Origin of the sequence: Eubacterium sp. 3_1_31, assembly GCF_964249515.1 — a bacterium.
Taxonomy (GTDB): Bacteria; Bacillota_I; Bacilli_A; order Erysipelotrichales; family Erysipelotrichaceae; genus Longicatena; species Longicatena caecimuris.
Genome location: NZ_CAXUBY010000027.1, coordinates 1 through 41,000, shown reverse-complemented (window position 1 = coordinate 41,000; position 41,000 = coordinate 1). Strand labels below are relative to the sequence as shown.

Below are 41,000 nucleotides of genomic sequence, written 5' to 3'. Positions count from 1 at the left end.
CTCTCGTTGAGTGCCTGTTTATAATACATCAATTTATCTTTCATGTCAACGCTTATTTTTTATTTTTTTCACTTTTTAAAAGGCTTTTTTTACTCACCTTTTATGTAAACGTTTACACAGTTATTCATTAAAAAAAGAAGTTTTCTCACTATTGATAACTCCCTATCCTAAACAATTCACATAGCATCTTTTCCCCCTCCTAATCCTATCTTTTAAAAACATTACATACTCATGCCCTGAATTCATCATACTTTAAGATTTTATTAAAACCTCTAACCAAAACTATGCTATAATGATTAACGCAATGTGAATATATAGATGTATGAAAATAACAACGAATATGATCACATGGACGATAAACTACATTGAATATAGAAAAGAGGTAAAACTACAATATGGATATTCTAGTAAAAAACACCAACCGCAAGTTTCTACCAGTCATCTTAGGTACCGACGCCAATGCCTATGGAATAGCAAAATCCTTCCATAAAGAATATGGAATTACATCTCTCTCTTTAGGGAAAGCTCCTTTATTAGAAACAAAAAAAAGTAACATTGTAAAAGTAATGACCTTTCATGAATTTGATCATGATGATAACTTTGTTAAATATATTGAAGAAGTAGGTAAGACCTATCATCAATATTATGAGCACTTACTGCTCATCGCTTGCGGAGACCGTTATACCGAACTGATTGTTAATCACCGCGATGTTCTGGATAACTATTTTGTGACAAATTACATTTCCAATGAAATGAAAGAAAAATTAGAAAATAAAGAAGATTTCTATCAGATTTGTGAAGAATACGGACTCGACTATCCAAAAACTTTTATTATAACGAAAGCAAATAAAGATAACTTCACTCTACCATTCGACTTTCCTGTAGCGGCGAAAGCCAGCAATTCTATCGAATATGTAGATCTGGAATTTGAAGGAAAGAAAAAAGGCTACCGTGCTGAAAATATGGATGAATTAAGACAAATCCTAGATGCGGTATACAATGCCGGCTATACCGGCAGCATGATCATTCAGGACTTCATTCCAGGTGATGACAGTACAATGTATGTCTTAAACAGCTACTCTGATCGCGATGGTAAAGTAAAAATGATGTGCCTTGGACATTGTGTCAGTGAAGATTATACACCACATGGTATTGGCAATTACAATGCAATCGTCCAACAAGCAAATAAACAGGTATATGCACGCTATCAGAAATTCCTTGAAGATATGCACTACACTGGATTTTCTAATTTTGATATGAAATATGATGTCCGTGATGGTAAATTCAAAGTATTCGAAATCAATATCCGACAAGGTCGCAGCAGCTATTTCACAACTGCGTCTGGATGTAATCTAGTAAAATATCTTGTTGATGATTTGATTGAACATAAGCAAATGGAAACACATTATCACGATAATCCATATCTATGGCTCCATATACCACCGAAATTGTTGTTGAAGTATGTTTCTAAGGATTCTTATGCACAGGTAAAGCAATTAATTCAAGAAAAGAAATATGACACAACACTTTTATATAAAGAAGATCGCTCCTTATTCCGCGCCGTCATGATCCGCCGATTTTATCATATGGCTTATAAAAAGTATAAGCTCTATTTCAATAAACGTGGGATTTAATCATAAACAGCATTCTTGCTGTTTTTTTATTATCATCCTAGTAACCTATTCATTAGAGCACAAGAATGACCTCCCCCTTTTTTCTTTTTCACATTCAGGTGGATCGTACCTTAGTAGTCAAAACTTTTAAATAAGCTCTCTAATTTCTTAAACGTTTTCTTATTTTGTCATATTGTTTCCCTTTTTGATGTATGATACTATTAAGGGCAGGATAGGAGGTGCTCCATGAATTATCAACTAGGTATTATCGGTGGTGTCGGCTCAGAAGCGAGTGCATACCTATATGAAAAAATATTACGTGCAACCAAGGCACCTACCGATCAGGACCATTTAAATATGGTGATATTGAATCATGCCGAGATTGCTGATCGCACGAGCTATATCTTAGATCATACAAATGATAATCCTCTTCCTTATTTTATGGAAGATCTGCATTTACTCAATCAGATTGGGGTAAAACTCATTTTGATTCCATGTAACACTTCGCATTTTTTCTATGATGAATTTCAAAAGGTAAGTCATGCACCTATTTACCATTTGATTGACCATACGACAGAACGATTAAAAAAAGAAGGCATAAAAAGAGTTGGAATATTAGCGACTGATGGTACAATAAAAAGCCAATTGTATCAGAAAAGCTGTGAGTCACAACAGTTAGAATGGGTCATCCCAAATCAGGAAAATCAACAACATGTTATGTCTTTAATTTATGATGATATTAAAGCCGGTAAACCTATTCATAAGGATAAATTAATCAGCATCATCAAAGAGATGGAAGAACAGCAGGTTGAGCGTATGATCTTAGCTTGTACAGAATTATCGATTTTAAAAGAGCGTGAGCAATTAGATGAACGCTTTGTAGATCCCTTAGAAATCGCCATCGACTATACACTTGAAATGTTTCACAAGCAAAAAAGATGATTTTTATACAAATAGTCAAAGGTTTTCGCTATGATCAATAAGATCGATTCGTGAAAACCTTTTTCTATGATATCTTAATATATTTAAGTTTATATAGTATCTGTATTCTTTTTTTAATTGTAAAGCAAGAAGCAACTTTATTTACAAAACAACTTTAATCACTGCATCATACCGCCATTTATTTGCTAACAAATGCAATATATTGCTAATCATGAGAATTCATTGAACTAGTTTTAAATAACAGGTGTTCAAATAAGAACACCTGTTATTTCCACTTATTCTTTTCTTCTATAGTCCATGTAATTTTCTATTTCGTGTCAAAATAGCACCGATAATAGCAATCACAGCTGCCACTGGTGCGATCCTGATAAACATCCACTCAAAGATATGAACCCCAACTCCCTGAACCGCCGTTTCTGGATTACCGTAATCCCAATTTAGATAGGCACTATTTAATGTGAGGAAAAACACAAAAGTCACTACCAATAATAAGCACAATGTGATAAAGGCCCAATGCAAAATCTTCCGCCTTGTTTCCTTCCTTTTTGCCAGTTGTAAATTAATAACTTCAAGTTTTTCTGCTATTACTTTTACATCATCAGCCTCTTGTTCAATAATCGATTCACCGAGTAATGCACTAACTGGTGTTTCAAAAATTTCCGAAATTGAAATTAGCATATCCGAATCTGGAACGGATAATCCATTTTCCCACTTTGATATCGTTTGACGCACAACATTCAATTTGATTGCAAGCTCTTCTTGTGAAAGCCCCTTCGCTTTTCTAATTGCCTTAATATTTTCATTTAACATTTCTAGGCTCCTTTCTCATGTCCTAATACCACTATAAGAAATCCACCCTATTGCTACAAGCAATGCATTTTAACATATTAAAGCCAAGTAAGCCTCAAGAATTCCTTTTATACGAAAATGCAAGTGCAATGATGATCATCTCAGCAACATCCTGCGAATTTAACAACTGCAATCTTAATGTTTTTAACAACACGTTTTTTCATGTGATATCGCTAAGCTTTTCTAAACATCTTTTTCCTCTAAATAAATTGAATTGTTATTTGTGTTAATCTGGATGATTACATCATCGTCTTCTTGTCTGGCCTCTATCTCCCAATGCAAGATAAGACAAATTTCTTTTACAATAGACAATCCCAACCCTGTGGAATCTTTATGGCGAGATTTGTCACCCTTATAGAAGTTATCAAAAAGTTTTGATATTTCAATTGGGTCATTTAAATTATAATTCCAATAGCTAGCTTTTGGATACGGTTGCTATAAAGATAATAAAATTGTACTATACTCTTAAAAACCAAGGTCGCTATATGAAATCCTTTGCTTTGACATAATCGGTAATATATGGACCTTCATTAAAAATATTTAAGATATCTCGTAAATGCCTTATTATTTCAAAAACGGTTGATCATATAGCAAACCGCTTCTTGTACATTCTATATTAAATTAGCAAACCAAAAGTTATCAAATCAGCCTAAACACCATTTTACAATATTTTCAATCAATTCTGTAGGTAATGCTTTATCATAAGGAAAATAAATAGCATTTTTCTTAGTGACAAGTCCTTTTAACTCTAATGCAAAATTTTCAATAGTTTCAACTCCTACATAAAAACTGATATGCTTTTTACAAGCAGAAAATGAGATGGATTTTCCTTCTTTTTCATAATATGGCATACTCCATAATATACGTTCATTTACACAAGGGACACTGTTTTGTATTGCATTCATCATCTCCTTTAAGTGGGAGTGTGTTTCTATAGGTTGCGTATCTATATATTCTAATACTGTTTTAGGAGCTTCTCCACAGTAATGACCTTGATTCGTTCTTTTAAATTCTCTGCCGCATCTTGGGCACATCCACATATATTGTTTCCTCCGTAAATTCTATTTATTCTTTCATTAAATCTATTATGACATCTTATAAACTTGCATACAAATTTAAAACAACCAAAATCACATAGATTGTAATGCTAGTTAATTCTATTTATTGCTTTTCCAAGCCTTATTCTCATATAAATTCCATATCCCCAAACAAAGCACCCTACTGCTAGTGTTATCATTTTTTGTATTGTAGTCTTAGCCACAGCAGATGTCAATGTCATTGTAATAATGATTCCTATAAATATAAGTAATTCTGTTAAAACACGTAGGTTTTCTAATTCATGTTTGGCCATAAACATAGCTAGTGTATTTTGTTCAGATTCTTTTCTTTCCTCAAGCTCATTTAACCTTTTTCCACAGAGTAATTCATTTACACTAATATGTAATGCTTCACATAATTCAAGCATAAGTGATGCATCTGGCATACTTTTACCAGTTTCCCTTAGTTAAAGATATGAACCCTCTTTATCAGTCTACTTTTCCAATAAATCGGTAGTATATCTCTATTTCCTGTATTCTTTCGTTCTCCTCATTCGTTGTTGCTTCGTGAATAAGGATTTTTTCTATCATTGCATTTAATAACGGTGCTGTCAGTTCCTTTGGTACGGAATACTCCTTGATTAACTCAATCCACTTTTCAGCACCTATCATATCCTGTTCCATTTTACTTAATTCTTCTCTTAGGTTGGTTATCTGCTGTTCAAGTTCTATCTGCTCTTTTTGATATTTCCCCGACAGCATGATGAAGTTTCGTTCCGTTATCTTCTCACAGGCTCTATCTTCATACATTTTTGCAAATAAACGGTCAATCTCATTTTGTCGGTTCTCGGCTTTCTTCAAGGCACTTGCCTTTTTCTTCTTTTCCCGTATTCGCTCTGCATTGCCGACTTTCTGTATTTTGTTCAATACCTTTTCTTCGTCCTGCTGTACTGCCTTAGCCCAATACTGCAATCGTTCCAATACAGCTTGATACAGCACATCATAGCGGATATAGTGCATAGAACAATAACCTTTGCCAAACTGTCCGTAGAAACTACAAGAATAATAACTATACGGTGTTTTATTTGCCTTATTTGTCGCAAACCTCATAGACCAGCCACAATCCGCACACTTGACAAGCCCTGCAAATATCGGCGTTGCCTTTTCCTTTGTCTGTCTACGCCTTGATTTTATCTGCTCCTGCACACGATAGAACACTTCCTTGTCAATAATCGGTTCGTGCGTGTTTTCTACTCGAAACCATTCGCTTTCGGGCTTTCGTACTTTCTTCTTGCTTTTGAAAGAAACGGTTGATTGTCGATTATGAACGCTGTTTCCGATATAGACTTCACTTTTCAATATCGCCTTTACATGAGCAATCGTCCACTCATAACGCTTGCTTTCGGGCTTTCCCTCAAAGATATGAGCAAAAGTACCGTACCTTGTAAAATTCAACCAAGACGCTGTCGGGACTTTTTCTTCTCGCAGTATTTTTGTGATTTTGGCACTACCGTAACCTTGATAGGCTAGAGAGAAGATTTTTTCAACAATCCATTTTGTTTCCTCATCAACCAACAGTTTCCCTTTGATGTCGGGGTGTTTCTTATATCCTAACGGAGCATAAGCCCCATAATACGCACCCTCTGCAAATTTCGTCTTAAAGGCTGATTTCACTTTACGGCTCGTATCTCTTGCCACCCATTCATTGATGATGTTCTTAAATGGTGCAATCTCACTTTCGCCTTTTTCGCTGTCCACACCGTCGTCAATCGCTATGTAACGGACATTATGGCTGGGAAAATACAATTCTGTATATTGTCCTGTCATAATATAATTTCTACCAAGTCGTGATAAGTCTTTTGTTACAACACAGTTGATTTTTCCTGCCTCTATATCCTCAATCATTCTTTGAAAACTCGGTCTGTCAAAATTTGTTCCCGACCAGCCGTCATCAATATATTCATCAATCACATTCAAATGATGTTCTTTTGCATATAGACGCAACATACTTCTTTGTGTGGTAATGCTGGAACTTTCGCCCTGTAATTCATCATCTCGGCTTAACCTAAGATAAAGTGCAGTATTGTAAATCTGTTGTTTCATTGTCAGTTATCCTCCTTTATAACTAACCCGTGTTTACAATACCTGCTTGCAAGTAAAGTATAACACGGGTACTTTTTGTCATTCAATCTATTTCTTACAACTGCACCGATTTTATGCGATTGTCTGCTTTGCTTTTTCCAACATGACATCAGTTAGAAGTTCTTCCATTGTCTTTCCCTTTTCGGAGAAATGCTCTTTTACAACAATCTTTGTCTTTCCTCTGTTGCCAATGCCACACTTGTTATTTTTCTTTTGAATTGTTTTTACAGCATTATCAATAACACATACCCCCTTTCTGTAAAATCTTTCTAAGCAATTCAACGGCTTTTGTCATAGCCCACAGGACTTCCACCTCTGCATAGTTCTTATGTAGCCGTACCCATTGCGTGCGACGCTTTTAACGCTCAAGCTGTGGCTGTACGGGAGTATCATTATCTGACAGCACAGGTCATGGCGATAAAAGAGGACAAATCTTTTACAAGAACACAGATAGGTTGTCGCTCACTTTTGCAGGAGAAAGGTCATGGCGTATCTGTTTCAACGGCTCGCTGTCTGTCAAAGGTATTGAATTGCTTTATTCAGTTGTCAAAGAGCGATTGAAAGAAGAAAATCATCTTTCCTATATATCGCGTTGGAAAAGAGTAAAAGCGTAACCAATATTCAAAACTTTTTTCTTTTCTTGTACCATATAGGGAAAGAAATTGTCATTCTGCTAAGTTGATGATGAAAAGATTTCTTTTCACACCCTAACTACCTATGCAATACCGTTACTGCCAACTATGAAATGAAAGATTTTGTTTGCTCCATATAGGGAACGACAACTACCAAATGTTAAGTTGAGAATGAAAATATTTTCTTCTTTTCACATCAACACTCAACTGCTAATACCTGTTTGAATACAAATTGAAGATACTTTGTCTTCTTTCACATAACACTGTCCACTCATCTTGAATTTCCGACATTTTTTCAAAACTTTTCTTCTTTCACTCCATATAGGGAATGGAAACCTTGATTTGATGACCTATTTTCAAAAAAAGTTAGATTTCCTTTTCTCGTACCATATCTGTACACAAGTTGATGTTTTGTTGCAGATATTTTGAAGAAATTAAAAAATACCGTCATTCTCTTGTGGGACAGCGGTATCTATGCGTTCTTCTATGGTTGATTTTTCTAATTGTAATAAGTGTTTATGCTTATCTTTGAGTTCTGCCTGCTCAATCATATCTTTCAGTATCGTTGTATGATTTTCTCTGTCTAATGCTTGTACCATTTTTATGGTTGGTGCAACCTGTCTTTGTAACCAATGTAATGCCTTTTGTAAAGTATAAGGTTCTGGTTTAGTCGTTAATCGTATCGGCTCTCTATTTTCCCCTATAAACCATGCCCAATCATCATTTGTTTTCCATTGACTTTTCGGTTTATCATCTTCTCTATCAACAAAGCGGACATAATGATTGATGATAGAAAAAGCGGTGCGTTCAGCGTCCCGATAGGTCAGTAAATCTACAACCGCATAATAGGCTCGTTCATTCTTCATGCGTATTTCAAAACGGTTCTTGATTTCTGTATCTTCAACTTCTATGCCATTTTTGACATACTGCTCGTAATTTTTCTGATAGGCACACATATATAACTCACTACTGGTTGAACCGAGATATAAGGTTTCTCCTGTATTCTTTGGTAAATCGCTACCACATTTTTCCGTACCGCTGTAATCTTTCTGCATACGAAAGTAGGAGATACATTCGCCAGCCTTGTATTTTTCCTTTAACTTTGGAATATCTAATATTCCTGCTTTATCATTGATTGCCAAGTCAAGTCGTTTCATCTTACCACCTGCCGTTAAACAATCCAGCATAAAGTCATACCATGAGCGTTCCTGTGCCAATAGATAACTTTCCATTTGCCGACACCCTCTGCCTTTTAGTTCTAATAAAACACCTAAATGCTCTTGCATGGAACACATGATGTTGATGTCGCCTAAAACATATTTGCTTTCATATCCGTATTTTCCAAAATCTTCATAAAGCATATAATCGGCTTTTAGTTGTAATACTTCACGAATAATCTTTAATGCGTCTGTCGTAGGAAAGCGGACACGGAAGTAATCAATCAACAGAAATAGTGGTTCTTGCGGATTGAAACGCTCAATCTGTTTTTCTATCGTTTGTTTTAGTTCAGCAGAGGGAACAACAGTCCCATTCTCTATCTGGTTAAAATATGTACGACTGATACCACAGGCAACAGCAAGTTTTCTTTGTGTTACTCCATATTCTTCACGCTTTTGTCTTAATTCTTCTATAAAGTTTTTATCATTCATTCTTCAATTCCTCCAATCAAAAAAGGCAACTACCATATTTGATAATTGCCTATACTTAAATTTCCGCAAAAGAAAAGACAATCAATTTCTCGTTTGAAATCAACTGTCTTTCCTATGTCTTATTCAATTTTTATGTATTAAATGAGTGCTTTTTAGTTAACACCCTATTAAAAGCGATTTTACCTTGTAAATACAGCGTTTTCCGCTTAGTAGTGTATATTGTTTCTTGTTTTTTGTGCCCCCCTTGTTAGATAACGGGGGCTTACTGTTCGCTCGCAAGCTCGCTCAACTGCCGGAGTGAACCAGCCACTAAAAACGGTGGAAAAATCTAAGAGATTTTCCCACCGCCGTGTCTGGATCACTCCGCCTATTATGCTTTTTCGCTTTACCTTTTAATCCCCAATCATATTATACCTCTAATGCACGAATTAGATTTACCATTTCAATAGCTCCCTGTGCACATTCAGAGCCTTTATTTCCTGCTTTGCTACCAGCTCGTTCTATCGCCTGTTCAATCGTATCTGTCGTAAGAACACCAAACATAACTGGTGTTTCGGTATTTAAACTGATTTGAGCAATTCCTTTTGATACCTCACTACACACATAATCATAATGGCTTGTACTACCTCGAATAACTGCTCCCAAACAAATAATCGCATCATATTTTTTACTTTTTGCCATTTTAGACGCTATCAAAGGTATTTCAAATGCTCCCGGAACCCAAGCTACCTCTATGTCCTTTTCACCAACATTTTCTCTTTTCAAATTATCTAATGCACCTGCTAATAGCTTAGAAGTTATAAACTCATTAAATCTTGCTACAACAATACCGATTTTTATATTTTCTGCTACTAAATTTCCTTCAAAAGTGTTCATTTATTTTTCCTCCATATTCAAAATGTGTCCCATTCGGTCTTTCTTTGTCTTTAGATAAAAACTATCATAAGGATTTGCTTCTATTTCAATCGGTACTCTGCTTGAAATTTTCATTCCATAATCTTCTAACTGATAAACTTTATCAGGATTATTTGTAAGTAAATGCAATGATTTTATTCCCAAATCTCTTAAAATCTGTGCACCGATATAATATTCTCTTAAATCGCCTTGAAATCCTAATGCAAGGTTGGCGTCAAGTGTATCCATACCGTTATCCTGTAAATGATAGGCTTTTAGTTTATTGACAAGCCCGATACCTCGTCCCTCTTGTCGCATATAAAGCAATACACCAGAACCATTTTCTGCAATCATTTTCATTGCTTTATCTAACTGCTGTCCACAATCACAGCGTAAAGAGCCAAAGGCATCTCCTGTTAAGCACTCTGAGTGGACACGACATAGCACATCGTTTCCATTATTCAAATCTCCCATAACCAATGCAACATGATGTTCTCCATTCAATTTATTGATATAACAATGTGCTTTGAAATTCCCATATTTTGTAGGCATTTCTACAACCGAAACACATTCTACAAGCAAATCATATACTTTTCTGTATTCCTGTAATTCTTTAATTGTGAGGGTAGGTATATGGTGTGTTTGAGAAAACTGAATTAAATCAGGTGTTCTCATCATTTTCCCGTTTTCATTCATAATTTCGCAACATAAGCCACATTCTTTTAAGCCAGCCAACCTCAATAGGTCAACCGTTGCTTCTGTATGTCCATTTCTTTCCAAAGCACCTCCGTTCTTTGCAATCAGAGGAAACATGTGCCCCGGTCTACGAAAGTCAAAGGGATTTACATTCTCAGTCACACACATACGAGCCGTTAATCCTCTTTCTTCGGCAGAAATACCTGTTGTAGTATCCTTATAATCAATAGAAACTGTAAAGGCAGTTTCATGGTTATCTGTATTATCTTCAACCATAGGGGAAAGCATGAGCCTGTTAGCCAGACTTTCACTCATAGGCATACAGATTAAGCCTTTTGCATAAGTCGCCATAAAATTAACATTTTCTGTTGTCGCAAATTGTGCCGAACAAATTAAATCCCCCTCATTTTCTCTCTCTTTATCGTCCATAACCAAAACAAGTTTTCCCTCTTGTAACGCCTGCAATGCCTCTTTTATTTTTTGATATTTCATAATTCCTTTATCCTTTCTGCTAAAATCCGTATCGGCATAACAACTCTTTCGACAACTCTGTTTCATTGCTGTTGTCTATGAGTTTCTGCACATATTTCCCTAATATATCATTTTCAAGGTTTACCATATCCCCGACTTGTTTATTCTTGAGAATTGTTTGCTCCAAAGTATGAGGGATAACGGATACCGAAAAATCTGCTTTCGATACTTTTGCGACAGTAAGACTAATACCGTCAATAGCAATCGAACCTTTTTCAACAATTAGATTTAAGATTTCTCTTTGCGTATTGATTTGATACCACACCGCATTTTTGTCTCTACGCACAGACGATATTCTGCCTGTCCCATCAATATGCCCCGTAACAATGTGACCGCCCAACCTGCCATTCATAGGCATAGCTCTTTCTAAATTCACAAGGCTTCCATGTCTTAACAGGCTAAGAGCCGTTCTGTTCCATGTTTCATTCATCACATCAACTGTAAAAGATTGTCGAGTGAAACAAGTAACTGTAAGGCAGATACCATTGACTGCTATGCTGTCGCCTAAATGTATATCCTCTAATATTTTTGAAGCTTTAATGGATAGTTTACAGTTACAAGTATCTTTCTGTATTCTTTCTACTTTACCGATTTCTTCTATTATTCCTGTAAACATGGATAAATCACTTCGCTTTCTATGAAATAATCATTTCCCACTTGAGAAAAAGCATATGGTTTAAGCATAATGGCGTCATTAGGAAAAGCAACACCTTGACCACTTACAGGGCTTTTTGCACTCCCACCAAATATTTTAGGTGCTATATAAATTTGCACCTCATCAACAATCTGTTGCTCAAGAGCACTCCAATTCATTGCACTTCCACCCTCTAAAAGTAGACTGTCTATCTGCATATTTCCTAAACATTGCATTAAATTCATTAAGTCAATATGATTACCTTTTTTCTTCGTATAAATAATTTCACAACCACATTTTCTGTAAAGAGCAATCTTACTTTCATCAATAGAAGAAGTAGCGATATATGTTTTAATGTCATTCGCTGTTTTGATAATTTTTGATGTAATGGGTGTTCTTAAATCTGTATCACATACGATACGAATAGGATTTTCCCCGTTTTCTAATCGGCATGTCAGTAAAGGGTCATCTTGAATAACGGTATTCACTCCTACCATGATCGCAGTAACCTTATGCCTGAATTGATGTACTTGTTTTCTCGCTTTTTCGCCACTTATCCATTTTGATTGATTTGTATAAGTTGCTATTTTCCCGTCCATTGTCATTGCATATTTCATAAAAACATAAGGAATATGCCTTGTAACATATTTTCTAAAAACTTTGATTAACTGTTGACACTCCATTTCTAAAATTCCTATCACAACTTGAATGTTGTTTTCCTCAAGTACCTTTACACCTTTTCCAGACACAATAGGATTACAGTCTAAAGTTCCGACGACTACTCTTGTAATGCCACTTTTAATAATTGCTTCTGTGCAAGGTGGTGTCTTACCATAGTGACAGCATGGTTCAAGTGTTACATAAAGTGTTGCTCCTACAGGTGACTCCCTACAATTTTTTAATGCATTTCTCTCTGCATGCAATCCACCAAAGATTTCATGGTATCCCTGTCCTATAATTCGATTATCTTTTACAATTACTGCCCCAACCATAGGATTAGGATTGACATAGCCAGCACCTTTTTTTGCCAGTTTTATTGCTAATTTCATGTATTCTGTATCGCTCATTTTTACACCTCCAAAAAAATACATGCCTTGAATAAAATCTATCCAAGACATGCAAAAGAGGATTTATGCGATTAAAGAAAATGCTCTGAAACAATATAAAATCATTCCAGAGCACGCAAAAAAAGCATAAACTTACTTTCATCTTCTTTCATCCAGACTATACTGTCGGCTTTGGAATTTCACCAAATCATGCCTTTCGGCTCGTGGGCTATACCACCGGTAGGGAATTACACCCTGCCCTGAAGATAGTTATTCAATTACGGACAATTATAATATCTGATATTATATCTGTCAATAAAAAGTTTTTTTCTCGTTTATCCAAATACAATAATTTGCAAGCAGGTAAACACAGGTTATTTCTTAATATCCTTTTGTTTGGGAAACTCCGGTTTCCCACTTTGAAACTGCTCTGTTTGTTATGCCTAATTTTTCAGCAATCTGTCGCTGTGTCATATTTGATTCTTTCCGACAATCAGCTATAAACCTACCAATTTGAATTTGATTCATTCTTGTCACCTCCTAATCCAAAATATCATACAGAAGATATTAATTCTATACACAATGAGTCGACTATACAATAATCAACCTTTGGTTGATTAAACAACTTATAACTTATCCTTTTTGTTAAATAAGAATTTAACTATTTCTGGTACTCTTTTATTTTATCAAAATAGATATCTAAAAGTTCTTTAGAATAAGTCTTTTCTTCTGTTGAATTTCTGACTTCTTTCCAAAGAATAGATGCTACTTTTAATTTATTAGAATAATTTACACTGTTTTCATCTGCACAAAAATCTTTTAAAAATTGATTCCACTGACAAACTGATTTATCATATTGGGCATAGTTCAATTCGCCATAATAAATTTTCAGCATATCTTGTATTGTAAACGCTATATTTTTTTCACTTTTCACTTTTCTCCATGCTGCGGCCATATTTGCGGTAAATTTAAAAGGTGAAATGCCTGTTAAAGTCGAAAAACACTCTCTAAATTTAGCATTAAAAGAGAATCCACATTCAAGTAATGGTGTATCCAAAGTTACAACATCTACTTGAGCATACTTAGTTTGTTTTGAAGATTTTTTTATCAGATTACCTTTAAAATACTGCTCAATACTATAAATAAGTTCTTGCTTTGTACCTCTATACTCCAATCCTATTGATTTACATATTTGTGAGAGTTCTTCACGATACCAATAGTATTTACTGAACTCCTCAAATGAATTAATATTTATAAAATTAGGTCTATTTTCTACCATTCTTCCACCTTCACAAATCCAAATTTGATTTTTATAAAATCTATTATGACAGTTTATAAACCTAAATACAAGATTTTAAAAACTGTTCCTATTTGAACGCCTAAAATCATATAAACTAAAAATTAGCTCTCAACTTTATTGAATACAACCGTTTTAGTGTTTTAAAATCATTTTTTATTGCAAGTAATAATATATAACGTTCCTTTTCTTATCTCAATTGATTTTATGTTTTCAACATTTTCTGGTAACAGTTTAATAGGTGGAACTATTTTTTCTCTATTTTTGAATGGCTTTCCAAAATAAGGCAGTTTTTCATATTTTTGTGCAACTTTCTCTGTTTCATCACAAATCATGATTTTAGCACCTTTTTTTGCAACCCTAACCATTTCATAAATTGCTTTTTGTTTATCATTAAATAAGTTAATACCACCAATATGATAAACAACATCAAATGAATTATCTTTAAATGGCAAACTCTCAGCATTTGCATAACATAATGTAATCGATAGCTTATATTTATTTTTATTTTTTACACTTTGAAGAAGTTGCCCCATAGATATATCTATTCCGTAATAATCTGCATTTCTTGTTAGATATTTTACATTAGCTGCTGTCCCAATAGATACTTCTAATACCGTTGTATTTTCTTTAATATCAAGATAGTTTAAGTAATCCATCCGTGCTTTTTCTTCACCACCAAAAAAACTGTACCATATCTTTTGACCTATCTCATAGAATGGCGCAAAACTATTATAAAAATCCGTGCTCTTTTTATTTGAACCTTCTATTTCCTCTTTTTGAATAAATTGAATAATTCCGTTTTCATCTTCAACAAATCGTTCCCCAGTTCTATTGTCTATTAAACAATTTTCATCGACTTCTAATTCATTAAGATTATTTGGATTTTTCCATATCTTCTTTTTCATTTTTACATCCTCTGTGTATTTATAACGATATACTTAACACTAAATTCATATCAGTTCTTTTAATTAAATCTATTATGACACTTATAAACAAGAATACAAGATTTCAAAACAGTGTTCCTATTTGAACACTAGACTATATCTATATTTCTTATAAGAATTATCTCTTATTCTTTTATAGATTTCAAACTGTCTGTTTATCTCATCTTCTAAATTTAACATCATACCTTTTGCTTCCAATATACGTTCTATTGCTTGCTCAGGGGTAAGTATATGATATGGTAAAAATAATCCTCTAAACTCTTTCGGCTTTACAATTTTATAGACTCTAATCGATGATAATTCATACGTATATGAAAAATATCTATATAAATACCCTATCCAATACATTTCATTTTTTGTATATTTTACTGATCTTTTTTATATTCTTCTTCAACTTGTTTAATATCTTTTGGTTGTAAATTCATTTGCAAGATACTTTCATTATCTATTGCTTTTACCACTTTACTATTCATAAATCTTCGCATGAATATTTCAGAACTCGTTGATGTTAGATCCATTTAACAGAATCTCATCAATATAATTACCTTTTCCCCTATATTATATTCTCGCTAATTTTACTTTATCATCACCAAGTTTAGAATCAGAAATTCTAATCTCTTTATAGTAGTTCATTATCATATATCACAATACTTAAACAAGTTCAATATAAACTTATTTATATCATAGTACTTAAATAAGTTATATGTATTAAAATAACTTAAAGTAATATTGACAACTAAAAATTCCATGTAATCTTTCAACTTTATAACATCAAACTATGAACTGGCATGAGATATAAAGAATCATTTTGAGTGATATGTAAATACACTCAATTAGCTTTATAAAAAGCAAAGAGTTTTCGATTCAAAGAATATTATCTCCTATCCAGTCATTATATCATTCAGTTAAACACATCTTCATCTATGACTATCAAATAAAGGAAAAGTAATGCTGAAATGGTGTTTATAATTGAATACCTGAAAGCAATCAAACTGGAATTTGTTATTTAACAAACTTATTTGCCAATTTATATACTTGATTGATTTCTTTGCTTTCCAACTTCCAACTATCCAGTTCGGTTTTAATCAGCTCTGGATATTTTTTGCTTATATCCCTTAAAGCGTTACCTACCGACTTTCTAACATATGCGCTGGAGTCCTCTCGCAAATCAGCTAATCGTTCAATCGCTTCCATAGGGTTTTCTTTGAAATAAGGTCTGCTTGTCCAAATTCTTAAACCTTCTGTAACAGCCCGTCGAGTATTAGGGTTGCTGTTTTTCAACCATTCATCAATTATTGGAATAGCATTTTCGTATCCTTTTTTCTTACAGAACTCATCAAATGATTTTGCTAATATTTCTTGAACTCTCCAATTATCATCATTAGAAACTGTATAAGGATTTTGGAGGTCAAGCAGAGCGAGATACACGACAAAGTAAGCAGTTCTATCCGCAAAAGCGGCTGGCTTCCCAATCTTTTCCGCAGTATCGTAAGTCGAGCAAAAGACTTCCTGCAAAACCTTATCCGTGAACACGGTATGCCGCCAAAGCCCACGCCTGATATTGATATGGCGGAGTTCCAAACTATGCAAAACCTGATGATACGGGTACAGGACGAAGCAAGAGGGATTAGAAATTTGCAGGACAATGTTCTGCCCAAGCTGAGAACACAGCTTTCAGAGACAACAGGGATTTTCAAGGGCAAGGAACGAAAAGCTCTTACCGAGCAGATACAGCAGACCGAAGCCGAAATCTCCGAAAGGCTTGACAAGCTGCCCGATATTCTGAAAGAGGACGGTTATCCCGATGTGCAGGCGTTTATGGCAACCTACCGAGAGGCGGAAGCCGTTGTAGAACAGTACAACCGCAGTTTTGCCGAGTGGGAGCGACAGGTCAAGGAAAAGCGCAGACCGCAGAAATCGCCCGAAAAAGAGAGCGTCAGAAACAGGCTCAGGCAGTTGCAGGAGCAGGGCAAACAGCAGCAACGCAGAAAGAAATCCTTTGACAGAAACAGCCGATAGAAAACAACGAATGCCACGCTTTGCGAGACATTCTTATGTTAAGAAAAACCGCCGCTATGGTGTTACCCATACACGGCGGCATACATAGTCTTGTCAGCGTTCCTGCTTTTGAATGACGGTTATCTGCAAACCCTTTGCATTGATGTGCGTTTCCTGTTTGCATTTTGGGCAGTAGAGGGGATAGTTTATTAATACGGTATCTTCCCGCAGTCTGTCACGGGTTTTGTTGCCGCAGACAGGGCATAGTATCCATTCTGTTTTCGTGTTCATCACCGTTCTCTCCAATGAAAACTAGTATTCTCCACGCAAACAGCATTATTTAACTTTCTGCGAAGTGAAGTCCTGATACCTTGTGTTGTTCTTGATTTCAGCTTCATTCCCAAAGAATGCCGTTCCGTTGGTTTCAATTCCTTTTAGATAGTAATCAAGCCATGCGATTACATATCCATTTGCCTCATATAAAACTGCCCCATGGTCAACATTATTACTTAGCCTTGCCATTACAACGTCTGTATTCAGTTGCTCAAACATATCTTCCATTTTATACAATGGCGTTACTGTTTCACTGTCAAATTTTCCAGTCCCTGCAATTATCATTGTCGGTATTGTTACATTTTCTAATCTGTAAGCATACATATCATCCGTATCAAGATTAAATCCCCATTTAAGTCCTAATGCTAATTCTTGATTTGTTGGACTTAATGAAATAATTGCTTTATACATATCAGAGTTATCGTATTCTAAGGCTGCATTAAATGCTCCTTCGCCACCTTGAGAATGCCCACAAACTGCAACTTTACTTGTATCTACTTTATCGGCAATTTCTTTTGTATTTAGTGCAAAGTCAAGTGTTTCAGATGCGTGTTTTCCGTCCCAACTTATTTCGTAATTGCATCCTACAACAACATAGCCCCAACTTGCAAAATGTTCAAAAACTGCTTTATACTTATCCCATGGAGTTCCTGAACCATTTACCATAACAACAAGCGGATATGTACCTTCCTCTTTCGGCATATACACCACAAAATTATTATCATGAGAATCCACTTTTGGAGCATCATAAACCTTAGATTCAAATTCGTAACTACCTAATTTGTTATATTCCTTTTCAATAGTTCCTTCTGAGGCTATTGCATTCCAATATTCTTTCGGTGCGTTTTGTTTTCCTGATGCGATGGTCAGAAAAATGACTAAACCAATGACAAGTACCACGATTACCAAAAAAATGATAAGTAAAACTTTTAGCAATTTCTTCATACCCCGCCTATCTCCTTTATTCGCTCATATATTTATTCAAGTATTCTTCGACCTTCGCCATATATTCGGCATACAGCCTGTTGTCGTTCTGCAAATCGTGACCCGAATGAGGAAGCACGATATATTCGTGGGGAACTCCATTCTCGGTCAACGCTTTGTCAAGACGAACAGAGCCTTCATAAGGCTGAAATTTATCGTGCTGACCATATGCCATAACCGTTGGAACAGTATCTTCATTTACCCACAGGAGTGCTGAAGCATCCTTGACAAGTTCGTCATATTCTGCTGTGCCGAACATTTCAGCCGTAACCTCTTTGCCTGTCATCACGCTGAACATTTCCGCGGCGGCCTCCGCGTTTTGGTCAAAACCATAGCATTTCCAATCTTCGGGATAAAACGATGTAGGACCTACCCCTTCAAACGCCATCATTACAGGTACAGGAGAAGAAGATGCGTCACGGTAAGCATAAATCAAAGCAAGGCATCCGCCCGCTGATCCGCCTGCCGTAGCCATACGGTCAATATTGTATCCGAGCTTTCTTGCTTCCTCTATCACAAACGGAATACTCTCTTTAATTTCGTTCGACTGTGAAAGAACACTTGCTTCAGGATGAGCGTCATCACGCAAGGTATAGTTAATTCCGGCTGCAACATAGCCTTTGGAGCAAAGCCACTGTAATATTTCCTTGTCATCCGTTTTATCGCCGCTTGTAAATCCGCCTGCGTGGAGATATACAACTAAACCGTAGCTTTCCTTGCTATCATCAACAGGGAGATACAAATCGAATTCATTTGCGGGTTTCTCTCCGTATGTAAGGTCTGTTCGGACTGTTCCAATCTCATCGCTCCATTGCACTGAATATTGTTGCATTTCGGGAGATTTATAGCTTATTTTAATTACTATGGATGTTACAAATGTGACGATAAAAACCACGATACACAGAAAAACAAACGCTCCTGTTTTCATACCTTTTTTTGTACCCTTTCTCATAGAAAATTACCTCCGAACATCGTTCCGCCGAGCAGTAGGTTCATAACGGCACGGACGGCAAGTCTTCCGAGTACAAAAGCAATGACCATGACAACCAGTATAATGATTGCTCGTTTCATCGTAAGTGACATTTTCTTTCCTCCTGATATTTTTGTTCGCTATTGACATGCGCTTTTGTTCGCATTATAATGATGATACATTTATTTCGTCGTTATTATTGTATCGTCAAATATTTAAGTAATCAAGAGGTGTATTGAAAATGAGACAAAATGCTAAAAAAGTATCACCGATGAGCAACGAGGGGCGGAATGCATATGTTATAAAACATTTGACGGACGCATTTCTTTCGCTGCTTGCAGAGAAGCCGTTAGAAGATATTTCTATCAGCGAATTGGTTGATACAGCGGGTGTTGGAAGGGCCTCTTTCTACCGCAATTACAAGCGAAAAGAAGATATTTTGAAAGCATATTTAGACACTCTTTTCCGTGAGTGGACAGACGAATGGAAAAAGAACGATGGTGTTCCGCTAAGCAAGCAAATCCACACAATGATTGTTCATTTTGAAAAGCACCATTCCTTTTACCAGCTTTTGAACGAAAGAGGACTTACCTATCTTCTGAAAGACGTGATTATCGGTATTTGTGGGCCGAAACCAGAATATGAAAAGACACAGGCTTACACTACGGCGTTTGTTGCCTATACGCTGTATGGTTGGATTGATGTATGGTTTCAGAGGGGAATGGTGGAATCTGCTGATGAAATTGCAGAATTATTTTCTGCACAGGGACTATTATAATATATGACCGAGATTATAAAACGGGAGACGGTATTTATAGACCGTCTCCCATTTGTATTATGCAAATATTAAATCAGCATTGACAATCTCCATAGCTCGGTTGCGAATGTTCGCCATTCGACCAATCCACAGCATTTGATTTTCTGCTTTGAGTGCTTCAGTCATGCCCTCTCTTTCGGCAAGTTGTTTCACCAACCGAGAAAACATTTCTTCCGCTTGCTTATCAATATCGGCAAGATAACTGTTCAGCTTACCGTTTGTCAGAAGCATTGTATAGGCCGCCTTTTTATGCTCTTTCAGATATCGTCTGTGCTGCTGTCCCCAAATGCCGATAGGTCTTTCTTCTTCGGTTGGTAAGGTAAGACAAGGAATATAGTAATCTCCCTGCAACTCATACCAAAGACCGTTTCTTTCATCATAAATATACTTGTCCATTAAAAAATCCTCCGTTATAATATATTCGCACATATATCACAGTTCTCCGATTGCCACACTCTGTTATATCTTGTTATCAGATTTTCTTGCCCTTGAATTTGCCCTTATAAGCAGTCAGGGAATGAGTAAACTTGTGTGAAATCATATAAAGGGATAAGGCGAACACATTGCGATAAATCCTTTGTTTTCAAGGCTTTTGGAGGATTTTATTGATAACCTATAACCTCTGTTAAGAAGTCATAATTTGTTGTAATTCAAATTCTAATTTACCAAGTATATTGTCTTATTATACGTATTGCTTTTTGCCTATCTTTAAAAATTAAATTTTGCATACTATCGTCATATATTTTCTCATATTTTACTAATGCCTCAAGAATAACATCTATAAGTTCTGGTTTATATTTTGCTATAATAACCACATCTTTAATACATTGTCTTGCTGTGATTGGTTTTTCATCTTCAATATGTTTAAGCCATTGATTAATAATATTATTAACTTTACTATCAGTATCCCATTTTGCATTATAAGCAATTAATCGTAATCCTCTTGTACGAATATATGAATTTGTATGATCATCCATCATATCAACAAACTTATCAAAGTATGGATATAAGTCATTACATTTTTCACTTATATTCAACAGTTCTTTCCATATTTTATATGCTTGTTTATTATCTGCGCAAACAAGCATTTCAACTTGTGTATCAAAATTCACTTCTATCATCTCCTTGACCTTACAAATTCTAATTTTCTTTCATTAAGTTTATTATGTCATCTTCTAAACTAGAATGCAAGATTTAAAAAAGGTGTTGATATTTGAACACCAGACTATCTAATTACACTTTCTACACAATCATTCTATCGCATGGATAAAATAATAACAGCGAATGATTGAAATTTTGCGCTAACTTTACGCCAAAAATTACGCCAGATTTTACGCCTAATTGTTGCTTATTTGCTGCTTATTTTCCACCAACTGAGCCACTTTTCGAAATTTTATAGTACTTCTTGTCACTTTTTATGAAAATCCACAAAATCACGGAACATGAAAAAAAGCCCTTAAATAAAGGCTTTTTCTCGTTTTTTTAATTTTCTTTTGCTCTCTTAAGAAACAATAACTATCTCTTAGAGAACTGTGGTGCACGACGTGCAGCCTTCAGACCGTACTAAACATCTCTATGGTGCGTTTTTCCTTGATATTACGGGCTTTTTCGGCTTTCTGCTTCTCAGTTATCCGGTGTGCGGACCATAAAAAACGACCTTTTTTCATTCAGCGATAGCCTGATGAAACGCACCATTTACTACCCCAAACAACTCCTCTGGTTTATTATACTTCACTTTTGCATAGATGTCCATAGTTGTTTTGCTGTTTTCGTGTCCGGCAAGGTATTGTACTGTCTTTGGATCAACGCCCGCATAGAGAAGATTGGTGATGTAAGTGTGCCGCAGCTGATGAGGTGTCACATCAAAGTCCAGCGTATATTTGATTTGGGGTTGATTCTTCTGGGTCATACCCAGCGTTGGAGTAACCGTATATTTGATACTCTCCCCATTTACATACTTATAATAGTTCCGGGGCTTAGTGGAGCGGACAACGACATACTGCCACACTCTTTGGAACTGCGAGGCAGCCAGTGGCTCTCCTTTGCTGTCAGCGATCACATAATCTGATATGGAATTTTCTTTCGTTTCTCTCAGACAGTCCACCAAACACTTCGGTATCGGAATATCCCTTTTTGCCGCCGGAGTCTTTAGCACCGTAGAAACCACGGGTCTGTTATGCTCTGTACGCCATGCCCGCCTCACCGATAGATAAGGTGTATCCTCGTCCAGAAACACACAATCCCATTGCAGTGCAAGAATTTCTTCCCGACGCAGACCGGAATACAAACCGAGCATAATAAACAAATATGGAGGAAGCCCCTTGACTGTATCCAGAAGCACGGCTACCTGCTGATCTGTCAATGCCTCCTTCTTTTTTGTCGGTTTTCCGCCTTTACCGGATATTCCCGCACAGGGATTGTGTTCAAGAATTTGGTTTCTCTCTGCCGCATAAAAAATGCACTTGAGCAGCATATTGACCTTATTGTATAAGCCTTCCGATTTCTTTGACAATGGAACAAGAGCCAGCCGAATATCGTCAGCAGTCACTTCTTCCATATACATCTCTCCCAGAGGTTTGATGATATAGTTTGTCATATCCCTCGTATAACCTCTGAGTGTAGACGCAGACACCTTTGCCGACTGCATCAGCAGCCACTTCTCTCCATACTCAGCTACTGTCGGGTGCTGCCGGTGAAAGATAATTTCTTCCACCTTCTTCCGGGCCTCTAACTGCTTCTCATACAATTCTTCACAAGTAGCGGCATACAAACTCAACTCTTTGCCATCTGCATCCGTAATCCTGGTTCTGTAATACTGGATTCCTTTCAATGTAATGGTCCCATACTTCGGGATCTGTGTTTTCTTTTTTGCCATCTTTGATCGTCCTTTCTTGATAATGTGTAGTCTCCGTATCTACACTCTCTTTTTATCAGAAAGCCTCGATTTAATCAAAGATACGGCTGATGTAAAACAAAGAGCGAGACATCCTTGCCTCGCTCCTGCTTTACTTCCTATTTTATTATTACTGTGCTGCGTCCCAGCTTGCAAACGCGCAACTCATTGATCTGACCAGCTCATCTGGTCTGTTGTACTTAACCTTTGCATAAATGTCCATGGTAATCTTGCTGCTTTCATGGCCTGCCAGGTATTGAACCGTTTTGGGATCTACCGATGCATGAATGAGATTGGTAATGTAAGTATGCCGCAGCTGATGGGGTGTTACTTCAAAGTCCAGACTGTAAACCACTTTTCCGTTATGAGCAGCCTTTTCCCCCAAGACAGGTGTGACAGTATGCTTTACTCTTTTTCCATCTTCATACCGATAATAGCTCCGCTCCTTGACCGTCCTCGTAACAATATACTGCCAAAGTCGCTTAAACTGCGTGTAGGACAGCGGTTCGCCGTCCCGGTTTGAAACCACATACTCCGAAGTCGATGTTTCCTTTGCTGCTTTCAAACACTCAGCCAAGCAAACAGGAAGAGGGATATTTCTCTCCGCAGCCTTGGTTTTCAATTCGTCTGAGATTACCGGTCTGTTGTGTTCTGTGTGCCATGCCCGCCTTACCGTCAGATATGGAGTATCCGTATCCAGATATACTGAATCCCATTGCAGAGCAAGAATTTCTTCCCGGCGCAGCCCTGCATATAAACCAATCATGACAAAGACATAAGGCGGCAAATCTCGGATAGCATCCAAAAGTCGTGCTGCCTGTTCATCTGTCAAAGCCTGACGATCCTCTTGTGGAACACCGCCACCTTTTGTCGTGAGATAAATCGTCGGGTTATGGTCAATGATCCTGCTTTCCATCGCTGCGCGAAAGATAGATTTGTAAAGGATTACCACAGATTTATAAACCGATGCAGATTTCTTGGAAACCGGAACAAGGGCAAGCTGAATATCATCCAGGCTAACCTCACCCATCCGTTTATCTCCCAATTCCGCTATAATATGCCGCCTGACCTTTGAGGTGTAATCCGTCAAAGTAGTAGCTCGTACATGAACCGACTGCATCAGCAGCCACTTTTCACAATACTCTGCAACTGTGGGCGTTTTCCGATGAAAAGTGGCATTCTCAAACTGTTCCAACGCAAGCGTTTCTTTGTTGTATAGTTCTTCAGGTGTTTTTGCGTAGATAGCTACGAGCTTACCATTCGTGTCTTTGATTCTGGTCCTATAATATAGGACACCTCTTTTCATAACTGTGCCATATTGAGGAAGCATTATTTTCCTATTTGCCAATTCCTCCACCTCCTAAGAATATACTCCAGCGCTGTATCTATGTTTTATCAGACCATTATGATTTCGACAAGGATACGGACCGGCTCACACTCCAGCTCTGCGAGGTTTACGATAAGTTGCGTTCTTTTCTGCTGGCTTTGCTCTGTGGGTGCATTTTGCGATATACTCCTGAAGGCCCGCTGAGGTAAAGTACACACAGCCATTCTGCACATATTGCACATAAGAAATAAGACCATTGTTACGGGCCGCGTCCAGCGTTGCAATGCTGATACCCAAAATTTCTGCTGCTTCTTTTCGCGTAATAAGTTTTTCCATAAAGCATATTTCCTCCAATCCGTCAAGTTTGTCATCGTGTTTGTTCAAAATCACATGAATACGCTGGCAGCCGAAACCACCAGCGCATGGTATCTGATTTTGAACAGAAAGCGGCAAACGCTTCCTATTTATATTTCTCAGCTTTCGTCACATTTGCCACGCCCCCTGACGATGGGAACACAACAGGTCTCCGCTGGCGCGGATGTCATAACTCCGCAGCATCGTTCGTATCGTGTGCCGCAGGGTTCCCCCCAAGTCTTTGGCGGGCCGTGAGGAAGTATCTTTAAGCCCCCATGTAGTCATCGCGCCAAATCTGCCACCATTCTTTTATGAAATCGTAGATCGCTCCGAAGCAGTGCTTTCATCACCTCCCTGACTGCTCCATCCTCGCGGCGTTTCATATTCGCTCGTACATGGGTTATGTACCTGTTGTGCTGTCTATTCGATTGTCAATGTGCAGATGAAGGAGGAAAATTTGTCCTTCTTATTAACACTGACAAAAAAGGCAAAAAACAGGCGCATCAAACGAAACTTTATCAAAAATATTTTCCGAGCTGCTTTAAGCCGCGCCGGATACTGTCTCGGACACGGCTTGGGTCTACACCTTCTACCCCGGCAATTTCATTTACCGTCATTCCCAGGTAATATCGGGCATAAATCCTCTTTGCCTGTTTTTTCGGTAAATTCATCACAGCAGAATAGACCTGCTCCTGAAGCTGTTTTTCCTCCAGAAGCATCTCCGGTGTTTTCGGCTTCAACAGCACCGCATTTTCAATGCCATTCTCGCAATCCAGAGAATACTGTGCTTTATAACGATACATCTTTCGCTCATACGCAGCCTCCGCACGTTCAGCTGCTCGAATAGTCTCCATTACTTCCTCTGTCACATCTACAAAAAAGTCTGTTGTATAAACATCAGGATAAAGTTCCCGAAGGTTAATTTTCTTCATTATGTACCTCCATTTCGATTCACGGGTGATTGACGAGTGAATCGAATGGAGGTGGGGAACGACACCGGTATACAGCCGGATTATCTCCGAAAAAAAGGCAACAAAAAACGCCAGATTCCCGCAATGGGAAACTGGCGCACCAAGAACAGTCATTATTATGCTGAATCACATGGAACGATAATGCCGATGCAATGCTATACTTGCCCGGAGGAGGGGCAATGCTTTTTTTAATTGATGTAGATCATGGGAGCTTTGAAAAAGCAAAAGAGACACGGCAAATTAACCTCCAAGCGGCTACCGTGTCCCTGCAAGTCGTCATTAGTTTGTGTAAACGCAAAGAAACGGCGGCTCTGAAATTGTCCTTCAAAACCGCCGATTGAGTTCAAACCTTAAAATAGCGCACGAAATTATCTGCCCCAGTCAACGGTTTTTTTCTTTCCCCGGACGGGGCAGATAACTTATTATGCAGAGCGGAGCCGATGTGCGCTAATCGGTTCCTTGTACTTTCTCCTTCAGCTTTCGGAAAGATGTATCACTGATGGCGTGTTCAATCCGGCAGGCGTCTTGTTCCGCTGTTTCCTGATCGACGCCAGCAGCGATAAACTGCTCCATAAAAAACAAATGGCGTTCATAGATTTTCTCGGCAATCTCCCGACCTATGACGGTCAGATGAAGGAACCCATCATCATCCACGGTCAGAAAACCTCCATTTTTCAAAACGCCTACCGCATGGCTGATACTCGGTTTGCTAAAGCCCATGTGCCGGGCAAGGTCAATGGAGCGGACCATGCCCATTTTCTTTTGTAGAACAAGGATAGCCTCCAGATAATCCTCCCCAGACGCATGAATCTTCATCAGTTCCTCCTTTATGCTTATTGTTGAATCCTCCAGCCCTCAGCCTGTTCCCGAATCTTAATAAATTCCTGATAGGTTCCCCTTTGAGCCAGCAATTCCTTATGGGTTCCTTTCTGCACGACGGTTCCACCATCAATGACAAGAATTTGATCCGCATTTTCAATCGTCGCCAGTCTATGGGCAATCGTTATGATTGTTTTACCATGTGTCAGTGCGGAAATAGCCTCTTGAATCAAATGCTCATTCTCTGGGTCAATGCTGGCCGTGGCCTCGTCCAAAATGACAATCGGCGCATCTTTCAGCATGGCTCTGGCAATCGAAATCCGCTGCTTTTCACCGCCGGAAAGAGAAGAACCGCCCTCCCCAATGACGGTATCATATCCATCTGGCAAGGCCATAATAAAGTCATGGCAGCGCGCTTCTTTTGCAGCGGCAATCATCTGTTCCTCCGAAGCGTCCGGGCTGCCGAATTTGATATTGTTACGGATTGTATCCCGGAACAGATATACATTCTGGAACACCATACTGATATTTTTTAGTAAGCTGTCACAGGTAAATTCTCGAATATCTGTTTCTCCTAAAGTGATTTTTCCGGCGTCAACATCATAAAAGCGTGCAATCAGGCTACACAGGGTAGACTTGCCGCTCCCGGAGGGACCTACAATCGCTGTTGTGGTATTCTGCGGAATCGTGAAATTCACATCATGCAATACAGTCCGTTTATCGTAACCAAAGGATACATCCTGAAAAGTAATGTCATACGAGGTCGGTGTAATATCTTTTCCGTCTTGGTCGATATATTCTGCATTTTCCAGAGCTTCCAGCTTATTCATAGCGGAATCTATAAGACCCAGCATGTGAGCCGCGTCGTTAATGTTTTCCACACTTCCAAAGATTACGAAAGAAAACAGAACAAACATCAGGAAATAAGCAAGACTCATTTGCCCGTTAAGTGTCTGCCATGCACAGATAAACACAATCCCCATAGATGCCAGTTTTAAGGAGAACAGATGCAAGCAGTTAAATGGCGTATAGCCTTTTTCTACTTTGATATGAATATTTTTCAAATCCGTATTTGCCTTGCGGAAACTTTCGATAGAAGCCCCTTCCTGTCCGAACGATTTAACGATGGACAGCCCGCGGATATATTCAATCGCAGAGCCAGACATATCCTCCATGGCCTGGTGCGTGATAGCAGCGGTCTTTTCACTATGCCTGCTGATACCATGTAAGGCCAATGAGGAAAAGGCAACGCCGACAACAGAAATCACTGCTGCGGCTGGACTCAGGAAAAGGAAACACAGAAGAATTGCAATAAACTTTGCATATCCGTTGATGATGATGTCAACCATCTTCATTCCCTGCAATTCAAGTGTGGATAGCTCCGTGGTAACACCTGTCAGAATATCGCCCACGCTGTTTTTAGAAAAATATCCCAGAGGAACCCTTTTCAGCACATCGCCTAAATGGATTCGCTGCCCTGCGGCTACTTCATAGCCAATGCTTTCCTGCAACACCGCCCGCAAATAAGAGAGTAGAAAGTTAAGCGCAATCGAGCCAACAATAATCCAAAGCGTCTGCCAGATCAGGGAGGATTCTATTGTGTTGCCTGCCCAATAAGCTGCGATTGCTTTATCAAGGGCATAAGCGGCAGCCATTGTAGGGATCGCCGTAGACAGGCTGCTGAAAAAGGAAAAAACAGAGCCAAGATAGAGGCGTCCCTTATATTTCCCCGCCCATTTAATGATCCGTTTCATAGACTTAAACATGAGCGGCCACCTCCTTCTTTTCACTCACAGACCAATTCTTCGCCCCGATGTGGGCTTTCCACATATCCGCATAAAGCGGACACCGCTTCAACAATTCTTCCTGCTTTCCGCAATCCACAATCCGGCCTTTTTTCAACACGACAATCTGATCTGCGTTCTGAATGGTGGAAAGGCGGTGGGCGATCACAAGAAGAGTTTTACCCTTTGATAACGCCATGATAGATTTCTGAATTTTATCTTCGTTCTGCGGGTCAGTAAATGCTGTCGCTTCATCCAAAATAACAATCGGGGCATTTTTTAGGATCGCCCTCGCAATCGCAATTCGCTGTTTTTCGCCGCCGGACAGCCTCTTTCCGGCATCACCGGCAGGGGTATCATATCCTTTGTCCAAACGCACAATAAATTCATCACAGCAGGCCGCTTTCGCCGCCGCATATACTTCTTCATCTGTGGCGTTTGGATTTCCAAGACGGATGTTTTCTTTCAGGGAGCAATTAAACAGGAAGTTATCCTGCGTCACAAAACTGACCAGTTCGGAAAGCTGGCGTATAGACAACTCTTTGATATTCTTCCCCCCAATGGTAATGTTGCCGCCTGTCACGTCCCAAAACCTTGCAATCAGACGGGCAATCGTTGATTTACCGCCGCCAGACGGTCCTACAAGTGCCGTAAAACTTCCCTCTGGCAATTCCAGGTTCACATCATGCAACACTTCATTTTGCTCGGAACCGTCATAGGAAAAGGTTACATGCTTCAACGCAATATCATTGTGAGGAATAGATACGATTTTCCCTGAATCCGGCAGTACAGGCAGGTTCAAAAGTTCATTTGCCGCCTCTACTGCATATTCCATAGACTTTGCTTCGTTAATGAAAGTGGTTGCTTTCATCAACGGTCCAACAATGCTGAGGGAAAGGATAATCCCCATTGCAAGCTCCGCAGGGGAGATACTTCCATTCTGCACCAGCAAAAGGCCGACAGGAAGAACCCCCAGGAGCGTTGTGGGCATAATCGCCATCATAAGGTTCATCGATTTCCATGTACTCTTAAACCATGCCAAGGTAAACTCTTTGAACGACTGGACAGCATTAACAAATTTTTCATAGGAGCTTGTGCTTTGGTTAAAGGCCTTTACAACCTCGATACCTTCCACATACTCGATAATAATACTGTTGACGTGGTTATTTGCCTCCATATAAGCGGCGTACTGGCTGTTATAGTTCCTCATAAGGAAAAACATAGGAATCATGGCCAGCACCGGAGCAATCAGAACCGCCAATCCCATGCGCCAGTCAATGACCATCATCCAGGTAAAAATTGCAACAGGGAGTAGGAGGTTAGAAGTCAATTCCGGGATCATGTGTGCCAAAGGCGGCTCTAAATCCTCCACCTTATCCATGATGATATTTTTCAGATAGCCGATTCGCCGCCCCATCACTTCGCCGAGAGGCGCTTTCATCAGCCGGTCCGCAATTTTAAGCCGGATTCCTTCCAAAATGGTATAGGCTGAAATATGCGCCAGGATCGTAGAGATTCCATGGCAGGCAACCCGCAGCAGGTAGCCCGCTGCTCCAACCAGACACCAAATCAGAATGCCATTCAGGGTCACATTCTGATTGATAAATGCCAGCAGGATTTCATATACAGCCCAAAAAGGAATAAACCCTCCTGCAACGCTCAGAATGGCGCAGAATACCGAAAGAGCCATTTTCCCCTTGCATGGTGCGGCGAAGGAAAACAGAATTTTCACCCAATTATCTTTTTGCTGCTTCATTACAATCACCTTCCTTCTTTTTAGTCAGCAAAGAAAAAAGGATGGGTAGTCTTTGCTAACCATCCTTATTGTAGCAGTATTCAATTCTTCTTTCCTCTCCAAAACGGCATTTATGCACCGTTTAGAAAAAAGATTTTCGATATTCCATCGGCGTCTGCCCTATCACCTGCCGGAAAGCTGTTGCAAATTTACTGGGGCTTTCATATCCCACAGCTCCGGCAATTTCCGCAATCCCTTTTTTGGAATCCTGCCGGAGCATTGTGGCAGCAACGTTCATCCGATAACGGCGAAGATAGGAATACATGGAATCTCCGTATATTTCCTTAAAGCAGGTTTTCATCCCCGTCAACGAAATCTGGAATCGTTCAGCTAATTCATCCATCGTGTAATGCTCCTGCAAATTTGCCGTAATAAGATCATGGATCGCTTTGATTTTTTCTACCTGACCTTTATAGAAATAAGGGCGATCTTCTTTGGAATCAGAAAACTGCAAAGCGTCCAGATATAAAAGCAGCTCCAGGGCTTTTACTTTATAGTAGTCACTTTTGATCTGCTGCGGGACAAAGTAAAGCTCTGAAAAAATATGTTCAATTCCTGGCTCATTATGAATCACAAACGGTTTCTTGTCATTGCAATACTTTTTTTGAAGCTCGTACAAATCAACAGAAAATCCGCCAAAAAAGTCTTTCAGCGCCGGCACAGCAATGTCCAGATCAAATCCCAGGGTCATCCCATGATAGTGGCAGAGTGGAAAGCAGAACCGTCCCGAATGGGAACACCGGTCATCCACACGCATCTCATTCTCTTGCAAATAGCTATACGCATGATTGTCAATCTCGCTTTCGATCCGTCCCTCCCTGCAATGGTCTATATAGAGAAGCGAACTGTCCGTACTACTCTGAAAGTAGGAGGTACATTCTTTCAGGTGCATATCGCTATACATCACAAAAGCGCCATCAAAAATTTTGTGGGCTGTCATGGTTCCCTCGCCGCTCTCGTCAAAAAGCTGCAGGACAACGCAATCCTCAGTTTCAATGACATTTTTAACATTTGAGCCGCAGTTTATTTTACCATCAAACAGTTTGATTTCCGCCGCCTCCTTCCATCATAAAGAAATTAAATAACCGTTCCCGTCCTTCCGTATCCTGGAGGAAATAGCTTTCCTCCAATCTGCCGTTTTCCAGATGGATCACATAATTGCAGCACCTGAGTATAAATTCAGGATCATGGGTCACAATCACAATGGTTTTTCCTGAATCGGCAAGTCCTTTGACCGAATCGGCCACCTGCCTCATATGAAAGAGATCAAGGCCGCTGGTAGGTTCGTCAAATAGTATAACCGGACGTTCAGAGGCAATCGCAGAAGCAATCGCCACACGTTGTTTTTGCCCTCCCGAAAGCCCCATCGGATGGCAGGCTTTGTACGGGAGCAAATCCATTTCTGTCAAGATAGCCTCTGCCTTTGCCACATTTTCAGGCGATTCATCGGAATCTTTCCCCGGCATACTTAACAGGACTTCCTCTAAAACGCTCTCCGTAAAAAGCTGATGATTTACATCCTGCATGACCATATAGCATAGCTTCAACCGCTGTTTGCTTGAATAGGAAGTACCATCTTTTTCGAGGATACCTTTACATCTTTTTTCCAATCCGCATAAGCAACGAGATAGTGTCGTTTTTCCGGCTCCATTGTGCCCGATGACCGCCGTTACATTTCCGGCAGGAAGCTCTATATTTTCCAGAGAAAGCGTTTCCGGCTGTTTCTTGTATGCGAAATGGAAGTGGTTCAGTTTCCATATCCCCTGCCCTGAATGTAGACTGGCAGGCTCAATGTCTGCAAACTCACCCAGGCCAAGAGGCCGTAATCCCATTTTAGCTTTTTCCGCCGCCGGAATCAACTGAAATTCCGGCAAAGTATAATCCCCTTGTATTTCCCCGTCGCTTAAATATATGATCCTGTCTGCCAGATCATAAAGATAGTAGAGCCGGTGCTCCGCAATAATAATTGTTTTGCCCTGTGACTTCAATATTTTTAACAGTTTCCGAAAATCAGCGATGGAATAGGCGTCAAGGTTGGAAGATGGCTCGTCCAAAACAAATACATCCGGTTCCACAGCGGCGGCAGATCCACAGGCGATTTTTTGCTTTTCCCCACCGGAAAGGGAGAAAACACTTCTGTCCAGCAGATTTGTAAGGTTCAACTGCTCTGAGACCAGCTTTACCCGCTTTCGGATTTCTGCTTCTTCCAATCCATGGTTTTCACATCCAAAGGCAATTTCGCTGGTCGTATCCACATTAAAAAATTGAGAACGTGGATTCTGAAAAACAGAACCCACTTTTTTTGATATGTCAAACAGGGAAAGCCCTCTCATATCTTCTCCATCAAGCATGACAGTGCCTTCCAGCTTTCCATCGTAATAATGAGGAATCAGTCCGTTAAACAGCCGTGTCAGTGTGGTTTTACCGCAGCCCGATGTTCCGCAGAGCAGTACAAAATCCCCGTCGTTAATAGACAGGTCAATATTTCTTAATGTTCCGTGTCCTTCCCTGTCCCCAATGTCAGTTTCATTTGGAGGGTAGGAAAAAGAAACTTTTTTACATTCGATCATAGGCCTACCTCCCTGTAATCATCGTGACAATAGGAATTGCAAAAGCCACCACACATAGCAGCAGGAAAAAAACATCCTGCACATGAAAGCCGATCTCGCAGATGTTTGTCCTCTTGACCGGACCGCCCAATCCTCTTGTCAGGGCTGCCGCATTTAATTCTTCCCCGATCTTGACGGAACACATGATGACAGGGACAAGCCTGTATTCCAGCATTGCACTGGCTTTGCCCCCGCCAAAACGGATTCCTCTCATTTTCATAGCGTCCCCTATGGCATTATATTCTTCTACAACAGTAGGGAAAAATCGGAATATCACGGACATAGGAATGATGATCTGCTCCGGTAAATGCAGCTTCTTCATGGAGGCAACAAACTCGCTGACCGTCGTCGTCCTGACCGTGATGTATCCCATCATAATCCCCGGCACAAACCGCATAAAGAAACCGCAGATTGCAACAACAAGAAAGTTAGGAAGGCCGGACAGGTGGGGGAGCGCCCATAGTTGCAATATATAGCTGCCGCCATATAAAACAAAATAGATAACCGATCCCTTCCACGATTTTTCCGTGAGCAGCAGGATCAATGGAACAGCAGCCAAAATAGGAGCAAACTGTTTAGAAGCAGCCCCACCTCCGCCGCTCAAGACAAAGAGGGCAATCGTAACAAGCAATGCCAACTTTGTCCGAGGGTCTAACGACAGGCCGGTTTCCTTTTTTTTGCTTGCTAACAATTCACGGCGCATTATGCAATACCCGCACGCTTAAAGTGCTTTTTGAAAATTTTCTGACCGATCACACCGCCGATCACGCCGCAAACGAACCCGGCAATCAAAAGAATGGGGAGCGTATATGCCGAGATATAGCTCATAATGGAATCTGCATACTCTTGTCCATAACCGCTGATTAGCTGCTGATAGTAGCTGTCCCGTGTTGCAACAATGGGGATGTAGTTTCCGATGATCCACATAGAAAAAACACCATGCGATATGATTCCTTTTTTTGCACTCTTATAATCGCCGGATTTCAAAACAAGATCAGCCAGGACACCGAACACGGCACCGGTAATAATGCTCCAATACCCCATGCCGGTCAGCAACATTAAAATACCGCAGATCAGTCCTGTCAGCGATACCATTCCAAACTTCTGGACTTTAGAATAATACAGCATCATTACGATTCCGCCAATCAGCGGAACCAGCACGATCAGAAGCGGAAGAAAAATAGGGATAAATCCCAGCATGGCAATCGCCATCATCACCACAAAATAGATCGCAGTGAAGATTCCAACATTGATAAGGTCTTTTCCTTGTAGTTTATTCATTATTTGGTCCTCCTGTTTGCTTTTGTGTTAGCACCAACTAACCGCATTTCAGTATAGCAGATATGTCGGTATGTTTCTTCTCCAAAAAGGCATTTTCGCTCCAAATAGACAATTACTTTACTCTTGCTATCTTTGCGGGGAATGATTGTCTGCGTGTGAGCGTGAACATAGAACTATCCCACATTGAACAGAGGCGGTTCTTGCATAATTTGAAATGGAAACAGCCAAAATCACCGCTTCAAATTGTAGTATTAGTAGAGGGAGAAATAGAAGGTAGGGTAACGATAGCAAGCACAGCAAGCGAGTACCCGCTTGCGAATTTTGAGATTTTCAGGTCCCTTACCCGAAAATTCAAAATTGCTTGTTGGGATAGTCCCAAACCCTTATGAAGAACGGAGGCGGCGCATGGCAAACAGAAAACGGAATATCCAAATGAAATTCTATGTCACAGAGGAAGAAAAAAGGCTCATAGATGAGCGGATAAAACTGATAGCCTCCCTACCGCATTCTATATCATTCTCGTTTGGCAACGAACTAAAAGCTGAAATCTGCAATTCATCCTCATAGTTCAATTAGCAGCCGGAAACGCCATAATCATGGAGCAACCATGTTATCAAAAAGGAATCAGCATAATCAGTCCTGTTCTCAAGCACAATAAGGTTATTCCTTTGTGCAAATCGGAACGATAAAATATATTTGAGGTGAACGATTATGCCGATTGATGATTTGACTGCTTTGGGGCAAAAAATGCGGGAAGCCCGAAAGAAAAAAGACCTGACACAGCAGGAGCTTGCGGATCTGAGCCATGTTTCTGTAAAGCAAATCGCCAATATCGAAAAGGGAAAAATGAATCCTTCTTATTTAATTTTAAGAGCATTGGCAAAGGTTCTACACATCTCTTTAGATACGCTTATAAATCCAGATGTTTCTCTGGAGGATGAGGGTGTCAATCAGATGAAAATGCTTTATTCCAGCTGTCCGCCAGAAATGCGTGACACCCTGCTGCATCACACCCAGGAAACGGTGAAAGAACTGACAGAGTTGTCCGAAAAATTTGAAACGAATTGAGCCAGTGAGTGAAATTTAACGATTCTCTCACTGGTTCTTTTCAATTTCGGAGAAAAGAGGCAAGCAATGCCTGTGTTAATACACACAGGCCCGCAGAGAAGAAAATCCCTTTGTGATTTTCCTCTCTGCTTGCTTGTTGAGGGCAGCGCCCCCAAGCCCCTTTGAACACAGAATTTCATTCTGTGGCTGCGCGTTCTGCGAACGCTTTTGACCAGGACCAGCTTACCGCTGGCCGTGGTCTTTTTCTTTTTCAACATCCTGTTCTACCTCCATTTTCAGCACTCGATCTACATTTGCCTTTGCCGTTAAAAGCTCCCGCATTTCCTCACGGGAACGCCGATACTCGGCATAGGTCTTTTTCTTTTCTTCCAGCAATTTCGCGTACTCCGTCTGCAACTCTTTGACCTTGGGCAGCTTCTTGACGCCCATCTCATCAAAGGCATTCTTAGCAGCCTGGTGGAGCAGAATTTCTTCCTCATGTTCTTCCCTGAATTTCTTAGAGTAACCCGCCTTGCGGTATGCCACATAGACCTCACGGGTCTTGGCATAATTTACGATGTGAGTACGCAGAACAGCGATCTCTGCCATGCGCTTTTCAGCCGCTTTGATCTGCGCCGAAAGTTCATTGTGATGTGCCGTGGCAGCCGTAGCCTTTTCTTCCAAAACCGCATACTCCAGCAGGTTATGCTCTGACAGGTAATTCATGGTCTGCGCCATTTGCTTCAGATTGAAAACTTTAGCCCATCGAGCATAGCCAGCACCTTTTCCGGCCTGCAATTTTGCCTGAATGTCCACCAGTAGATTGACCTTCGGCGGCTCCGGCTGCACGACGTTTTTTTTACGGGGCGTATGCTGTTTTTCTCCGGCCAGCACCGCACGAATTTCCGCTTCACTGTACCCGGCCCCCAGCTTGTCATCCATGCGGGCTACATTCTTCCAGCCGGGTGCTTTGAGTCGGATCGCTTTCCCGCGCCGGGATACCTCGCAGCCCATTTCGGAAAGCAGTTTCAGCAGCGCATCAAAGTCCGCTGGATTCTGCTCCAGCGCACGGTCAATCATTACTCGCAGCAGCTCTCGGTGAGAGGGCTTTGCCTGATCGCCCAGCCACTTGTTATAGCTCTTTCCGTGAAGTTTCGGATTCTCTACAATGGACAGTCTGTTTTCAATGCAGATGGTATCACTTAACCTGCGAACCGCCTTGGTACTGCCCCAAAAGTTTCGGAATTTCCGGTCATATTCTAAGCTGACCGATGACCAGATAATGTGATTATGAATGTGCGACTTGTCTATGTGAGTGCAGACCACAAAGGCATGGTTGCCTTTAGTAAATCGCTTGGCAAATTCCACACCCAGCCGGTTAGCTTCTTCCGGAGTAATCTCGCCGGGGCGGAAGGACTGGCGCACATGATAGGCAATCACATCATCCGCACCGCGTACTCGTCCGGTAGCAACGATATACTGCCTTTTTGCTAAAAGAAACTCCGCATCAACCGTTCTGCTGTCACACGCAAATCCTGCGATGAGCCTGCCATTATCTGTTTTCTGTGGATTTGCTACATAGTCGATGATGTCACTGATCGCCCGACTCTCTGTGCGACCTTTGCCGACATGAAGCGGCATGATTCTTGTAGTTGCCATAAAAAGCCCTCCTCTCAAAATATTTTCTCTGAACTCTTTGTGCCTATCGTTGAAATAAACTCTCCTTATGGGTATAATATAAAGAAACTACCAATACCTCAAAGGAGGGATTTTATGATAGAACAGCTCATTGCCGAAGCAACGGAATGTGATTTCAAAGTTGCTCTCGAAACAAAAAAGCCAAAAAGCTGGTTAAAAAGTGTCAGTGCCTTTTCCAATGGAATCGGCGGCACTCTGTTTTTCGGAGTCTCCGATGACCGGGAGCCTATCGGCTTGTCCGATGTTCAAAAGGATGCTGAAGCGATCAGCCGCTTAATCAAAGAACGTATCACACCATTACCGCAGTTTATCTTAAAGCCATTGCAGGAAGATGGTAAAAACCTGTTGGCTCTGGAGGTTTCTCCTGGCCGCAGCACCCCATACTATTACAAGGCAGACGGAGTAATGGAAGCATACATCCGTGTTGGAAATGAAAGCGTAATTGCACCGGATTACATTGTGAATGAACTGATCTTAAAGGGAACCAATCAGTCCTTTGACACCTTAACAACAGAAGCTGTGAAAAAGGATTACAGCTTCACACTCCTGGAGGCAACCTATCTGGAACGAACCGGCCTCCGCTTCGAGCCATCCGATTATGTCTCATTCGGTTTGGCTGACAAAAATGGGTTCCTGACCAATGCTGGAAAGCTCATGACCGATCAGCACACAGTTTATAACTCCCGTATGTTCTGTACCCGGTGGAATGGCTTGGAAAAAGGCTCTATCTTTGATGATGCGCTGGACGATAAGGAATACGAGGGGAATTTGATTTATTTACTGAAAAGCGGCAGTGAATTTATTCGCAATAATTCCAAAGTCCGTTTTGTCAAAGAAGCTCAGTATCGGGTAGACAAGCCGGATTATGCTGAACGAGCTGTAACAGAGGCTCTTGTCAACGCTCTCATCCATCGTGATTATATTGTGCTTGGCAGCGAAGTCCACATTGATATGTTTGATGATCGGGTGGAAATCACATCTCCGGGCGGTATGTTTGGCGGCGGCTCAATTCAGGAATACGATATTTACAGTATTCGTTCGATGCGACGAAACCCTGTGATCGCTGATCTGTTCCACCGCATGAAGTACATGGAACGCCGTGGAAGTGGTCTGCGCAAAATCGTCAGTGAAACTGAAAAGCTGCCTGGATACACAGAGGCATATAAGCCCGAATTTTCCTCAACAGCGACAGATTTCAGAGTCATCTTGAAAAATGTAAATTACCATCATGGTCCTTCTATCATAGAAACGACCCATGATAAGACCTATGACGCAACCCATGATGCAACCCATGATAAAATCCTTGCATTTTGCATAGAACCACATTCAAAATTAGAAATCGCAGAACACTGTGGATACAAAAACACAAAAAACTTTACACAAAAATATCTGCGTCCGCTATTGAACAATGGAACACTCAAAATGACACTTCCCGATAAACCGAAAAGTAAACATCAAAAATATATTACAGTTCGTTCCGAATAAACAGAGAAGCAGGGCATTGGGTCTCATCTCCCATTGTCCTGCTTCTTTTCATTCCAAATTATATTCACATCATTTACCCATACACCCAATCCTGGATCGCAAATTTCAAACTCTGTACCTTGCCCAGCAGCCAGATCGCAGCCAGCGGCAGCCCCATCGGGCTAATCAAGAATGCCATAACCAGCAAAATTGCACCATTCTGCGGGGAATAGGTAATCAGCACAGCCACGCCAAGCAGAGCAATTACCGTGCTTAGTAGACCAAGAACCAGACCGGATATGTAGATCAGCCCCGTGCAGAGCCAGACAAAAAGCGTCAACGCCAAAATGACCGGTGCAGTTACGATCATCAGCAGACATTTCAAAATCTTCATTTCTGTTCCTCCTTCCAACGCTCCAGATACTGTTTGCATAGGGCATCCGCTTCTCTCTCATCATCTTCCGTCACTTCCCGTTTTCCTTTGGTCAGTTCAATCTCCAGATAAGTCCGGTAATCATCGGCTAAGAGGTCGAACAGTTCCTTGGGAGTATGGCACACCTCGCCAGAGCAATAGTGAAAATCTTGGTCAAATTCAACTCTTACACATCCATGGCGGCTGATATAAACTTCTATGGTCTCGTCTGCGGTTAGGTAATCCGCAAAAATCTCCAGCACCTTTTCAAAGGTCAGCATCTGTTTTCACTCCTTTGCTACGCTTCTTATTCTACTCATATTATCCGGTACGGACAGGCAAAAGACAAGGATACAGACAAAAAGAAAAAGCGGAGGAAGGTGCGGCGAAGAAACGCCGTTCCTCCCTCCGCAAATGGAGTATCTATCCCTGTTATGAAAGTTTGGAGAGTTGGGTAAGGATTTCCTTCACACCCTCCCACAGTTGTTCCTGCCGCTGGGATATATCCTCCAAGTCAGCATTATAAACCCGCCCGGTCTCATGCACTTTGCGGGTCAGCTGATTCAAGTTGTTGCTGCTTCGGCGCATCAGGGAGACCAACTCCTTCAGCTCCGGCAGTTCCAGCTTGACCACATACCCATCCAGCGCCATTTTCCGCAGATAAGCGCTCAAATTCTCTGTCCCGTATTGCTGCATCTTTTGATGGATCAGTTCCAGTTCTTCTGCGGACACCCAAAACAAAACCGGAACATCCCTCTTGCGCTTTGCCATGGTTATCGCTCCGGCTCCCGTTTTTTCGGGGCGGCAGACTTATGGGCGGGCAGTTCCTGTTTGAGCTTTTGCAGGACAGAACTTTTCTGCTGTTCTTGAGCGACTTTTCGGAACTGTCTGGTGAACAGGTCGGTCAAACCGGGATTGACCTGATCTACCACCAGATAGGCACAGTGGAGGGAAGCGCCGCTGTCCTCCAGCATGGGAATGGTTTTTGCCCATGCTTTATTGTCCTGAGAGATACGCCCGTCATAGTTCTTGCGCTGGATGGTGTTGGCAAGAATAAACTGTACCCGTTCCGTCCCGAACTTTTCCAGCACATCTTTGACCGCCGCCTCCGTATCCAGCCGATTCTCTGCATAGTGGGCGCTGATGGTCTGCTCAATGGCTTCTTTGCAGGCGCTGTTCGCCTGATATGAGAGGTTGTACTGTGCCATTTCCCCATGCTCGGACGCATAGGCAGCAGAATGGGGATAGACCGGTGTTGTTCGCAGTTCCTCTTTGGCTCTGCACACATCGTCGGCACGGCTCTCAATGCTGTCCCGGATCACATCCATGTGACCGGTCTCCAGCTTTTCAAAATAGCGGTACACATCCGCCAACGGAGAGGGAGATTCCAAAAGTGCCTGAGCCTGGGTGTCGGTCAACTCCAGTTCCTCCATTGCCATCACGATGTCCTCCCGGACCGTGTACTCATAGGCATGGTTTAAGACTTCTTCCGGGGGCTGGCTTTTCAACCAGTCCCTATATTTTTCCTGCTCAGTGGCCATCTTTTCATAAAGGGCCGTATTCAGATTATTGGTATTCATGTTATCGCACCTCCTCATGCTGTTTTGGTTTCTTGTCTGTACTGCGGGGCGTCGCCGGACGCTTCAGGCTGTCCAGCACCGAGGGCCGCGCACTCTTGGCAACCACAGTTTCCGGCTGGGCATGACCCTTTCCGTCGATGTTGAGCAAAGTATCCAGCTCCACCAGACGGGCATTTTTGCTTCGCAGTTCTTCTTCATAAAGGAATGGCTTTCCGACTTCCTCCTTTGCGGCAGCCTGCTGCTGATAGAGGTTATCCAGCTGGGCCCTTGCCGCCTCCAGACGCTGGGGCATCTGGGCGAGGGCATTGTCGATACGGGTAAGATTTCCGCGCGGGTCTGTACCAAGGGTTGCCCGGTGGGTCATCTGTCCTTTCAGCAGGATCGTATACTCCTGTTTCCATGCGGAAAATTCCACGGATATGGCATAGCCCCGGTAGCTGCCAATCTGCACCGGATCGGAGGTTTTGACCTCCTTGCAGGCATCCAAAAGGGCTGCACCGGCGTTCTCCTTATCGGTCAGCAGATCGCCGCGGATTTCCATACCAGCAAAACCGTCCTCCGGGTGCGGGTGCGCTGCCAAAACCTCCAAATCGGATTCAAAGCCCTTGATAAAGCCTTTGTGCTTTTCAATCTCCTCCGGGAAGTATTTGAGCAGCTGGTCCTCCAGACGATATTGCTTGCTCTGGTGGTCGGCTTTCATCAGCTTCAGGCGGGATACCTCCACATCCAAATCCATACGCTCCTTGATGCGGGGATCTCCGGCGCACAGGGCTTTGATCTCGGCAAAGGAAAGCGCCGTTTCGTCCACATCATCGCAGGAACGCACCGGCGATTTAGAAGTCATGATCTGACTGATGAATTTTTGCTTATTCTCCACCGTCTGGTCGGGTAAGAGATGGACATTGCTGCCCATCCCTCCCCTAAGAACCGTACGTGAGAGTTTCCCCTCATACGG

The 41,000-nt window shown here is 40.7% G+C and carries 44 protein-coding genes, 1 pseudogene and 1 riboswitch; of the genes and pseudogenes, 8 read left to right on the top strand and 37 right to left on the bottom strand.

Annotated elements, in window-relative coordinates; translation table 11 throughout:
- The first annotated feature begins 395 nt into the window (after nt 1-395).
- The gene (locus ACESSZ_RS11115) at nt 396-1,634 is read left to right on the top strand and encodes a carboxylate--amine ligase (protein ID WP_008690013.1); all 1,239 of its coding nucleotides are present in this window, start codon (nt 396-398) and stop codon (nt 1,632-1,634) included.
- Between the two features lie 225 nt (nt 1,635-1,859).
- Nucleotides 1,860-2,555, top strand: a complete 696-nt coding sequence (locus tag ACESSZ_RS11110; protein ID WP_008690015.1) for an aspartate/glutamate racemase family protein — start codon at nt 1,860-1,862, stop codon at nt 2,553-2,555.
- Nucleotides 2,556-2,843: 288 nt separating this feature from the next.
- Here ACESSZ_RS11110 and ACESSZ_RS11105 read toward each other — a convergent pair whose 3' ends face one another.
- The 14 genes from ACESSZ_RS11105 to ACESSZ_RS11040 all read right to left on the bottom strand — a co-directional run bounded on the left by ACESSZ_RS11105 (nt 2,844) and on the right by ACESSZ_RS11040 (nt 16,442).
- Nucleotides 2,844-3,365 carry a helix-turn-helix domain-containing protein gene (locus tag ACESSZ_RS11105; protein ID WP_119957642.1) on the bottom strand — a complete coding sequence of 174 codons (522 nt, stop codon included), beginning with the start codon at nt 3,363-3,365 and terminating at the stop codon, nt 2,844-2,846.
- A 683-nt stretch (nt 3,366-4,048) separates the two neighbouring features.
- Nucleotides 4,049-4,312: an iron chaperone gene (locus ACESSZ_RS11100; RefSeq protein ID WP_368668982.1), complete on the bottom strand. Its 264-nt coding sequence runs from the start codon at nt 4,310-4,312 to the stop codon at nt 4,049-4,051.
- A 239-nt stretch (nt 4,313-4,551) separates the two neighbouring features.
- On the bottom strand, nt 4,552-4,887 hold the full coding sequence (locus tag ACESSZ_RS11095; RefSeq protein WP_226897163.1) for an XRE family transcriptional regulator: 336 nt from the start codon (nt 4,885-4,887) through the stop codon (nt 4,552-4,554).
- Nucleotides 4,888-4,930: 43 nt separating this feature from the next.
- The gene (locus tag ACESSZ_RS11090; RefSeq protein WP_008394611.1) at nt 4,931-6,544 is read right to left on the bottom strand and encodes a recombinase family protein; all 1,614 of its coding nucleotides are present in this window, start codon (nt 6,542-6,544) and stop codon (nt 4,931-4,933) included.
- A gap of 111 nt (nt 6,545-6,655) precedes the next feature.
- The gene (locus ACESSZ_RS11085; RefSeq protein WP_008394616.1) at nt 6,656-6,865 is read right to left on the bottom strand and encodes a hypothetical protein; all 210 of its coding nucleotides are present in this window, start codon (nt 6,863-6,865) and stop codon (nt 6,656-6,658) included.
- A 784-nt stretch (nt 6,866-7,649) separates the two neighbouring features.
- Nucleotides 7,650-8,864 carry a replication initiation factor domain-containing protein gene (locus ACESSZ_RS11080; RefSeq protein ID WP_008394618.1) on the bottom strand — a complete coding sequence of 405 codons (1,215 nt, stop codon included), beginning with the start codon at nt 8,862-8,864 and terminating at the stop codon, nt 7,650-7,652.
- Between the two features lie 408 nt (nt 8,865-9,272).
- Complete coding sequence (ribH, locus tag ACESSZ_RS11075) at nt 9,273-9,740, bottom strand: 6,7-dimethyl-8-ribityllumazine synthase (protein WP_008394619.1); 468 nt, start codon at nt 9,738-9,740, stop codon at nt 9,273-9,275.
- On the bottom strand, nt 9,741-10,949 hold the full coding sequence (locus ACESSZ_RS11070) for a bifunctional 3,4-dihydroxy-2-butanone-4-phosphate synthase/GTP cyclohydrolase II (protein ID WP_434422225.1): 1,209 nt from the start codon (nt 10,947-10,949) through the stop codon (nt 9,741-9,743).
- 16 nt (nt 10,950-10,965) lie between these two features.
- A complete protein-coding gene (ribE, locus tag ACESSZ_RS11065; protein WP_008394622.1) occupies nt 10,966-11,601 on the bottom strand; it encodes a riboflavin synthase in 636 nt (211 codons plus the stop codon).
- Nucleotides 11,586-12,686: a bifunctional diaminohydroxyphosphoribosylaminopyrimidine deaminase/5-amino-6-(5-phosphoribosylamino)uracil reductase RibD gene (ribD, locus tag ACESSZ_RS11060; protein ID WP_008690020.1), complete on the bottom strand. Its 1,101-nt coding sequence runs from the start codon at nt 12,684-12,686 to the stop codon at nt 11,586-11,588. The genes ribE and ribD overlap by 16 nt, the downstream gene beginning before the upstream one ends.
- 136 nt (nt 12,687-12,822) lie before the next feature.
- Nucleotides 12,823-12,937: riboswitch (FMN riboswitch) on the bottom strand.
- 109 nt (nt 12,938-13,046) lie between these two features.
- Nucleotides 13,047-13,193: a helix-turn-helix domain-containing protein gene (locus ACESSZ_RS11055; protein ID WP_499842808.1), complete on the bottom strand. Its 147-nt coding sequence runs from the start codon at nt 13,191-13,193 to the stop codon at nt 13,047-13,049.
- A gap of 133 nt (nt 13,194-13,326) precedes the next feature.
- On the bottom strand, nt 13,327-13,944 hold the full coding sequence (locus ACESSZ_RS11050) for an SAP domain-containing protein (protein ID WP_008690028.1): 618 nt from the start codon (nt 13,942-13,944) through the stop codon (nt 13,327-13,329).
- 167 nt (nt 13,945-14,111) lie between these two features.
- A complete protein-coding gene (locus tag ACESSZ_RS11045) occupies nt 14,112-14,870 on the bottom strand; it encodes a class I SAM-dependent methyltransferase (RefSeq protein ID WP_008690029.1) in 759 nt (252 codons plus the stop codon).
- Between the two features lie 1,041 nt (nt 14,871-15,911).
- Complete coding sequence (locus ACESSZ_RS11040) at nt 15,912-16,442, bottom strand: DNA alkylation repair protein (RefSeq protein WP_008690035.1); 531 nt, start codon at nt 16,440-16,442, stop codon at nt 15,912-15,914.
- A gap of 51 nt (nt 16,443-16,493) precedes the next feature.
- Between ACESSZ_RS11040 and ACESSZ_RS11035 the strand changes: the two genes are divergently transcribed.
- Nucleotides 16,494-16,928: a hypothetical protein gene (locus ACESSZ_RS11035; protein WP_008690036.1), complete on the top strand. Its 435-nt coding sequence runs from the start codon at nt 16,494-16,496 to the stop codon at nt 16,926-16,928.
- 93 nt (nt 16,929-17,021) lie between these two features.
- On the opposite strand, the gene ACESSZ_RS11030 is transcribed toward ACESSZ_RS11035, so the two are convergent.
- From ACESSZ_RS11030 to ACESSZ_RS11015, 4 genes are read right to left on the bottom strand one after another with little or no spacing between them, the layout of a single operon-like run.
- On the bottom strand, nt 17,022-17,198 hold the full coding sequence (locus ACESSZ_RS11030; protein WP_008690039.1) for a cysteine-rich KTR domain-containing protein: 177 nt from the start codon (nt 17,196-17,198) through the stop codon (nt 17,022-17,024).
- Between the two features lie 45 nt (nt 17,199-17,243).
- The gene (locus ACESSZ_RS11025) at nt 17,244-18,185 is read right to left on the bottom strand and encodes an alpha/beta hydrolase family protein (RefSeq protein ID WP_008690040.1); all 942 of its coding nucleotides are present in this window, start codon (nt 18,183-18,185) and stop codon (nt 17,244-17,246) included.
- Between the two features lie 16 nt (nt 18,186-18,201).
- On the bottom strand, nt 18,202-19,176 hold the full coding sequence (locus ACESSZ_RS11020) for an alpha/beta hydrolase (protein ID WP_499842807.1): 975 nt from the start codon (nt 19,174-19,176) through the stop codon (nt 18,202-18,204).
- Nucleotides 19,173-19,307: a hypothetical protein gene (locus ACESSZ_RS11015; protein ID WP_008690044.1), complete on the bottom strand. Its 135-nt coding sequence runs from the start codon at nt 19,305-19,307 to the stop codon at nt 19,173-19,175. The genes ACESSZ_RS11020 and ACESSZ_RS11015 overlap by 4 nt, the downstream gene beginning before the upstream one ends.
- A 128-nt stretch (nt 19,308-19,435) precedes the next feature.
- Here ACESSZ_RS11015 and ACESSZ_RS11010 point away from each other — a divergent pair, with 128 nt between their 5' ends.
- Nucleotides 19,436-19,972, top strand: a complete 537-nt coding sequence (locus ACESSZ_RS11010; RefSeq protein ID WP_008690045.1) for a TetR/AcrR family transcriptional regulator — start codon at nt 19,436-19,438, stop codon at nt 19,970-19,972.
- Between the two features lie 57 nt (nt 19,973-20,029).
- On the opposite strand, the gene ACESSZ_RS11005 is transcribed toward ACESSZ_RS11010, so the two are convergent.
- From ACESSZ_RS11005 to ACESSZ_RS10980, 6 genes are all read right to left on the bottom strand, one after another.
- Entirely contained in the window at nt 20,030-20,407 is a 378-nt protein-coding gene (locus tag ACESSZ_RS11005) for a TnpV protein (RefSeq protein ID WP_008690046.1), read from the bottom strand.
- 266 nt (nt 20,408-20,673) lie between these two features.
- A complete protein-coding gene (locus tag ACESSZ_RS11000) occupies nt 20,674-21,123 on the bottom strand; it encodes a hypothetical protein (RefSeq protein ID WP_119957641.1) in 450 nt (149 codons plus the stop codon).
- Nucleotides 21,124-21,674: 551 nt separating this feature from the next.
- Nucleotides 21,675-22,886 carry a tyrosine-type recombinase/integrase gene (locus ACESSZ_RS10995; protein ID WP_015518835.1) on the bottom strand — a complete coding sequence of 404 codons (1,212 nt, stop codon included), beginning with the start codon at nt 22,884-22,886 and terminating at the stop codon, nt 21,675-21,677.
- Between the two features lie 148 nt (nt 22,887-23,034).
- Nucleotides 23,035-24,252: a tyrosine-type recombinase/integrase gene (locus tag ACESSZ_RS10990; protein WP_499842806.1), complete on the bottom strand. Its 1,218-nt coding sequence runs from the start codon at nt 24,250-24,252 to the stop codon at nt 23,035-23,037.
- Nucleotides 24,253-24,336: 84 nt separating this feature from the next.
- Nucleotides 24,337-24,567 (bottom strand): helix-turn-helix domain-containing protein, encoded by a 231-nt coding sequence (locus ACESSZ_RS10985; protein WP_008728422.1) that lies wholly within the window; start codon nt 24,565-24,567, stop codon nt 24,337-24,339.
- Between the two features lie 536 nt (nt 24,568-25,103).
- Nucleotides 25,104-25,517 carry a sigma-70 family RNA polymerase sigma factor gene (locus ACESSZ_RS10980; protein WP_015529868.1) on the bottom strand — a complete coding sequence of 138 codons (414 nt, stop codon included), beginning with the start codon at nt 25,515-25,517 and terminating at the stop codon, nt 25,104-25,106.
- A 45-nt stretch (nt 25,518-25,562) separates the two neighbouring features.
- Here ACESSZ_RS10980 and ACESSZ_RS10975 point away from each other — a divergent pair, with 45 nt between their 5' ends.
- Together ACESSZ_RS10975 and ACESSZ_RS10970 are read left to right on the top strand one after the other, a co-directional pair.
- Entirely contained in the window at nt 25,563-25,748 is a 186-nt protein-coding gene (locus ACESSZ_RS10975; protein ID WP_015529867.1) for a hypothetical protein, read from the top strand.
- Nucleotides 25,736-25,897, top strand: a complete 162-nt coding sequence (locus ACESSZ_RS10970) for a hypothetical protein (RefSeq protein ID WP_015529866.1) — start codon at nt 25,736-25,738, stop codon at nt 25,895-25,897. The genes ACESSZ_RS10975 and ACESSZ_RS10970 overlap by 13 nt, the downstream gene beginning before the upstream one ends.
- Before the next feature lie 106 nt (nt 25,898-26,003).
- On the opposite strand, the gene ACESSZ_RS10965 is transcribed toward ACESSZ_RS10970, so the two are convergent.
- From ACESSZ_RS10965 to ACESSZ_RS10935, 7 genes are all read right to left on the bottom strand, one after another.
- The gene (locus tag ACESSZ_RS10965; protein WP_015518831.1) at nt 26,004-26,372 is read right to left on the bottom strand and encodes a metal-dependent transcriptional regulator; all 369 of its coding nucleotides are present in this window, start codon (nt 26,370-26,372) and stop codon (nt 26,004-26,006) included.
- 17 nt (nt 26,373-26,389) lie between these two features.
- Nucleotides 26,390-28,141, bottom strand: coding sequence for an ABC transporter ATP-binding protein (locus tag ACESSZ_RS10960; protein WP_015518830.1), 1,752 nt, complete (start codon nt 28,139-28,141; stop codon nt 26,390-26,392).
- Entirely contained in the window at nt 28,134-29,915 is a 1,782-nt protein-coding gene (locus ACESSZ_RS10955) for an ABC transporter ATP-binding protein (RefSeq protein ID WP_015529865.1), read from the bottom strand. Before ACESSZ_RS10955 ends, ACESSZ_RS10960 begins: the two co-directional genes overlap by 8 nt.
- 121 nt (nt 29,916-30,036) lie before the next feature.
- Nucleotides 30,037-30,894 (bottom strand): helix-turn-helix domain-containing protein, encoded by an 858-nt coding sequence (locus tag ACESSZ_RS10950; RefSeq protein WP_499842805.1) that lies wholly within the window; start codon nt 30,892-30,894, stop codon nt 30,037-30,039.
- Nucleotides 30,895-30,988: 94 nt separating this feature from the next.
- Nucleotides 30,989-32,524, bottom strand: coding sequence for an ABC transporter ATP-binding protein (locus tag ACESSZ_RS10945; protein ID WP_015529862.1), 1,536 nt, complete (start codon nt 32,522-32,524; stop codon nt 30,989-30,991).
- Between the two features lie 4 nt (nt 32,525-32,528).
- Nucleotides 32,529-33,266 (bottom strand): energy-coupling factor transporter transmembrane component T, encoded by a 738-nt coding sequence (locus tag ACESSZ_RS10940; protein WP_015529861.1) that lies wholly within the window; start codon nt 33,264-33,266, stop codon nt 32,529-32,531.
- Nucleotides 33,266-33,844, bottom strand: coding sequence for an MptD family putative ECF transporter S component (locus ACESSZ_RS10935; RefSeq protein ID WP_015529860.1), 579 nt, complete (start codon nt 33,842-33,844; stop codon nt 33,266-33,268). The genes ACESSZ_RS10940 and ACESSZ_RS10935 overlap by 1 nt, the downstream gene beginning before the upstream one ends.
- 711 nt (nt 33,845-34,555) lie before the next feature.
- Between ACESSZ_RS10935 and ACESSZ_RS10930 the strand changes: the two genes are divergently transcribed.
- Nucleotides 34,556-34,912, top strand: a complete 357-nt coding sequence (locus ACESSZ_RS10930) for a helix-turn-helix domain-containing protein (protein WP_118511148.1) — start codon at nt 34,556-34,558, stop codon at nt 34,910-34,912.
- Nucleotides 34,913-35,134: 222 nt separating this feature from the next.
- Here ACESSZ_RS10930 and ACESSZ_RS10925 read toward each other — a convergent pair whose 3' ends face one another.
- Entirely contained in the window at nt 35,135-36,550 is a 1,416-nt protein-coding gene (locus ACESSZ_RS10925; RefSeq protein WP_118175746.1) for a relaxase/mobilization nuclease domain-containing protein, read from the bottom strand.
- 114 nt (nt 36,551-36,664) lie between these two features.
- Between ACESSZ_RS10925 and ACESSZ_RS10920 the strand changes: the two genes are divergently transcribed.
- Nucleotides 36,665-38,074 (top strand): ATP-binding protein, encoded by a 1,410-nt coding sequence (locus tag ACESSZ_RS10920; RefSeq protein WP_097772890.1) that lies wholly within the window; start codon nt 36,665-36,667, stop codon nt 38,072-38,074.
- Between the two features lie 73 nt (nt 38,075-38,147).
- On the opposite strand, the gene ACESSZ_RS10915 is transcribed toward ACESSZ_RS10920, so the two are convergent.
- The 5 genes and pseudogenes from ACESSZ_RS10915 to ACESSZ_RS10895 form a co-directional block, all read right to left on the bottom strand.
- Nucleotides 38,148-38,447, bottom strand: a complete 300-nt coding sequence (locus tag ACESSZ_RS10915) for a CD1845 family protein (protein ID WP_117552929.1) — start codon at nt 38,445-38,447, stop codon at nt 38,148-38,150.
- Nucleotides 38,444-38,746 (bottom strand): hypothetical protein, encoded by a 303-nt coding sequence (locus tag ACESSZ_RS10910; protein ID WP_015529855.1) that lies wholly within the window; start codon nt 38,744-38,746, stop codon nt 38,444-38,446. The genes ACESSZ_RS10915 and ACESSZ_RS10910 overlap by 4 nt, the downstream gene beginning before the upstream one ends.
- Nucleotides 38,747-38,897: 151 nt before the next feature.
- Nucleotides 38,898-39,242, bottom strand: coding sequence for a plasmid mobilization protein (locus tag ACESSZ_RS10905; protein WP_425518628.1), 345 nt, complete (start codon nt 39,240-39,242; stop codon nt 38,898-38,900).
- The gene (locus ACESSZ_RS10900; RefSeq protein WP_499708095.1) at nt 39,239-40,045 is read right to left on the bottom strand and encodes a DUF3848 domain-containing protein; all 807 of its coding nucleotides are present in this window, start codon (nt 40,043-40,045) and stop codon (nt 39,239-39,241) included. Before ACESSZ_RS10900 ends, ACESSZ_RS10905 begins: the two co-directional genes overlap by 4 nt.
- Before the next feature lies 1 nt (nt 40,046).
- Nucleotides 40,047-41,000: pseudogene (locus tag ACESSZ_RS10895) on the bottom strand (SNF2-related protein); the annotation flags it as partial.

What these genes read in the sequence shown, in the direction of transcription:
- ACESSZ_RS11115 (WP_008690013.1), top strand. Translation starts at nt 396, where the DNA reads ATGGATATTCTAGTAAAAAACACCAACCGCAAGTTTCTACCAGTCATC.
- ACESSZ_RS11110 (WP_008690015.1), top strand. Translation starts at nt 1,860, where the DNA reads ATGAATTATCAACTAGGTATTATCGGTGGTGTCGGCTCAGAAGCGAGT.
- ACESSZ_RS11105 (WP_119957642.1), bottom strand. Translation starts at nt 3,365, where the DNA reads ATGTTAAATGAAAATATTAAGGCAATTAGAAAAGCGAAGGGGCTTTCA.
- ACESSZ_RS11100 (WP_368668982.1), bottom strand. Translation starts at nt 4,312, where the DNA reads ATGATGAATGCAATACAAAACAGTGTCCCTTGTGTAAATGAACGTATA.
- ACESSZ_RS11095 (WP_226897163.1), bottom strand. Translation starts at nt 4,887, where the DNA reads ATGCCAGATGCATCACTTATGCTTGAATTATGTGAAGCATTACATATT.
- ACESSZ_RS11090 (WP_008394611.1), bottom strand. Translation starts at nt 6,544, where the DNA reads ATGAAACAACAGATTTACAATACTGCACTTTATCTTAGGTTAAGCCGA.
- ACESSZ_RS11080 (WP_008394618.1), bottom strand. Translation starts at nt 8,864, where the DNA reads ATGAATGATAAAAACTTTATAGAAGAATTAAGACAAAAGCGTGAAGAA.
- ribH (WP_008394619.1), bottom strand. Translation starts at nt 9,740, where the DNA reads ATGAACACTTTTGAAGGAAATTTAGTAGCAGAAAATATAAAAATCGGT.
- ribE (WP_008394622.1), bottom strand. Translation starts at nt 11,601, where the DNA reads ATGTTTACAGGAATAATAGAAGAAATCGGTAAAGTAGAAAGAATACAG.
- ribD (WP_008690020.1), bottom strand. Translation starts at nt 12,686, where the DNA reads ATGAGCGATACAGAATACATGAAATTAGCAATAAAACTGGCAAAAAAA.
- ACESSZ_RS11055 (WP_499842808.1), bottom strand. Translation starts at nt 13,193, where the DNA reads ATGAATCAAATTCAAATTGGTAGGTTTATAGCTGATTGTCGGAAAGAA.
- ACESSZ_RS11050 (WP_008690028.1), bottom strand. Translation starts at nt 13,944, where the DNA reads ATGGTAGAAAATAGACCTAATTTTATAAATATTAATTCATTTGAGGAG.
- ACESSZ_RS11045 (WP_008690029.1), bottom strand. Translation starts at nt 14,870, where the DNA reads ATGAAAAAGAAGATATGGAAAAATCCAAATAATCTTAATGAATTAGAA.
- ACESSZ_RS11035 (WP_008690036.1), top strand. Translation starts at nt 16,494, where the DNA reads ATGCAAAACCTGATGATACGGGTACAGGACGAAGCAAGAGGGATTAGA.
- ACESSZ_RS11030 (WP_008690039.1), bottom strand. Translation starts at nt 17,198, where the DNA reads ATGAACACGAAAACAGAATGGATACTATGCCCTGTCTGCGGCAACAAA.
- ACESSZ_RS11025 (WP_008690040.1), bottom strand. Translation starts at nt 18,185, where the DNA reads ATGAAGAAATTGCTAAAAGTTTTACTTATCATTTTTTTGGTAATCGTG.
- ACESSZ_RS11020 (WP_499842807.1), bottom strand. Translation starts at nt 19,176, where the DNA reads ATGAGAAAGGGTACAAAAAAAGGTATGAAAACAGGAGCGTTTGTTTTT.
- ACESSZ_RS11015 (WP_008690044.1), bottom strand. Translation starts at nt 19,307, where the DNA reads ATGTCACTTACGATGAAACGAGCAATCATTATACTGGTTGTCATGGTC.
- ACESSZ_RS11010 (WP_008690045.1), top strand. Translation starts at nt 19,436, where the DNA reads ATGAGACAAAATGCTAAAAAAGTATCACCGATGAGCAACGAGGGGCGG.
- ACESSZ_RS11005 (WP_008690046.1), bottom strand. Translation starts at nt 20,407, where the DNA reads ATGGACAAGTATATTTATGATGAAAGAAACGGTCTTTGGTATGAGTTG.
- ACESSZ_RS10995 (WP_015518835.1), bottom strand. Translation starts at nt 22,886, where the DNA reads ATGGCAAAAAAGAAAACACAGATCCCGAAGTATGGGACCATTACATTG.
- ACESSZ_RS10985 (WP_008728422.1), bottom strand. Translation starts at nt 24,567, where the DNA reads ATGGAAAAACTTATTACGCGAAAAGAAGCAGCAGAAATTTTGGGTATC.
- ACESSZ_RS10980 (WP_015529868.1), bottom strand. Translation starts at nt 25,517, where the DNA reads ATGAAGAAAATTAACCTTCGGGAACTTTATCCTGATGTTTATACAACA.
- ACESSZ_RS10975 (WP_015529867.1), top strand. Translation starts at nt 25,563, where the DNA reads ATGGAGGTGGGGAACGACACCGGTATACAGCCGGATTATCTCCGAAAA.
- ACESSZ_RS10970 (WP_015529866.1), top strand. Translation starts at nt 25,736, where the DNA reads ATGCTTTTTTTAATTGATGTAGATCATGGGAGCTTTGAAAAAGCAAAA.
- ACESSZ_RS10965 (WP_015518831.1), bottom strand. Translation starts at nt 26,372, where the DNA reads ATGAAGATTCATGCGTCTGGGGAGGATTATCTGGAGGCTATCCTTGTT.
- ACESSZ_RS10960 (WP_015518830.1), bottom strand. Translation starts at nt 28,141, where the DNA reads ATGTTTAAGTCTATGAAACGGATCATTAAATGGGCGGGGAAATATAAG.
- ACESSZ_RS10955 (WP_015529865.1), bottom strand. Translation starts at nt 29,915, where the DNA reads ATGAAGCAGCAAAAAGATAATTGGGTGAAAATTCTGTTTTCCTTCGCC.
- ACESSZ_RS10950 (WP_499842805.1), bottom strand. Translation starts at nt 30,894, where the DNA reads ATGACAGCCCACAAAATTTTTGATGGCGCTTTTGTGATGTATAGCGAT.
- ACESSZ_RS10945 (WP_015529862.1), bottom strand. Translation starts at nt 32,524, where the DNA reads ATGATCGAATGTAAAAAAGTTTCTTTTTCCTACCCTCCAAATGAAACT.
- ACESSZ_RS10940 (WP_015529861.1), bottom strand. Translation starts at nt 33,266, where the DNA reads ATGCGCCGTGAATTGTTAGCAAGCAAAAAAAAGGAAACCGGCCTGTCG.
- ACESSZ_RS10935 (WP_015529860.1), bottom strand. Translation starts at nt 33,844, where the DNA reads ATGAATAAACTACAAGGAAAAGACCTTATCAATGTTGGAATCTTCACT.
- ACESSZ_RS10930 (WP_118511148.1), top strand. Translation starts at nt 34,556, where the DNA reads ATGCCGATTGATGATTTGACTGCTTTGGGGCAAAAAATGCGGGAAGCC.
- ACESSZ_RS10925 (WP_118175746.1), bottom strand. Translation starts at nt 36,550, where the DNA reads ATGGCAACTACAAGAATCATGCCGCTTCATGTCGGCAAAGGTCGCACA.
- ACESSZ_RS10920 (WP_097772890.1), top strand. Translation starts at nt 36,665, where the DNA reads ATGATAGAACAGCTCATTGCCGAAGCAACGGAATGTGATTTCAAAGTT.
- ACESSZ_RS10915 (WP_117552929.1), bottom strand. Translation starts at nt 38,447, where the DNA reads ATGAAGATTTTGAAATGTCTGCTGATGATCGTAACTGCACCGGTCATT.
- ACESSZ_RS10910 (WP_015529855.1), bottom strand. Translation starts at nt 38,746, where the DNA reads ATGCTGACCTTTGAAAAGGTGCTGGAGATTTTTGCGGATTACCTAACC.
- ACESSZ_RS10900 (WP_499708095.1), bottom strand. Translation starts at nt 40,045, where the DNA reads ATGAATACCAATAATCTGAATACGGCCCTTTATGAAAAGATGGCCACT.